The following is a 57,325-nucleotide window of genomic DNA, read 5'->3' as shown; positions in this document are numbered from 1 at the left end:
CGCGCGCCGTCCAGGAGGCGGGGTTCCCGGTGGTGGCCACCGGCAGCGCGGCCGTCTCCCGCGTGCTGGGCTACGCCGACGGCGAGAGCACGCCGGTCGGCGAGATGATGGCCGCCGTCGCCCGCATCGTGAGGGCCGTGGACGTGCCCGTGACCGCCGACGTCGAACGCGGTTACGGGCTCGCGCCGGGCGAGCTGGCCGAGCGGCTGGCCGAGGCCGGGGCGGTGGGCTGCAACGTGGAGGACTCCGACCCGCGTACCAAGGAGCTGGTGGACGCCGGGGCGCAGGCGGACTACCTGGCCGCGATGCGGGCGGCCGCCGGCGACGCCCTCGTGATCAATGCGCGGGTGGACACGTACGTGCTCGGCCGGGGCGACCGGGCGGCGGCGGTGGAGCGCGGGCGGCGCTACCTGGAGGCGGGGGCCGACTGCGTTTACCCGATCATGCTGGAGGACGAGGGCGAGATCGCGGCCCTGGTCGCCGAGGTGGGCGGGCCGGTGAACATCCTGTTCCGGCCCAAGGCGCCGTCGTACGCGCGGCTGGCGGAGCTGGGGGTGGCCAGGATCAGCTTCGGCGGCGGCCTGCACCAGGCGACCCACACCTACGCTCAGCGCCTGTTCACCGCGATCGCCCAAGGCCGCGACCCCTACACGAACTGACCGGCGGGCCGGGGTAGGGCGTGCCGCTTTCCCGGGTTGTCCGGCCGGGCCCGTGGTGGCGCGTGCCTCTCGGGCGGGTTGTCCGGCCGGGCCCCTGGTGGTGGGCGGGCTGATCGGCGGGCTGGGGACGCATGGGCCCTGGGCGGGCTGGGCGGTGGGGGCGGGTGGCGGGCGCGTACGCTTGCGCTCGTGCTTGTCGCCGCGGCCGTCTGCCCGCAAACCCCGCTGCTCGTGACCGGGCTCCCCGAGCTGCGCGCGGCCTGTCGCGCCGCGGTCGCCGCGCTCCGGGCCGCCCGCCCCGACGTGCTGGTCGTAGTGGGCGGGGCCGAGACGACCCGCTCGTACGACGGCGCCGCGGCGGGCAGCCTGCGGCCCTGGGGGTTCGAGGTCACGGTGGGCGAGGGCCGGCCCGTGCTGCCGCTGTCCCTGACCGTCGGCCGCCGGCTCCTGAACGACGCCGAAGAGGCTCCCGCCCACGACGGTGACGGGGTTCCCGCCACAGCGGTGGCCTACGACGCCGCTCCGGAGGAGTGCCGGGCGATCGGCGCCGAGCTGGCCGCCCTCGGCAGGGTCGCGCTGCTGGTCATGGCCGACGGCTCGGCCTGCCTGACCCCCCGGGCGCCGGGCCGGTACGACGAGGCGGCCGGGCCGTACAACGCCCTGATCGCCGACGCGGTCGGCAGGGCGGACGCGGCGGCGCTGGCCGCGCTCGACCCCGTGGAGGCCGACCGGCTGTGGGTGACCGGCCGCGCGGCCCTCCAGGTGCTGGCCGGCGCGGCCGAGGGCACGTCGCTGACGGGCAGGCTGCTCATGGAGTCCTCGCCCCACGGCGTCGGCTACTTCGCTGGCGTGTGGAGCTGACGGGACAGCCTCCGAGCCGCGTCACGTCGTGGAGGTGTGGGGTCGGCGGCGGGGGACCGGGATGCGCATCAGGTCGCGGGCGGTGATCACCTCGCCGTCGAAGCTGCGCCGCACCTCCTCCACGAAGGCCGGCTCCTCGGCGAACCCGTAGCGCTCGGAGAAGTGCGTGAGCACCAGCCTGCGCACGCCCGCGTCCGCCGCCACCACGCCCGCCTCGAACGCCGTCAGGTGCCCGTACTCCTTGGCGAGCGCGCCCTCGGCGGACAGGAACGTCGACTCGATCACCAGCAGGTCGGCCCCCGACGCCAGCTCGAACACGGCGTCGCACAGCCGGGTGTCCATGACGAACGCCGCGCTCTGCCCCGGCCTGGGCTCGCTGCAATCGGCGAGCGTGACGCCCCGGACCGAGCCGGTGCGCTGGAGTTCGCCGACCTCGGGGCCGCGGATGCCGTGGCGGGCCAGCCGGTCGGGCAGCATGCGGCGGCCGGGTGGCTCCTGGATGCGGTAGCCGTAGGACTCGACGGGGTGGGACAGGCGGCGGGCGATCAGCGGGCCCACCCCGGCCAGCGCGCCGGAGACCGGATGCTCCTCGATCACCGTGGTGTCGGCGAACGCGGCGGCGTGCCGCAGCCTGCGCCAGTAGGTCTGACCGGCGGCGGGAAAGACCGCGCGCACCGGATGGCGCACCCGGTCGCGGGCGATGCGCTGCACGACGCCGGGCACGCCCAGGCAGTGGTCGCCGTGGAAGTGGGTCACGCACAGCCAGTGGACGTCGTTCGCGCTCAGCCCGGCGTGCAGCATCTGCCGCTGCGTGCCCTCGCCGGGGTCGAAAAGGAAGCCTTGCCCGTCCCAGCGCAGAAGGTACCCGTTGTGGTTACGGTGTCGGGTGGGCACCGCACTGGAGGTGCCCAGCACCACGAGTTCACGTGAGGACATGATGACCACGCTGACCACGGTCGCGTTCGCTGAGGTGCCGACGCCGGTCGGCCCGTTCGTCCTGGCCGTCACCGAGCGGGGGCTGGTCGCGTCGGGGTGGGGTTCCCCCGCTGGACTGGCCGGCAGGCTCGGCCTGGCTGAGGTTCATGATGCGGATCGTACGGCCTCCGCGGTCGCCGAGCTGCATGCTTATTTCGCCGGCGAGCTGCGCTCGTTCAGCACGCCCGTGGACTGGCGGTTGATGACGGGCTCGCGGTTGCAGGTGCTCCAGGCCCTGCACCGCGTCCCGTACGGCACCGCCGTCACCTACGGCGAGCTGGCCCGGCGAGCCGGGTCGAGCGTGCCCGCCCGCGGCATCGGTTCGATCATGGGCTCCAACCCGATCCCCATCATCGTGCCCTGCCACCGGGTGGTCGCGGGCAACGGGCTGGGCGGGTTCAGCGGCGGCGTGGGCGTGGAGACCAAGCGCTGGCTGCTGACGCACGAGGGATACCTCCAGCCGACACTCCTCGACCTGTAGATGGTCCGTCCACACCCGGACAGTTGACACACTGGTCGGTGTGCGCCAGCAGCCAGTCATCGCCGTCGTGGGCCCCACGGCGGCCGGGAAGTCCGACCTCGCCGTCGACATCGCGCTCCGGCTCGGGGGCGAGTGCGTCAACGCCGACTCCATGCAGCTCTACCGCGGCATGGACATCGGCACGGCCAAGCTCACCCCCGCCGAGCAGCGCGGCGTCCCGCACCACCTGCTGGACATCTGGGACGTCACGGTCACGGCCAGCGTCGCCGAGTACCAGCGGCTGGCCAGGGAGCTGTTCGCGAAGATCGACGTCCCGGTGCTGGTGGGCGGCAGCGGCCTCTACGTCCGCGCGGCCCTCGACGACCTGGAGTTCCCCGGCACCGACCCGGTGATCAGGGCCCGGCTGGAGGCGGAGCTGGCCGAGCGCGGCCCGGCCCCCCTGTACGAGCGGCTGCGCGAGCTCGACCCGCCCGCCGCCGAGGCGATCCTGCCGAGCAACGGCCGCCGCGTCGTGCGCGCGCTGGAGGTGATCGAGCACTCCGGCCGGCCGTTCTCGGCCACCATGCCGTCCTACGACGCCGTCTATCCGAGCGTGCAGCTCGGCCTGGAGGTGCCGCGGCCCGAGCTCGACGAGCGCATCGAGCTGCGGGTCGAGCGCATGTGGGCCGCGGGCCTGGTCGAGGAGGTCCGCGCGCTGCTCGGCCAGGGCCTGGCCGAGGGCCGCACGGCGGGCCGCGCGCTCGGCTATGCGCAGGTCATCCGCTTCCTGGAGGGTGAGTGGAGCGAGGAGCAGGCGTTCGCCGAGACGGTCAGGGCCACCAGGCGCTTCGCCCGCCGTCAGGAGTCGTGGTTCCGCCGCGACCCCCGGGTGCGCTGGCTCCCGTACGACGCTCCCGACCTGCTTGAACGATCCCTGGCGCACATCGCCGACCCGGGTGCGGCATAAACTCAGGCAATGCGGTTTCTCAAGGGGCACGGCACCGAGAACGATTTCGTCATCCTGCCCGATCCCGACGACGGCGTGGAAGTGACGGCCGCGCTCGTGGCCAAGATCTGTGACCGGCGGGCCGGGATCGGCGCCGACGGCGTGCTCCGGGTCGCCAGGACCAAGCAGCACGCCGAGGTGGCCGAGCAGGCCGCGGTGGCCGACTGGTTCATGGACTATCGCAACGCCGACGGCAGCGTCGCGGAGATGTGCGGCAACGGCGTACGCGTCTTCGCCCGTTACCTGGTGGACGCGGGGCTGGTGGAGGGGACGGAGTTCTGCCTGGCCACCAGGGGCGGCCCGCGCCGGGTCCGGGTCGAGCCCAACGGCGACATCACGGTCGACATGGGCAAGCCCGTCGTGCTGGGGGAGAGCGTGGCCGGCGTCGGCGGCCACGAGTACCCCGGTATCCGCGTGGACATGGGCAACCCCCACCTGGCCTGCGCGATCGGCGACCCGGTCGTCCAGCTCGACCTCAGCCACCAGCCGGGCTTCGACACCGGGGTCTTCCCCTCGGGCGTCAACATCGAGTTGTTCAACCCGGTCGGCGTCAGCCGTGTGGTGATGCGGGTCTACGAGCGCGGCTCGGGCGAGACGCGTTCCTGCGGCACGGGCGCCGTGGCCACCGCCGTGGCCGCCGCCCACCTGTCCGGCGACACCACGGGCACCTGGACCGTCGAGGTCGTCGGCGGCTCGCTGACCGTCATCCTCGACGAGGACACGAGCTACCTGTCCGGTCCGGCGGTGATCCTGGCGAGCGGCGAGCTGATGCTTGCAGAATGATGTTCTCCTGAGGGATGCTGGGTCCACTTTCCGAACCGAGAAGGGGTTGAGGATGGCGGACCCACGTACCACGGCGGTTCAGGTCAAGGCGCCCATCGGCCAGTACGGCGGCGGCTTCATGGTCTCCCGCGAGGCCAAGGCCATCTGCGAGGAACACGGACTCGGCCCGCGCGAGCTGTACTTCCGCGGGCGGTGCGGGGTGCTCGGCGAGTGCCACGCCGACGTGGTCACCTCGGTGGCGGTCTTCTTCCCCGCCGCCCACGTGGAGGAGAGCTGGAACGGCGGCAGGAAGATGCCTGTCGAGCGGGCCGTCGAGCTCTACACCGAGGCGTGCAGGCAGTGGGGGCGGCGCAAGCTGGGCGGCCACGACGGCTGCGCCCGGATCGCCGAGCTGCTCGAACCCGTCGTCGCTCAGGCCTCGCCGGTGGGGGCGCCGCTGTTCGCCGGCTGGCGGGCGGTGCCGCTGCCGGACGACCCGCCCGCGCGCGCCGTCCAGCTCATGCACGTCCTGCGTGAGCTGCGCGGCGGCCTGCACGCCGACGCGGTGCTCGCGGCCGGCCTGCACCCCCTGGAGGCGACGCTGGCCGCCACCCACGACACGACCCCCTTCGGCTACGCCGACGGCGTGACGATCGCCCGGTTCTTCACCTGGCCCGAGCCCTACGCGACCCCCGGCCCCGAGGTCGTGGCGCGGCGGGCCCAGGTCGAGGAGACCACCGACGACCTGATGGCACCGTTCTTCGCGGTGCTGCGCGACAACGAGTCGGACGAGCTGATCGAGCTTCTGCGTTTTGGGCACGCTCGTTGACCTGGCAGACTGACTGCCCATGGACGTGGACATCTGGGCCTGGGTCGGCGAAACCCAGCAGCAGCTTTCCGAGGCGGGCAACGTTGGCCTCGCCATGGCGCTGGGAGACCTTCCCGCACAGGCCTACGAGGGCCGGTATCCGCAGCTCGACGTGATGGCCCCGGCCATCGCCCAGCAGGCCGAGTCGCTCGAGCTGCCCTGGCTGGAGTTCTACGCCCGCTACTGGCACCTCATGGGCCGCATCGGCGACCGGGCCCAGGGCGCGGTGGCCATCGACGACGCGCGGCAGCTGCTCACGTTCGCCCAGCGCGAAGACGTGCGCGACTGCCCGGCCACCCCGGCCGCCGTCGAGGCGATGGCCGTCGTGTGGGCCAACACCGACGGCCCCGGCTACGCCGCCGAGCGGCTGGAGACGGTGGGCGCCTTCCTGGAGGGCATGAGCCCGGAGCGGCCCGCCTTCTGCGGCCTGGTGACCCAGTACGTCGCGGCGCTCGTCGACGCGGGCAAGGCCGGCGAGGCCGTCACCTACGCCGAGTCCGCCGTCGAGCGGCTGCGCACGGCCGGGCGCGAGGCGAGCTGGGAGCTCGGCGCCGAGGGCGCCCGCGCGCTGCTGGCCGCCGGCCGGGCCGACGACGCGCTGGCCGCCCTGCAGGCCGCCGCCGACCTCGCCCCCGACGACCCGCCCGCCAAGGCCCACCGCGAGGGCGTGCGCCGCGCGCTCATCCTGGCCGAGCTCGGCCGCACGGCCGAGGCCGTCGACGCGCTGCCCGACCTCGACGTGGTCGGCGAGCACCCGCGCGTCTTCGTCGAGTGGTCGCGCGCGGTCGCCAAGCTGGCCGGGTCCTCCCAGATCACCAACACCTGGCAGCTCGGCCGGGTGCTGCGCCAGTGGATCGACTACTTCGGCATGATGGGCGGCTACCGCGCCCGCGTCGAGCTCGCGCTGGTCGCGGGCGACCTGGCTGTCGCCAGGAAGGGCGTGTGGCAGGCCCGGCTGCTCGCCGACCTGGCCGAGTCCGGCGCGGCCGAGCTGCGCGAGACGAGCGGCCTGGGCGAGCGCGTCGCCGCGCTGCGCGGCGCCGCCGACGCCACCTCCGAGCCGGAGGCCCCCGGCCCCCTGTCGGAGCGGGTCGGGCTGTTCGACGCCGCCGACGGCTTCAACGCCGACCCCGAGAAGTGGGTGGGCTGGCTCGCGCCGCTGTCCGGCTCCGACCTGGAGGCCACCCGCCGCCACACCACCACGCTCGGCTTCCTCGGCTTCCCCTCGGCGGGCGCCGACATCTACTGGAAGCTGCTGGTCGACTCGGGCGACACCGCCTCCGCCGACCCCGACGACGTGGCCTACCTGACCACCCTGCTCATCGAGGCCCGCCAGGACGAGCGGCTGGAGCAGCTGGCCGCGCTGCTGCCGCACGCCGCCCAGCACCTCGCGCTGGCCCGCCTGCACAGCGCCCGCGAGCGCTGGCCGGAGACGCTCGACGCCGCCGAGCACGCGGTCGCGGCCGGGGCCGGCATCGAGGCCAGGCGCCTGCTGTCCGGCGCCGCCCAGCAGCTCGACCACAACGACAGGGCCGCCGGCGTGCTGCTGGAGGTGCTCGACGAGCTGACCGACGAGGACATCTGGCGCATGATCGTCATGGCCACCTCGGCGGAGGACTGGGACACCGTGCGCAAGGGCGCGGCCAAGATCGGCATGCCGATCAAGTCCAAGGAGGGCCCGATCGAGGAGGAGATGGGCCTGATCCGGCTCATCCTCCCGGCGCCCGACGGCGGCCAGCGCCAGGTGTTGTCCATCCGCACCGGCCCGGCCACCGCCCGGCTGGCGCTGCCGCAGCCGCGCGGCATGGACTACAACGCGGGCGACCTGGTCGTGTTCGACCCGCAGCTGCTGGAGCCCGTCCCCGAGGACCCGCAGGAGCAGCAGAACTTCGTGCCGCCGTTCGCGGCCGTGCGCATCCTGCGGCCCGGCGGCTACACCAGCTACTTCTTCGACGGCGCCGCGCCGAGCGAGGAGGACTGGGCGGAGTTCACCGAGGTCATGGCCGAGCGCGGCTGGCCGATGTGGGTCTACAGCGACGAGAACTACACCGTCACCCACCCGACCAGCGGCGAGCCGCTGCCGGGCGTGTTCGGCTGGGTCGCGGTGCCGCCGGACGTGTCGGCCTCCGAGGTCGACGCCCTGCTCGACGACGCCACCGAGCGCTGGGTGCACCCGCTGGCCTGGCTCGACCTGGCCCGCGAGATCGACGTCGAGATCGAGCGGCACGAGCGCATCGTCAAGGAATACGGGCTCTGACGTGCTTGAGCGCTTCAGCCTCGACGGCAAGGTCGCCATCGTCACGGGCGCGTCGTCGGGGCTGGGCGTGGCCTTCGCCCGCGGGCTGGCCGAGGCGGGCGCCGACGTCGTGATCGGCGCCCGGCGCAGGGAACGGCTGGAGGAGACCCGGCGTCTGGTCGAGGAGACCGGGCGCCGTTGCCTGGCCCTCCAGACCGACGTGGCGGTCCCGGAGGAGTGCGACGCGCTGGTCGCCGCGGCCGTCGCCGAGTTCGGGGCGGTCGACGTGCTGATCAACAACGCGGGGGTCGGCACCGCCGTCCCCGCGCTGCGCGAGCGGCCCGAGGAGTTCCGCCGGGTGGTGGAGATCAACCTGCACGGCACGTACTGGATGGCGCAGGCGTGCGCGCGGGTGATGCGGCCAGGGTCGTCGATCGTCAACGTCGGCAGCATCCTCGGCGCGACCACCGCCGGGCTGCCACAGGCCGCCTACAGCGCGTCGAAGGCGGCCGTCGCCGGGCTCACCCGCGACCTGGCCCAGCAGTGGACGGCCCGGCGCGGCATCCGGGTCAACTGCCTGGAGCCGGGGTTCTTCGCCTCGGAGATGACCGAGCAGTATCCCCCCGGCTACCTGGAGCGCATGCTGGAGCTGCGGGTGCCGATGAAGCGGGCCGGAGATCCGGCTGAGCTGGTGGCGGCGGCGGTCTTCCTGGCCGGCGACGCCTCCTCGTACGTCACCGGCGTGACGCTGCCGGTCGACGGCGGCATCCTGATCACGTAGAGGGTCCTTCTAGTACGTTGTCGGGAATGACCGCCCCCTTCGTACGTCCGTATCGTTCCGCCGATCTGGCCGCCGTCTACGACATCTGCGTGCGTACCGCCGACGCCGGTGGCGACGCCCGCGGCCACTACGCCTCCGACCTGCTCATGGGCGACATCTTCGCCGTCCCCTACGTGACCCTGGAGCCCGAGCACGCCCACGTCCTGGACGACGGCACGGGCCAGGCCGTCGGCTACGTCGTGGGCACCGCGGACACCGCGACGTTCGTCCGCCGCTACCGCGAGGAGTGGATCCCGAGGTCCGCCGGACGTTGCCCCCTTCCCGCAGATCCGCCGGTCACGGCCGACGACGTGATGCTCGCCCTGCACCACCGGCCCGAGCGCATGCTGGTGCCCGAGCTGGCCGGTCACCCCGCCCACCTGCACATCGACCTGCTGCCCGACTGGCAGGGCAAGGGCTGGGGACGCCGGCTCATGAGCGCCCTGGTCGACGGCCTGCGTGCCGCCGGGGTCGCGCGGCTGCACCTGGGGATGGTCAGCACCAACGCGCCGGCGCGGGCGTTCTACGACCGGCTCGGGTTCGCCGAGCTGGCGGTGGCCGACGCGGGAGCGGTGACGTACCTGGGGCGGGACACCTCGCCGCTCGGCTAGCTCTTGTCCCCGAGGATTCGGGGCTTTATGTTCGTTGCGTAGTCCGGTGCGTGTTGCGTAATAAGGAACAACCGGAGGCGTGATGGGTCGGCCGCGCGTAGTGATCATCGGGGCGGGGATCGTGGGATGCGCGGTGGCCGACGAGCTCACCGAACGCGGCTGGACCGACGTCACCGTGGTGGAGCAGGGCCCGCTCTTCGCCGCGGGCGGCTCCAGCTCGCACGCCCCCGGCCTGGTCTTCCAGACGAACCCGTCGAAGACCATGACCGAGTTCGCCGCCTACACCGTGCGCAAGTACACCGCGCTCGGTGAGCACTGCTTCCGGCAGGTCGGCGGGCTGGAGGTGGCCACCACCCCCGAGCGCTGGACCGACCTGCACCGCAAGCTCGGCTGGGCGCAATCGTGGGGCGTCGAGGGCCGCCTGCTGGACGCCGAGGAGTGCGCCCGGCTGTGGCCGATGCTGGACCGGAGCCGGGTGCTGGGCGGCCTGCACATGCCCAGCGACGGCCTGGCCGCCGCCGTGGCGTGCGGCGAGACGCAGGCGGCGCGGGCCACCGGACGCGGCGCCCGGTTCCTCGGCGGGCACACCGTGATCGGCGTCGAGCAGAAGGGCGGCCGGGTCACCGGCGTGTCCTGCGCGGTCGAGGGGGAGTACCGGACGATCCCGGCCGACGTGATCGTGTGCGCGGCCGGTTTCTGGGGCCCCTCGATCGGCGAGCTGGCCGGGCTGACCGTGCCGCTGCTGCCGCTGGCCCACCAGTACGCGAAGTCCGGCCCGCTGCCCCCGCAGCCCGAGGGCCCCATCCTCCGCCACCAGGACCGGGACCTGTACGCCCGGCAGCACGGCGACCGCATCGGCATCGGCTCCTACGCCCACCGCCCGATGCCGGTCGCCCAGCACGAGATCGGCCCGAAGGGCACCACCATGCCCTCGGTCCAGTCGTTCACCGAGGAGGACTTCGACCCCGCCTGGCGCGACGCGGCCGAACTGCTGCCCGCGCTCGCCGAGTCCAAGTACGAGGACGGCATCAACGGCGTCTTCTCCTTCACCGCCGACGGCTTCCCGCTGATCGGTGAGGCGCCGCACCTGGACGGGTTCTGGCTGGCCGAGGCCGTCTGGGTGACACACTCGGCCGGGGTGGCCAGGGCGGTGGCCGAGCTGCTGGTGACCGGCCGGTCGCAGGTGGACGTGCACGAGTGCGAGCTCGCCAGGTTCGAGCAGGCGCAACTGTCGCCCGCCTACGTCGAGGAGCGCGGCAGGCAGAACTTCGTCGAGGTCTACGACGTCATCCACCCGCTGCAGCCCATGGAGTCGCCGCGCCCGATGCGGACCAGCCCGTTCCACCCCCGCCAGGTGGAACTGGGCGCGTTCTTCCTGGAGTCGGCCGGGTGGGAGCGGCCGCACTGGTTCGAGGCGAACGAGCCGCTGCTCGCCGGCCTCGAAGAGCCTCGGATCGGCGCCGACCGGCGGGACGCGTGGGCCGGCCGCTACTGGTCGCCCGTCGCCGCCGCCGAGGCGTGGGCCACCCGCGAGCGGGTCGCGCTCCACGACATGACCTCGCTCAAGCGCATCGAGGTCAGCGGCCCTGGCGCGGCGGCGTTCCTCCAGCACATGACCACGAACAACGTCGACAAACGGCCCGGGACGGTCACCTACACCCTGCTCCTGGACGCCGGCGGCGGCATCCGCTCCGACCTCACGGCGGCGCGGCTGGAGGAGGACAGGTTCCAGCTCGGCGCGAACGGCAACCTCGACCTCGACTGGCTGACCCGGCACGCCCCCCGCGGCGTGCACATCAGGGACATCACGTCCGGCACCTGCTGCGTCGGCGTGTGGGGGCCGCAGGCCAGGGAGCTGGTGCAGGGGCTCACCGACATGGACCTGTCCAACGAGAACTTCCGCTACTTCACCTGCCGGTCCGGGTACGTCGGGCAGGTGCCGGTGCTGGCGATGCGCGTCTCGTACGTGGGCGAGCTGGGCTGGGAGCTCTACACCGGCGCCGACATGGGCCTCAAGCTGTGGGACACGCTCATGGCCACCGGGATGCCGGTCGCGGGCGGGCGGGCCGCGTTCAACAGCCTCCGGCTGGAGAAGGGGTACCGGCTCTGGGGCGTGGACATGACCACCGAGCACGACCCGTACGAGGCCGGGCTGGGGTTCGCGGTCAAGGCGGACAAGGACTTCCTCGGCCGCGACGCGCTCTCCGCCGAGCCGTCCCGCAGGCTCGTGCCGCTGCTCAGCGCGGAGGTCGTCATGGGCAAGGAACCGGTCTCGCACGCCGGCCGCGTCGTCGGGTACGTCACCAGCGCCGCGTACGGGCACACCGTCGGCCGTCCCATCGCCTACGCCTGGTTGCCCTCCGAGCTGGCCGGACCCGGGACGCGGGTGGACATCTCCTACTTCGGCCGCCGCGTGCCCGCGGAGGTCGCCGCCGAGCCGCTGTTCGACCCCCAGATGGAGAAGATCAGACGTTGACCCACCCCGGCTTCCTCTGGCGCAACCCCGATCCGAGGCCCTCCTACGACGTGGTCGTCGTGGGCGGCGGCGGGCACGGCCTGGCCACCGCCTACTACCTGGCCAGGAACCACGGCCTGACGAACGTCGCCGTCCTGGAGAAGGGCTGGCTGGCCGGCGGGAACATGGCGCGCAACACCACCATCATCCGCTCCAACTACCTGTGGGACGAGAGCGCCGCCATCTACGAGCACTCCCTGAAGCTGTGGGAGGGCCTGAGCGAGGACCTGGACTACGACCTGCAGTTCAGTCAGCGCGGCGTGCTCAACCTGGCGCACAACCTGGGCGACGTGCGCGAGGGCAGGCGGCGGGTCAACGCCAACCGGCTCAACGGCGTGGACGCCGAATGGCTGGACGCCGACGAGGTCAGGAAGTTCTGCCCGATCGTCAACGTGTCCGACCGGGCGCGCTACCCCGTTCTGGGGGCCACGTTGCAGCGGCGCGGCGGCATCGCCAAGCACGACCACGTCGCGTGGGCGCTGGCCCGCAAGGCGGATGCGTACGGCGTCGACCTGATCCAGGGGTGCGAGGTCACCGGGTTCGAGATCACCGGGAACCGGGTGACCGGCGTGCGGACCTCGCGCGGGCCCATCGCGGCCGGCAAGGTCGCACTCGCCTCGGCCGGACACACCTCGGTCCTGGCCGAGCGGGCCGGCCTCCGGCTGCCGCTGCAGTCGCACCCGCTCCAGGCGCTGGTGTCGGAACTGCTGGAACCGGTGCTCGACTGCGTGGTCATGTCCAACGCCGTCCACGTGTACGTCAGCCAGGCGCACAAGGGCGAGCTGGTCATGGGGGCGGGCATCGACGCGTACAACTCCTACGGGCAGCGCGGCGGGTTCCACGTGATCGAGGCGCAGATGGCGGCGGCCCTGGAGCTGTTCCCGCTCTTCAGCCGGGTCCGCGTGCTGCGGACGTGGGCCGGGATCGTCGACGTCTCGCCGGACGCGTCCCCGATCATCGGCGCCACCCCCGTGGACGGCCTCTACGTCAACGCCGGCTGGGGCACCGGCGGCTTCAAGGCGACCCCCGGCTCCGGCTGGGTGTACGCCGACACGATCGCCAACGGCCGGCCGCACCCGCTGGCCGAGCCGTTCGCGCTGGAGCGGTTCACCACGGGCGCGCTCATCGACGAGCACGGCGCGGCGGCGGTGGCCCACTGATGCTGCTCCTCGACTGCCCCCACTGCGGCCCCCGCGACGAGAACGAGTTCCACTACGGCGGCCAGGCCGGGGTTCCGTATCCGCAGGCCCCCGCCGAGCTGTCCGACCAGGAGTGGGCCGCCTACGTCTTCCTGCGCGACAACCCCAAGGGCTGGTTCCGCGAACGCTGGTTCCACACCCACGGCTGCCGGACCTGGTTCACCGTCGAACGGCACACGGTCACGCACGAGATCAGGAAGGCGCCATGAGGTTCACCTTCGACGGCCGTCCCCTCCAGGGGGAACCGGGCGACACGCTGGCCGCCGCGCTGCTGCGCAACGGGGTGCGCGTGGTGGGCCGGGGCGTGGAGTCCGGCCGCCCGCGCGGCGTCTTCTCGGCCGGCCCCGAGGAGCCGAACGCCCTGGTCCGCGTCGGCGCCGACCCGATGCTGGCGGCCACGACCGTGGAGCTGTACGACGGTCTGGAGGCGTGGAGCCTGAGCGGCAAGGGCCGGGTGGACCTCGGCGCGGCCGACGACCGCCGCTGCGACAAGGGCTACCTGCACTGCGACGTGCTGGTGGTCGGCGGCGGCCCGGCCGGGCTCGCCGCGGCCGCCGCGGCGCGCGGGGCCCGGGTGATCCTGCTCGACGACCAGCCCCGCCTCGGCGGCGACCTGCTGAACAGCCGGGTGCTGCTGGACGGCGCACCCGCGCTGGACTGGGTGGACTCGCTGGATCTGTCCGGCGTGCGGGTGCTCACCAGGACCACGGCCGTCGGCTACCACGACCACGGCTACGTGGTGGCGGTGGAACGGCGGGCGCGCGGCGAGCGGCTGTGGCACATCAGGGCCCGCCGGGTGGTCCTGGCGACCGGCGCGCACGAACGCTCGCTCGCCTTCCCCGGCAACGACCGGCCCGGCGTCATGCTGGCCTCGGCCGCCCGCGCCTACGTCAACCGGTACGGCGTGCTCCCCGGCCGCCGCGCGGTCGTGTTCGCCTGCGCCGACTCCGGCTACGAGGCCGCCGGGGACCTGCGCGCGGCCGGTGTGGAGATCGCCGCGATCGTCGACCCGCGCCCCGAAGGGCTCACCGCCGACGCCCTGGCCGGGCAGGTGGTGACCGGCACCACGGCCGGGCCGGACGGCGTGCTGACCGGCGTGCGGGTGGGGGAGCGGCACATCGAGGCCGACCTGCTGGCCGTGGCGGGCGGCTGGAACCCCGTCGTGCACCTGTTCAGCCAGTCGCAGGGACGGGTGCGCTTCGACGAGGCGTCGCAGGCGTTCGTCCCGCACGTCTCGGCCCAGGCCGAACGCTCCGCGGGCGCCTGCCGCGGCCTGTACGGCACCCGCGAGGCCATCGCCGACGGCCACGCCGCCGGACGGGAGGCCGCCGGATCCGCCGCCCGCGAGCTGCGCGTGCCGGAGTGCGACGAGCGGCCCCCGCGGCCACCGGCGGCGTTGTGGCTGGTCGACGGGGACGGCGACGAGCCCGCCTTCGCCGACCTGCACCGCGACGTGACCGTGGCCGACCTGGCCAGGGCGACCGGGACCGGGATGCGCTCGGTCGAGCACGTCAAGCGGTACACCACCGCGGGCACCGGCGCCGACCAGGGCAAGACGTCGGGCGCGGTCGTCGTGGGCGTGATGTCGGCCCTGCTCGGGACCACGCCCGGGCAGGTGGGCACGACCACGTTCCGGCCGCCGTACACGCCGGTGTCGTTCGCGACGCTGGCCGGACGGGACCGGGGCGCGCTCTCCGACCCGGTCAGGACCACCGCCATGCACGCCTCGCACGTCGCGGCGGGAGCGGTGTTCGAGGACGTCGGCCAGTGGAAGCGCCCCCGCTACTTCCCGCTGGACGGCGAGCCGATGGAGGCGGCCGTGCAGCGCGAGTGCCGGGCCGCCCGCACCTCCGTCGCCGCCATGGACGCCTCCACCCTGGGCAAGATCGACGTCCGGGGCGCGGACGCGGGCGTGTTCCTGGACCGGATCTACACCAACATGTACTCCACGCTCGCCGTCGGCGCCTGCCGGTACGGGCTCATGTGCCGGGCCGACGGCATGGTGTTCGACGACGGCACCACCACCAGGCTGGCCGACGACCACTACCTCATGACCACGACCACCGGCAACGCGGCCGCGGTGCTCGACTGGCTGGAGGAGTGGCGGCAGACCGAGTGGCCGCGGCTCGACGTCTCCCTCACCTCGGTGACCGACCACTGGGCGACGGTGGTCGTGGCCGGACCCAAGGCGCGGCGGGTGATCGCCGCCGTCGCGCCCGGCGCACTCGGCCTGCCCTTCATGCGGTACGCGGAGACGGACGTGCTCGGCGTGCCCGGCCGGGTGTTCAGGATCAGCTTCTCCGGCGAGCTGGCCTACGAGGTCAACGTGCCCTGGCCGTACGGCAGGGCGTTGTGGGAGGCGGTGCTGGGGCTGGGCGCGGTGCCGTACGGGACCGAGGCGATGCACGTGCTGCGGGCCGAGAAGGGGTTCGCCATCGTCGGCCAGGAGACCGACGGCACGGTCACGCCGCACGACCTCGGCATGTCGTGGATCGTCTCCCCGCGCAAGCCCGACTTCGTGGGCAGACGCTCGCACGCCCGCCCCGACACCGCGCGGGACGGCCGCAAGCGCCTGGTCGGGCTGCTGGCCGACGACCCCGCGACGCCGATCGAGGAGGGGGCCCAGCTCGTCAGGGGCGGGCCGGGCGCGCCCATGCTGGGCCACGTGACCTCCGGCTACGCCAGTGCGGCGCTCGGCCGGACGTTCGCGCTGGCCATGGTCAGGGACGTCGTGCCGGGGGACCGGCTCACGGCGGTGTCGGGGACGGCGGCGCACGGCGTGACGGTCGTCGAGCCGGTCCTGTACGACCCGGACAACGCCCGCCGCGACGGCGACCCCCTGGAGGAGGACGCGCCCGCGGTCCTCGGGGGCCTCCCGGCGCGGGAGAGCCCGGCGGCGGCGTTCGCCGGGCGGTTCGCGGCGGCGAGCGGGCCGTCGGCGCGGCTGCGCGAGCTGCCGTTCGAGCCGATGTGGGAGGTCCGGGGCGCCGATCCCGGCGTGGGGCTGCGGCTCGGCCCGTCCTGGTGGCTGGTCGCCGGGGACGCCGTGCCCGGTCCCGGCTGGGTGGACGTCTCCGGGCAGCGCACGATCCTGGAGCTGTCCGGGCCGGCGGCGGACGACGTCCTGATCACCGGCTGTCCCGTGGACCTGCATCCGGACGTGTTCCCCGGGCACGCCCAGACGTTCCTGGGGAAGACCTCGGTGATCCTGGAACGGCGGACGTCCGGCGTGTACCGGATCCACGTCAGGTCGTCGTTCACGTCGTACCTGGCAGAGTGGCTCTTGGACGCCATTTTGGCGTTATAAGACCATTTAGGGGTACTTGCTATACCTAGACTTTACGAAAACCGAAGTCTGGGAGATGACGTGCGCGTACGGGCGTTCACGGCCGGTCTGGCCGCAGTGACCATGCTGACCGGCTGCGGCGGCCTGGCGGCGCAGTCGGGCGGCGGCCCGGACCCGGCCAAGCCGGACTCGGCGTCCGTCTCGGACGCCCGCAAGAAGCTGGACAAGCTCAAGGTCAAGGGCCGCGCCCCGCGCACCGGCTTCGACCGGGACGCGTTCGGCCCCGCCTGGGCCGACGTCGACCACAACGGCTGCGACACCCGCAACGACATCCTCAAGCGCGACATGAAGGACGAGACGTTCAAGTCGGGCACCCACGACTGCATCGTGCTCACCGGCACGCTGGACGACCCCTACAGCGGCAAGACCATCAAGTTCAAGCGCGGCCAGGACACCAGCACGGCCGTCCAGATCGACCACCTGGTGCCGCTGTCGGACGCCTGGCAGAAGGGCGCCCAGCAGTGGTCGCCCACCAAGCGTAAGGAGTTCGCCAACGACCCGCTGAACCTGCTGGCGGTGGACGGCCCGCTGAACAACCAGAAGAGCGACTCCGACGCGGCCACCTGGCTGCCGCCGCGCAAGGCGTACCGGTGCGCCTACATCGCCCGCCAGATCGACGTGAAGAGCAAGTACGACGTCTGGATCACCGACGGCGAGAAGAGCGCCATGGAAGGCATACTCAAGGACTGCTGACCCGCGTCAGGGGGCGGTCAGCGTCAGCTCCACGCGGGCCCCGCCGCCCTCCGGTGTGGAGACGGCCAGCGTGCCGCCGCAGGACTCGGCGGTACGCCGGGCGATGTCCAGCCCGAGCCCGGTCGAGCCGCCCCCGCTGTTCCCCCGCTCCAGCAACTCCGGGTCGAACCCCGGCCCCGAGTCCTCCACGATCAGCAGCGCCCCGCCGGGCCGGGACGACAGCCGTACGGCCATGGCGGTCCCCTCCGGGGTGTGCGCGAACACGTTGCCGAGCAGCGCGTCCACGCACGCGGCCAGCTCCTCGCCGCCGACGGCGACCGGCGCGGGAGCCTCGGGCAGCGAGACCGACACCGGCCGCCCCTGGTCCTCGGCCAGCACCGACCAGAAGCGCACCCGCTCCCGGACCACCTCGGCCGCGTCGCAGGGGCCGCGCCCGGCCGAGCGCCGCCGCGCCTCGGTGATGACCGCGCTGACCGCCCGTTCCAGCGCGTCCACCCTGGTCTGCACGCGGGCGGCCTCCTCCGGGTCGCGCAGCGACTCCGCCTCCAGCCGCAGGCCGGTCAGCGGCGTGCGCAGCCGGTGGGACAGGTCGGCGACCGACTCGCGTTCGGCGGCCAGCAGGTCGCCGATGCGCCCGGCCAGATGGTTGAGCGCCAGCGCCACCGACCGCACCTCGGGCGGCCCGCCCGGCTCGGCCCGCGCGCTCAGGTCGCCGCCGGCCAGCCGGTGCGACACCCGCGCCAGCCCGACCACGGGCCTGGTCACGGCCAGGGCCAGCCGGTCGGCCAGCACGATGCCGAGCACCACGAGCCCCAGCCCGAGCACCAGCAGCGCCAGCCAGGCGGCCCGCACGCCGTGCGTCAGCTCGTCGTCCGGCACGAACACCCTGATCACGGCCGTGCCGCCGGTCGACTGCGCCGACACCAGCACCTCCCGGCCGCCGGGGGCGACGGCGGTCACGCTCCGGCCGGTCGCGGCCAGCCGTACGGCGTCGGAGCGGGCGGCGGGCGCGCCCATCGTCTTCCCGCCGGGCAGGAACACCGTCACCCGCCGGGGCACCTGCTCGACGGCCAGCGGCAGGTCGGGCGTGCCGACCGCGACCGCGACGGACTCGGCGGCGGCGGTGGCCCGGCTCATCGCGCCGTTCTCGGCCACCGTCCCGATCAGCAGCGCCATCGGCACCAGCAGCGCGATCAGCACGAGCGACGTCGTCGCCGCCACCAGCAGCGCCAGCCAGCGCCTCACGACGGCTCGACCAGCTTGACCCCGACACCTCTGACGGTGTGCAGGTAGCGGGGTTCCGCCGCGGTCTCGCCCAGCTTCCTGCGCAGCCACGACAGGTGCACGTCCACGGTCTTGTCGGCGCCGCCGTACGGGAGCCGCCACACCTCCGTCAGCAGCTCGCGCTTGGTGACCACCTCGCCGGGCCGCGCCGCCAGGAAGTGCAGCACGTCGAACTCGCGCGGCGTGAGGTCGAGCGACACGCCGTCGAGCGTGGCCGTACGAGCCCGGGGATCGACGCGCAGGCCGCCCACGGCCAGCGGTTCCGGCACGGCCTCGCCCGCGCGCCGCAGCACCGCCCGCACCCGGGCGTCGAGCTGCCGGGCGCTGTACGGCTTGACCACGTAGTCGTCGGCCCCCGCGTCGAGGACGGGCACCATCTCGGCGTCGCCGTCGCGGGCGGTCGCCACGATCACCGGCACCCGGCTCACCGCCCGCAACATGCGCAGCAGCTCGACGCCGTCGAGGTCGGGCAGGCCCAGGTCGAGCACGATCAGGTCGGGACGGTCCTGCACGGCCAGCCGCAACCCCTCCAGCGCGGTCGGGGAGGAGGAGACCGCGTGGCCGAGATCGCGCAGGCCCCGGCTCAACGACGTGCGGATGGTCACGTCGTCTTCGATGAGCAGGATGTCAGCCATATACCCAAACCGTAGACGGTCCCTGACGATGCCCCGAGCATCCTTAGTGTCGCCTTAACCTGCGCTTAGCCGTACATGGGGGAGGGTGAGAGCGTGAAGCGTCTCGTGCTGGCCTGGGCCGTCACCGCGGCCGCCGCGACCGGGACGGCCGTGGCCGTGCTCGGCCTGCTCGGAACCGAGGTGACCGGCACCTCCAGCCGGGTGCTCAGCGGGCCGGAGGTGCGCGCCGCCCTCTCCACGGCCACCGCGCGCGCCGTCACGCCCATGCCCCGGACGTCCGCCCGCGCCCAGGACCGGCTCATGCGCACCGAGGCCGGCACGGTGATCGCCTCCTGCTCCGGCGGCCTGGTCACCCTGCGCTCCTGGAGCCCCGCCCAGGGCTACTCGGTGGACGGCGTCGAGCCCGGCCCGGCCCAGGAGGCGAAGGTGGAGTTCGAGCCGGAGGACGGCAAGGAGGTCGAACTCAAGATCTTCTGCACGCCGGAAGGCCCCGCCACCCGCTGACCGCTTCCCCGGCGCGGGCCCTTCAGTGCCCTCCGCGCACTTCCAGCGCTCCCAGCAGTTCCTCGGACGCCCTGGTGATGGCCTCCACCGCCCGGTCGAACGCCTCGGCGTTGTGGGCGGCGGGGGCGCGGAATCCGGAGATCTTCCTGACGTACTGAAGGGCGGCGGCCCGCACGTCCTCCTCGGTCACGCTCTCGGCGTACGGCGGTCGGAGGGTCTTGATGCTTCTGCACATGCTCTCAACGGTAATAGCCGATGCGCTGGCTTATCTCCCTCGCGCCCTCGGCGAGCAGCTCGCCGAACTCGGGCAGCCGCTCGGGCGTGAGCCGGTAGGACGGGCCCGACGCGCTGACGGCGGCCACCACCGAGCCGTCGGCCCCCCTGATCGGGGCCGCCACGGCGTTCAGGCCGACCTCCAGCTCCTCCACCGTGGCCGCCCAGCCGCGCTCCCTGATCTCCTCCAGGCCCAGGCCGGCGGGGGAGGTGACGGTGCGCGGCGTGTAGCGCTCCAGCTCGCCGGCCAGGCGCAGGGCGCCGAAGGCGAGCAGCACCTTGCCGCTGGAGGTGGCGTGCGACGGGGTGCGCTGGCCGACCCAGTTGTGGCCGCTGATCGCCGCAGGGCCGCGCACCTGGCTGATGTTGACCGTGTCGCCGTCCTGGGGGACCGCGATGTTGACGGTCTCGCCGACCGCCTCGGCCAGGCGCAGGCACACCTCGCGGCTCTCCCTGGACAGGTCGAGCTGGGCCGTGGCCGCGCCGGCCAGCCGTACGACGCCGAACCCGAGCCGGTAGCGCCCCCGGTCGCCGCTCTGCTCCACGAGCCCGCCCTGCTCCAGGGCGGCCAGCAGCCGGAACGCGGTGGACTTGTGCACGTCGAGCTCGACCGCGAGGTCCGTCACCCGGGTGGCGCCCTCGCGGGCCAGGATCTCCAGGATCGCGATGGCCCGGTCGACGGACTGAACCGTCGTGCTGTTGCTCACAGCGCAACAGAATAACCGGCGGAGCCCCGCCGCTGCGGCTACTTCGAGGAGGCGGGGGCGAGTTCGCGGCCGAAGTCGAGGGCGATCTTCCGCATGCCCTCGGCCAGCTCGTCGCGGTCGAGGGCGTCGATGCGCTCGGCCGGCCCCGACACCGACATCGCGGCCACCACCCGGTCGCCGTCCCGGACGGGCACCGCCAGGCAGTGCACCCCGAGCTCCTCCTCGCCCAGGTCCGTCGCGTAGCCGCGCTCCTTGACCCGGTCGAGCTCGGCCAGCATGCCGGCCGCGTCCGTGATCGTGTTCGGGGTGCGCCGCGGCATGCCCGTACGCTCGAACACCGCCATCGCCTCGGCGGCCCCCCGCCCGGCCAGCAGCGCCTTGCCCACGGCCGTGCTGTGCGGCAGCACCCGCCGGCCGACCTCGGCGAACATGCGCAGCCTGCGCGGCGAGGGCACCTGCGCCACGTAGACCACGAAGTCGCCTTCGAGCACGGCCAGGTTCGCGGTCTCGCCGGACAGCTCCACCATCCGCGCCAGGTACGGCTGCGCCCATACGCCCACCATGCTCTCGGCGATGCCGCCCAGGCGGACCAGCCCGCCGCCGAGCGCGTACCGGCGGTCGGACTCCTGGCGCACGTATCCGCGGGCGAGCAGCGTCTGGAGCAGCCGGTGGATGGTCCCGTACGGCAGGCCCGTCGTGGCCGCGATCTCCGACAGCCCGGCCTCGCCGCCGTGCCCGGCCAGCGCCTCCAGCACGTCGAGCGCCCGCTCGACCGACTGCACGCTCACAGCGACACCCCGCGCAGGGACGCGTCCAGCACCTCGGCGGTGTGGGCCACCCTGATCTCCTTCCCGGCCCGGCGCATCGCCGAGGCGATCTGCATCGTGCACCCCGGATTGGCCGAGACCAGCAGCTCGGCCCCGGTCGAGCCGACCGCCCCGGCCTTGCGGTCGCCGAGGTCGCGGGCCGCCTGGGGTTGCAGGATGTTGTACGTCCCCGCCGACCCGCAGCAGATCGCCGACTCGGGGATCTCCCGCAGCTCAAGCCCGGGGATGCCGCGCAGCAGCTCGCGCGGCTGCGCGCGGACGCCTTGCGCGTGGGCCAGGTGACAGGCGTCGTGGTAGGCGACCGTGAGCGGCAGCGGATGCCGCCTGGCCACCGGGCCCAGCTCGGCCAGGAACTCCGACAGGTCCGTCACCCGGAACCCGGGGTCGGCGCCGAACAGCTCGCCGTACTCCTTCATGGTCGAGCCGCAGCCGGCCGCGTTCACCACGACCGTGTCCACCCCCGCCCTCCTGAACGCGCTGATCGTCCGGCGCGCCAGCCGCCGGGCCTGCCCGGTGCGCCCGGCGTGCACGCTGAGCGCCCCGCAGCAGCCCTGCCCGGCCGGGACGAGCACGTCGCAGCCCTCCAGCGCCAGCACCCGCGCGGTGGCCGCGTTCACCTGCGGGAAGAACTCGCCCTGCACGCACCCGGTGAGCATCCCCACCACCGCCCTGCGCCTGCCCCTGGCCCTGACCAGGCGCGGCAGGCGCTGCCGGTGCTCCACGCGCGGCGCGAGCGCGGCCATGGCCCCCAGGCTCGGGTGGACGCGCGTGAGGAACGGCGCCATCCGCCCGGCCAGCCACATCGTCGGCCGCAGCAGCCGCAGCCGGCGCGGGTAGGGGAACAGGCTGAACACGATCTCCCGCACGGCCCGCTCCCGGGGCTCCCGCACGTGGGTGCGCTCGACCTCCGCCCGCGTCTGCTCGATCAGCCGGTCGTAGCGCACGCCCGACGGGCACGCCGTGACGCACGCCATGCAGCCCAGGCAGGCGTCGAAGTGCCCGGCCATCTCCGGCGTGACCGGGGTGCCCTCGACGTGCTGCTTCATCAGGTGGATGCGCCCGCGCGGCGAGTCCATCTCCTCGCCCCACAACGCGTACGTCGGGCACGTCGGCAGGCAGAACCCGCAGTGCACGCAGTCGCCGATCAGCACCGGGTCGATCTTCGCGTCGATCTTCGCGTCGATCTTCGGGGCCAGCTCCGGGTCCATGGTCAGACGCCTCCCGTCAGCCGTCCGGGCGACATCCTGCGTCCCGGATCGAACCGTTCCTTGACCCGCCGCATCAACGGCAGCGCGCTCACCCGCCCCCACCTGTCGATCCCGGCGTACGGCGCGGCCAGCACGTTCACCCGGCCGCCCGCGGCCTCGACCCGCTCCCGCAGCCCGGCCACCAGGCCCGGCAGGACGTCCTCGGCGACGGGGGCCGGCGGCTCCAGCAGCACCCGCCCGGCGACCACCGACCCGCGCAGCGACAGGCCGCACCCGGCCGCCGCCCGCAGCACCACCCCGGCCGCGGCGGGTGGAAAACGCACCTCGACCAGCACTTCGTCCCGTGGGACGCGTCCCCACCAGGACGGCGGCTCGCCGGTCACCGCCCCGGCGCCGGCCAGGTCGCGCAACGCCTCGGCCCGCGCGCCGGCCGCCGTGCCCTCCACCAGCGCGGCCAGCGTCACCGGCCCGCCCGGCTCCGGACGGTCCACCTCGACCGCGCTCGGCTCGGCCTGCGAGGCCGCCAGCGCCGCCGCGATCGCCGGCACGTCGGCCGCGGGCAGCCCGGCGACCACCCAGCTCCGCTCGCCGGGCAGCGGATGCAGCCGGAACGTGGCCTCCGCGATCACCCCGAGGGTGCCGTACGAGCCGGTGAAGAGCTTGCCGAGGTCGTAGCCCGCGACGTTCTTGACCACCTTGCCGCCCGACCGGGCGACCGTGCCGTCGGCCAGCACCACCGTGACGCCGATGAGCAGGTCGCGGGCGGCGCCGTACCGGAAGGCGCGAGGGCCGGGCAGGCCGGCGGCGAGGGTGCCCCCGACGGTCGCCTCGCGGGCGGACGGCACGTCGAGCGCCAGCTCCTGCCCCCGCGCCGCGAGCACCTCCGCCAGCGCCCCCATCCTCACCCCGGCCTGGACGCGCACCACGAGGTCGCCCGCCGCGTGCTCCAGGACCTCGTCCATGCGGCGCAGGTCGAGCAGCACGTCGCACCGCTCCGGCGGCGGCCCCCAGTGCAGCTTCGTGCCGCCGCCCACGGGCACCACCGCCAGATCCCGCGCGGCGCAGGCGCGCAGCACGGCGGCGACCTCCTCGACCGTCTCAGGCAGCGCCACCCACCGGGCTCCCCACCGGAGCACCGGGTCATCGGGAGCGGCCGCCCGGACCGTCACGCCGGTGCCCGAGAACGGATCGGCCATCAGAACTGCTCCGCCCTGCCCGACTCGACCAGCGGGTGCGCGCCCTTGCGCACGCCCGGCACCTCGCCGCACAGCCGCGGCGTGGGGAACACCTTGCCCGGGTTGGACAGGCCGCCCGGGTCGAACGCGCACCGGACGAGCTGCATGGTGTCCAGGTCGGCCGCGGTGAACATCTTCGGCATGTAGCGGGCCTTGTCCACCCCGACGCCGTGCTCGCCGGTGATCGAGCCGCCGTGCTCGACGCACAGGTCGAGGATCGCGCCCGAGACCGCCTCGGCCCGCTCGCCCGCGCCCGGCTCGGCGTCGTCGAACAGCACGAGCGGGTGCAGGTTGCCGTCGCCGGCGTGGAAGACGTTGGCCACCCTGATGCCGTGCTCGCGCGAGAGCCGGTCGATGGCCGCCAGCACGCCGGGCAGCGACGTGCGCGGCACGACGCCGTCCTGGACGATGTAGGCCGGGCTGATCCGGCCCACCGCCGCGAAGGCCGACTTGCGGCCCTTCCAGATGGCCGCGCGCTCCTCGGGACCGGCCGCCACGCGCAGCTCGAACGCGCCCGAGCAGATCTCCGCGAGCTGGGCGAACTGCCGCTCGACCGACTCCCGCGGCCCGTCCAGCTCGACGATCAGCACCGCGCCCGCGCCCGCCGGGTAGGAGCAGGCCACCGCCGCCTCGGCGGCCTCGATGGCCAGCGCGTCCATCATCTCGATCGCGGCCGGGACGATGCCCGCCCCGATGATCGCCGACACCGCCCGGCCGCCCTGCTCGATGTCCTCGAACGCGGCCAGCACGGTGGTCACCGCCTCCGGCGTCCGGCTCAGCCGTACGGTGATCTTGGTGGCGATCCCCAGCGTGCCCTCCGACCCGACGAACGCGCCGAGCAGGTCGTAGCCCGGGTCCATGCGGTCGAGGACGACCAGGTCGCCGTCGGGGGTGACGATCTCGCACGCCTCGACATGGTTGACGGTGAAGCCGTACTTGAGGCAGTGGGCGCCGCCGGAGTTCTCGGCCACGTTGCCGCCGATCGAGCAGACCTGCTGGCTGGAGGGGTCGGGGGCGTAGTAGTAGCCCTGCTCGCGGACCGCCTCGGTGATCGCCAGGTTGGTCACGCCCGGCTCGACCACGGCCCGGCGGTCGGGCAGGTCGATCTCCAGGATCCGCCGCATCCTGGAGGTGACGATGAGCACGCCGTCCTCGCGGGGGAGCGCGCCGCCCGACAGGCCCGTGCCCGACCCCCTGGCCACGAACGGCACCCCGAAGTCATTGCACCTCCGGACGACCCCGGCGACCTGCTCGGCCGTCGCGGGCAGCACGACCACGCCCGGTGTCGCCCGGTGGCTGGTCAGCCCGTCGCACTCGTAGGTGCGCAGGCGTACCGGGTCGGTGATCACCGAGTCGGGAGGCAGCAGCGAGCGCAACGCCGCCGTCAGCGTGTCGAGCACCAGTCACTCTCCAGGTCCGTCACCTCTAGTGTGCGACTGTTTCCCCCCTTATGGCCAGTTTTCGGAGGCCATCCAGGTGGTTTTCGGGGGGCCGCTTATGCACGCCCGCATCTACGGCATTCGGGCGTACGCCGGCAGCGTCAGGAACTCGGCGAAGTCGTCGTCCAGCGCCACCTCCTTGAACAGCGCCGTCGCCTGCCCGAACAGCCGCTCGTCGTAGCCAGGCTCGGCGGAGACCCGGTCCAGCTCCTCGGCGATGATCCGCTCGACCAGTTCCTTGGTCACCCGCTCGCCGGTGTCGGCCAGCGTGATGTCGTTGTGGATCCACTGCCAGATCTGCGAACGCGAGATCTCGGCCGTCGCGGCGTCCTCCATGAGGTTGTGGATCGCGACCGCGCCCAGCCCGCCCATCCAGGCGGCCAGGTAGCGCAGGGCCACGTCGACGTTGTTGCGCAGGCCCGTCTCGGTGATCTGGCCGGGCGTCTCGGAGACCGACAGCAGGTCGGCGGCCGAGACGCTGACGTCCTCGCGCAGCCGGTCGAGCTGGTTGGGCCGGTCCCCCAGGACGCCGTCGAACACCTCGCGGCACACCGGCACGAGGTCGGGGTGGGCCACCCAGGAGCCGTCGAACCCGTCGCCCGACTCGCGCGTCTTGTCCGCCCGCACCTTCTCCAGCGCCACCGCGTTCACCTCGGCGTCGCGCCGCGACGGGATGAACGCCGCCATCCCGCCGATGGCGTGCGCGCCGCGCTTGTGACACGTGCGCACCAGCAGCTCGGTGTAGGCCCGCATGAACGGCGCCGTCATGGTCACCGCGTTCCGCTCGGGCAGCAGGAACTCCCGCCCCCGCGTGCGGAACTTCTTGATCACGCTGAACAGGTAGTCCCAGCGGCCCGCGTTGAGCCCGGACGAGTGGTCGCGCAGCTCGTGGAGGATCTCCTCCATCTCGAACGCCGCCGGGTAGGTCTCGATGAGCACGGTGGCCCTGATAGTGCCGTACGGGATGCCCAGGAGCTCCTGGGCCCGCGTGAACACGTCGTTCCAGAGCCGCGCCTCCAGGTGCGACTCCATCTTCGGCAGGTAGAAGTACGGCCCCTTGCCCTTGTCGAGCTGCCGCCGCGCGCAGTGGAAGAAGTAGAGCCCGAAGTCGAACAGCGACGCCGACACCGGCCGCCCGTCCACCTGGGCGTGCTTCTCGTCCAGGTGCCAGCCGCGCGGGCGCACCACGATCGTGGCCAGCTCGTCGTCGGGCCGCAGCGCGTACGTCTTGCCGCCGGTCTCGAAGTCGATCGCCCGGTCGAGCGCCTCGCGCAGGTTGAGCTGCCCGGACACGCAGTTCTCCCACAGGGGGGAGTTGGCGTCCTCGAAGTCGGCCAGCCACACCTCGGCGCCGGAGTTGAGCGCGTTGATGGTCATCTTCCTGTCGACCGGCCCGGTGATCTCGACGCGGCGGTCCTCCAGGCCGGGGGCCGGCGGCGCGACCTGCCACTCGCCCTCCCTGACCGCCTTCGTCTCCGGCAGGAAGTCCAGCGTCCCGCCGCCCGACAGCTCCGCCTGGCGGGTCTGGCGGGCTTCGAGCAGCTCCAGCCGCCTGGCGCCGAACTCCCGCTGGAGAGCCGCCACGAAGCCGAGCGCTTCCGGCGTGAGGATCTCGTCGAACCGTTCGAGCATCGGGCCGGTGATCTCCATGTCCCCCTCTTTTCCGTAGAGTGGAAAACTGATTCTGGATTGTGGAAGTGAAGCTACTCCGGCCAGGGTTCCCGGGTCAAAGGCTGGGGTATCCCTGGTGCGCCTTCCGGGGCATCCCCGATGCGGAGGGGGTCATGCCCGCGAAAGGATCGGGGGCATGAAGACGATTGCCGTGGCGGGCGGGCTGCTGGCCGCCGCGCTGGTGCTGACGGGTTGCGGGCTTGAGAGCCTCGGGGGTTCCTCGAACCAGGACACCGTGTCCTACGAGGTCAAGGACAAGGTCTCCAAGCTGCAGGTCAAGAGCGACGCCGGGGATGTCGTGATCACCGAGACCGACGGTCCCGCCGTCCGCGTCATCGAGACGCTGCGCTGGCGGAACGACGACAAGCCCAAGCCGCAGCACAAGGTCGAGGCCCAGGCGCTTTTCGTGACGTACGACTGCCCGTCCAACTGGGGGAGCTGCAGTGTCGACTACAAGATCGAGATCCCCAAGGGGATGGCGGTCGACCTCGACAGCGGCTCGGGCGACATCACGTTGCGGGCGCTGAGCGGCCAGCTCACGGCCGACCTCGGCTCCGGCGACCTCGACGGCTCCGGCATGACCGGCAAGAAGGCCTACGTCAAGGCCGGGTCGGGCAACGTCGAGCTCAAGTACGCCGCCGCGCCGGACAGTACGGAACTGGAGTGCGGTTCGGGGGACATCGTCCTGAAGGTGCCCACGGGCGCCTACAAGGTGAAGACCGACGTGGGCTCCGGGGACTCCGCCGTCTCCGTCAAGTCCGACCCGAGCTCTCCCCGTACGATCTCGCTGACCGCCGGTTCCGGCGACGTGGCGCTCTCCGCGGAATGATCCGCGGGATAACCAGATGATGACTCCGGGGATGTCGTGCCACCATCGTGGGAAGACACCGAGGTGTCCAGACGTTCCCTCATAGAGATGACACGAATGCACGAATACACCGCGCTCGACGAGTTCGAGACCGGCGACATGGACCTCGAGGAGCGCCAGGCGCTGCGCCGCGTGGCGGGCCTCTCCACCGAACTCCAGGATGTCTCCGAGGTCGAGTACCGGCAGCTGCGGCTCGAGCGGGTCGTTCTCGTCGGCGTCTGGACCTCCGGCACGGCCGAGGACGCCGAGAACTCCCTCCTCGAGCTCAAGCTCCTGGCCGAGACGGCCGGCTCCGAGGTGCTCGAAGGGCTCATCCAGCGGCGCCAGAAGCCCGACCCGGCCACCTACATCGGCTCGGGCAAGGCCCTGGAGCTGCGCGACGTGGTCGAGTCGACCGGCGCCGACACCGTGATCTGCGACGGCGAGCTGACCCCTGGCCAGCTCCGCCAGCTCGAGGAGACGGTCAAGGTCAAGGTCATCGACCGTACGGCGCTGATCCTCGACATCTTCGCCCAGCACGCCAAGAGCCGCGAGGGCAAGGCCCAGGTCGAGCTGGCGCAGCTGCAGTACCTGCTGCCGCGCCTGCGCGGCTGGGGCGGCAACCTGTCCCGCCAGGTCGGCGGTCGTGCCGCCGGCGGCGTGGGCATCGGCGGCCGCGGCCCCGGTGAGACCAAGATCGAGCTTGACCGGCGCCGCATCCGCGAGCGCATGTCCAAGCTGCGCCGCCAGATCAGCGGCATGTCCACCTCGCGCGAGACCATGCGCCACCGGCGCCAGCGGCGCGAGGTCCCGGCCGTGGCCATCGCGGGTTACACCAACGCGGGCAAGTCCTCGCTGCTCAACCGCATCACCGGTGCGGGCGTGCTGGTCGAGGACGCGTTGTTCGCCACCCTCGACCCGACCGTGCGTCGCGCGCGCACGCCGGAGGGCCGGCTGTTCACGATCGCCGACACCGTCGGCTTCGTGCGCCACCTGCCCCACCAGCTCATCGAGGCGTTCCGGTCCACGCTGGAGGAGGTCGCCGACGCCGACCTGATCCTGCACGTGGTCGACGGCTCGCACCCCGACCCCGAGGGGCAGCTCGCGGCCGTCCGCGAGGTGTTCGCCGACATCGAGGGCGCCTCCGAGGTGCCCGAGGTCGTAGTGATCAACAAGGCCGACGCGGCCGACCAGGAGGTGCTCGACCGCATCGCCAGGCGCGAGCGTGACAGCATCGTGGTCTCCGCCCGTACCGGCAAGGGCGTCCCCGAGCTCATGCGGCTCATCGAGGAGCGGCTGCCGCGCCTCGACCACGAGGTCCACCTGCTGGTGCCGTACGACCGGGGCGACCTGATCTCGCGGGCCCACAAGGAGGGCGAGGTGCTCTCCGTCGAGCACGTGCAGGACGGCACCGTCCTGCACGCCCGCGTGCTGCCGAGCCTGTTCCAGGAACTGGAGCGGGTCGGCAAGCCGGTCGAGCGCGTCTCTTAGCGGGGCGGCTGGGCAGCTCTTCGCTCGAAGTAGCGCAGAGCTGCCCAAATAGGGCAGTGGTCCCCGAACCCCGGGGTTGCTAGGATGGCCAGACCTAACATTGGTCTGGTTTTTTGGTTTCGGTTCTGGGTTTCGGATGATGACGTCGAGTGCGGCAGTCGTCAGCGGGGGCCAGGGGGCAAGGCGTGGCCGGGTGACGGATGGGATGAGAGGTCTTTCTTCCGAATAACCCTGTACACCAAGCCCGGCTGTGAAATAACGTAACTGAACTGAAATCGCCGGATCATGTCTCCGGCGATACGGTCACCGCACAACATCACGCGGATGAGAGCAGGAGACCCCCCATGTCGTCCGGACCCGGAGCGGACTCAGTGGGCGCGGCACAGGCCGTGCACTGGGTGCTGCGCCTGCAGGGGGCGGTGGTGCGATGACCGTTCGGCTCTTGACCAACATCGGTCGCCTGTGGACGGGCAACGAGGTCCTCAGCAACGCGGCCATCCTGGTGCACAACGACCGCATCGCCTGGGTCGGGCGGGCGCCCGACCTCCCGCAGAGCGTGCCCGGCGTCGTCGACGACATCGTCGACGTCGACCACGTGGAGAACCTCGGCGGCGCGCTCGTCACGCCCGGTCTCATCGACGCCCACACGCATCCGGTCTACGCCGGCAACCGCTACGCCGAGCTGGCCATCCGCACCGGCGGCTCCAGCGCGGCCTCGATCACCGCGGCGGGCGGCGGCGTCGGCTCCACGGTCACCGTGACCCGCGGCACCGACCCCTGGACGCTGTGCAACGGCGTGCGCGAGCGGCTGCGGAGCTGGCTGCTCAGCGGCACCACCACCGTCGAGGCCAAGACCGGCTACCACCTCACCCGCGACGGCGAGCTGGCCGACGTGCGGCTCCTGCGCGAGCTGGAGAAGGAGCCGATGATGCCGCGGGTGCACGTCACCTTCCTCGCGGCGCACGTCGTCCCGCCGGAGTACTTCGGCCGTCAGCGCGAGTACGTCGAGGCCGTGGGCGCGTGGTGCGCCGACGCGGCGGCGGCCGGCGCCGACAGCGTCGACGTCTACTGCGACGAGGGCCACTTCACCACCGAGGAGTCCCGCTGGGTCCTCGCCTCGGGCCGCAACGTCGGGCTGCTTCCGCGCATCCACGCCGGCCTGTTCAGCCGTCGCGGCGCCGTGCAGCTGGCCGCCGAGCTCGGCTGCGCCTCCGCCGACGGCCTGCACCACATGTCCGACGAGGACATCGCGATCATGTCCCGTTACGGCGTGCCCGCGGTGGTCTGCCCGGCCACGGCGCTCCAGCGCGGTCACGTGCCGCCGGTCCGCCAGATGATCAAGCACGGCGTGCAGATCGCCCTCGGCAGCGACCACAACCCCGGCTTCTGCGGCATCACCTCGATGTCGCTGGTCATCGCGATGGCGGTGTCGGCGTTCGGCATGAGCGTCAACGACGCGCTGCGCGCGGCCACGCTGGGCGGCGCGACCGTCCTCGGGGCGCCCGACCGCGGGGTGCTTGCTCCCGGGCGGCTGGCCGACATCGTCCAGTGGGACGCCGACCACGAGGGCGCCTTCGCCTGGTCCTTCGGGCTCAAGCCGCGCCGGGTGTGGCGGGGCGGCACTCCCGTCCAGTAACACCGCGTTCCGGGTCGGGTGGCTAATCTCGGGATATGCCGCCCTCTGTCGCCGTCGTCACCGATTCCACCGCGTACCTGCCCGCTGTGCCCGGGGTGACGGTGGTGCCCGTACAAGTGGTCGTCGGCGGCATCCCCCGCGACGAGGGCGCCTTCACCGGTGACCTCGCCACCGCCACCACCTCGCGCCCGTCACCCTCGCGCTTCGCGGCCTGCTACGACGCGCTGGCCGCCGCCGGCGCCACGGGCGTGGTGTCGATCCACCTGTCCGGCGAACTGTCGGGCACCGTGGACTCCGCCGTCGCGGCCGCCGAGAGCGCGCCCGTGCCGGTTGAGGTGATCGACAGCCGGTCCATCGCGATGGGTCTCGGCTATCCCGTGCTCGCCGCGGCCCGGTCCGCCGCCGCCGGCGCCTCCCTGACCGCCGTGGCCGACGCCGCCCGCCGCACCGCCACCCGGACCTTCTTCTACGTGGACACGCTGGAGTACCTGCGGCGCAGTGGCCGCATCGGCGCCGCCACGTCGTTGTTCGGGTCGGCCCTCATGATCAAACCGCTGCTGCACATCGTGGACGGGCGCATCTCCCTGCTGGAGAAGGTCCGGACGTCGGGACGGGCGATCGCGCGGCTGGAGGACCTGGTGGTGGAGGCGGCGGCGGACCTGGGAGGGGTGGGGGTGGCCGTGCAGCACATGGGGGCTCGGGGGCGGGCCGAGCTGCTGGGGGAGCGGTTGTCGAAGCGGGTGGCGGGGATCGGCGAGGTGCGGGTGGTGGAGGTGGGGGCGGTGATCGGGGCTCATGTGGGGCCGGGGATGCTGGGGGTGACGGTCACGTCGTACGAGGGGTGACCGGGGTGTGTGCTCGTGGGTGTGTTTGGGCGGTCGCTTGTCCACAACCTCTTCGTTTCTGACGTGCGTCGTCCCCAGAATTCGGTTCGGTAGCTCGGGGCTGGGAGTGGCGCGTCTAGGTTCGTCGGCGTGCGATCTCAGGAACCGACGGCGGAGCGGACCATAGCCGAATCCAGGCTCCGGTCGATCACCACCCCTGCCCGCCGGGCCCGTCCGGGACGACGTGCCAGGCATCCCTATGGGGACATGCCTCAGCTCAGAGCGGTACCGGCAGCGGCTCCGCCTCGGTCGCGAACTGGGGCGTGGGACGTGCGGCAGGTGGGGGAGCTGGGGGATGAGTCGCAGTCCGGCCTTCAGGGGAGTTCCTCCCGGGGTGATCATCAGGGGGAGTCTCTGTCGGGGCGGTGGGGTGAGGCTCCGCGTGAGCCGTGGACCGATCTCCCGGCTGCGGAGACTCCGTCCGCAGCCAACTCGGCCGCCCGCGGCCCTTCCTCGCCCGACCCGGCCTCGTTCGGTTCGTCCTCGGCCGGTCCGTCTTCGTTTGGTTCGTCCTTGCTTGGCTCGTCTTTGCCCGGTCGTCGGCTCACCGGGAGTCCTGCCCCCATGCCTCCGACCTTCCAGGCGTTCCGCGATGCCGTCACCTCCGCCCAGCCCTCCGCCGCCCTCGACCTCAGCAAGCCCGGCCTGCGGGTGCTCATGGTCGTAGGGGCTCTGGCCGTGGCGGTCGCCGTCTTCTTCGTCTTGCGGTCCCAGCCCACGCCTGAGCCTCTGCCGTCCGCACCCGTGATGACCTCCCCGACTCCGTCGCCCACTGTGAAGGTGACCGTTCAGGTGGCGGGCAAGGTCCGCAATCCCGGCGTCTACCTGCTCCCTCAGGGCTCCCGGGTGACGGACGCCGTGTCGGCGGCAGGCGGGCTCAAGCACGGCGCCTCCACCGGCGCCCTCAACCTGGCCAGACGCCTGCTCGACGGAGAGCAGATCGTGGTGGGCGCCCCCGCAGCCGCCGCCGCACCTCCCGGTCTCCCCGGATCCGACCCCGCCACGGCCGTCCTCGACCTCAACTCCGCCACCACCGACCAACTCGAAGAACTCCCCGGAGTGGGAGAGGTGCTGGCGGCCAGGATCGCCGAGTTCCGCACCGCCCACGGCGGCTTCACCAGCGTGGACCAGCTCCGCGAGGTGAGCGGCATCGGCGCGAAGAAGTACGAGGAGATCAAGCCGAAGGTCCGCGTCTGACATGGCGCACCTCACCACCATCGACGACGGCGAGCACAGGCGCTCCTGGACCCTCGTCCTCCCGGCGCTGTCGGCTTGGGCCGGTGCCCTGGTCCTGCTCGGCCAACCGCCTGCTGTGGGCATGACGGCAGCCGCCATCCTCGCGCTGGCCGCCTGTGCCCTGGCCTGGTGCACGCGTTCCGCGTCCAACTCCGCCGCCTGGCTGCTGCGCCTGCCGTTCAGCCGTCCACGGTCGCAAGGCTCTTCGTCCGCTCGCTTCGGACGGGGCCCTTGGGGAGGGTGTTCGCCCTGGTGGGCGGCCTGGCGCAACGTCGTGCTGGCCGCACTCGTCTGCGCGGCGGCGGCAGCCGCGTCGGTAGCCTTCCGCGTTCAGGCTCTGACCACCGGGCCGGTGGCCGAGCTGGCCGCCGGGAACGCGACGGTGACCGCCGAGATCGTCCTGTCCGACGATCCGAAACGGAGGCAACGCGGAAGCGGTCACTTCAACCGGGACAGCTACGTGATCCCGGCCACCATCAAGATCATCGATCTCCCGGCGGGCGCCGGCGGGGGGACGGCGCAGGCATCCCGACCGCCGGGACGCCAGGCCGTCGATGTCCCCATCACCGTCTTCGCCGGCGGCAACGCCTGGAACACCCTGCTGCCCAGCCAGCGGCTGCAGGTCACCGGCCGCCTGGCCAGGCCCACGCCCGGCGACCTGGTGGCGGCCATCCTCCTGGTACGAGGCGAGCCCCGCATCCTGACGCCGCCCTCGTCCGTGCAGACCATGGCGGGCACCCTCAGAACCGGCCTGCGGACGGCCGCCGACCCCCTCCCACCCGACCAGCGCGGCCTCCTCCCCGGCCTGGTGGTGGGAGACGTCTCCCGCATCGACCCTCAGGTGGCCGCCGACCTCAAGGAAGCGGGCCTGAGCCATCTGAACGCCGTGAGCGGCGCGAACCTCGCCATCGTCGCCGGCGCCGCCCTGGCGCTCTCCCGCCTGGTCGGCCTCTCCCTGCCACTCAGAGCCGTCTTCGCGGCCGTCGCGATGCTCGCGTTCACCGTGGTGGCCCGGCCGTCCCCGAGCGTTCTCCGCGCCCTCCTGATGGGCCTGGCCGCCGCCCTCGCCCTGGGCACGGGCCGTGCGAAGGACGGTCTCGCCGCCCTGTCGGCAACCGTCCTCTTGCTGGTCCTGTTCGCCCCGGACCTGGCCCGTTCGTACGGCTTCGCCCTCTCGGTCGCGGCCACCGCCGGCATCCTCCTTCTCGCTCCACGCTGGCGCGACAAGCTTTCGACCCCGCCACCGGCGCATGCCGTCCCCGGTGCATCGCCGGCAAGGGGCCGGACTGCGGAGAAGGAGAGTGGTCGTGACACGACGGAGACGCCCACCACCCCCGATCGTCGATGGGCGAATTCCGGCCGGGGCGGGAATGCGGCAGGCACGCTGAGAGCCGGTCATGGGGTAGGGGAGGCGGCCGAGCGCGGCGGGGTCCATGGGGCTGTGAGGGCGGCCGAGCGCGGCGGGGTGCATGGGGCTGCGACGACTGCGCGCGTGGAGGGCGCCGCCGACTGTCTCTCGTCGTCGCTCCCGGAAGACGCGTCCGCCGGTCAGGGGCGCGCCGTGTCGAGGTTGTGCCGCCTGCCGAGATGGCTGGCGGAGGCGCTGGCCGTGTCGGCCGCCGCGCAAGCGGCCGTGACGCCCGTCCTGGTGCTGATGTCGGGACAGTTGACGCTGGTCGCAGTGCCCGCCAACCTGCTCGTGGCCCCCGCCGTGGCTCCGGCGACCCTGCTCGGATTCGCCGCCGCCCTGGTGGCCCCGATCTGGCCGGACGTCGCCGGCATGCTGGTCGTCCCGGCCGGATACGCGGTGGGCTGGATCGTCACCGTGGCTCGCTGGGCGGTGAACGTCCCGCTCGCCACCGTGCCCTGGCCGGGCGGTCTTCCTGGTCTCGGCCTCCTCGCCGTCGCCGTGGCAGTCGCGATCCCGGTTCTCAGACGTCGCCCTTGGCGGACGATGGCGCTGGTGGCGGCAGCGGCCGCCCTGGTGGCCGTACTGGTGATCCGCCCGCTGGCCGGGGCGTGGCCGCCGAAGGGCTGGCTGATGGTGATGTGCGACGTCGGCCAGGGCGACGGGCTGGTGGTGGCGGCCGGACCAGGACGAGGGGTGGTCGTGGACACCGGCCCTGACCCGGTCGTCATGGACCGATGCCTGCGCAGGCTCGGCGTCGAGGAGGTTCCCCTGCTCGTCCTGACCCATCCGCACGCCGACCATGTGGACGGTCTGCCAGGCGTGCTCAGGAACCGACGCGTCGGAGCCGTGATCGTCAGCCCTCGGCCGACGGCGGTGCAGTCCAGCGCGCGGATCTCGGCCGTACTGGCTCGTCACCGGGTTCCCGAAGGGCGGGCGGAACCCGGCACACGATGGAGGTTCGGGCCGTCCGAGCTGACCGTCGTCGCCCCTGACTCGACGTCCGGCGGGGGGAACGGCCAGGGCGAGGGCAGTGTGATCAACAACTCCAGCGTCGTCATCCACGTACGCTGGCGCGCCGGTTCCGCCCTGCTCGCCGGAGACCTGGAAACCGAGGCGCAGGACGATCTGGCACGCCACCTCACCGTGCGCGCCGACATCCTCAAGACCCCGCATCACGGCTCGAACCGCCAGTCCCCGGCCTTCCTGGCCTCGCTGGGCGCGCGAGCCGCCCTGATCAGCGTGGGCGCCGGCAACGACTACGGCCATCCGGCCACATCGACCCTCGCCCTCCTCCACCGACTCGGCACCGCCATCTACCGAACCGACCTATCCGGTGACCTGGCAGTCGTCGAACACGAAGGCAGCCTGGCCGTGGTCCCCCGTGGACCGTGAGTCGTCCGACGCCGAGCGAGCGGGACCTGGGACCATCAGGGCGCGAAGGAGCGGGGACCGGTGCCGGTGGGTTGCCTGAAACGGACGAGGACCTGGCCGCCGAGGTTCTTGAGCGGGTCGCGGGGTGGTGGCTCTTCACGCCCGGTGCCGAGCTGGCGAGGGGATCTCCCGGACGGGGGCGTCGCGGCGCTTCCGGAGGGCTTCGATTTGGTGGCGGCCGATGGCGAGCTCCGACCGTTCTCCGCTTTGACGCGACTGGCGAGCTGCGTCCCGGCCGGGTGCCTCTGCGCAGACTGTGTGCCAACGCCATGGATGGCGGGCTGTGCCAGCGTCACCGCGCAGGCCGATCGATTACGTTTCGTAAGTGATCGGGTGACATCTGTGACGCGATATGGCGGCGGCTCGTATCTGCGTTTCTACACCAACCTCAGCGGCTGCACGCTGCTGCCCGGCCTCGACGCCGTCATCCTCAACGAGACCGATGGGTTCATCCGCATCTACTCGCACGCGGACTGCCCGGGCCCATACCTCATCATGATGTCCAACACCGGCATCCGCGTCGGCATCGTGTCGAGCTTCTCCGTCTCTACGCCGTGAGCCACGTACCCCCCTCAGGCCCATTGCCTGGGGCGGTCCGAAGGCTTTCGACCTATAGGGCGGCTTCGCGTAGGTGCAGGCTGTCGGGCACCTTGCCGAACCGGACGGCCGCCTCGCGCGGCTTCTTCATCCGGTCGAGGCAGCGGTGTTTGACTGTTGGCCGCCGCAGGAACCGCGCTTCTTGCGGTTGGCCCCTGCGGGAGTTGGCGCCTGTCTCGCAACCGGCGATCTAGTGAAGGGTTTGGCTGAAGAAGTCGAGTAGGGCCTTGCGTTCCAGGTGGAGGGCTTGCTGGGGGTCGATGGTGCCGTACTGCTCGGGGGTGGGGTTGGGGTCGAGCCATTCGCCGTCGGAGAAGGTCAGGTGCTGGGCGCCGGCCAGCCGGACGACCCGGCCCGGCAGCGGGGGGTGGCTGTCGGCTTGGGCGGAGGTCAGCGACAGTAGGGGCTTGGTGATCGGCCACCGGCTGACGTCGCCGAAGATGGGCTCGGTCCACGGGCCGTCCAGGTTGACGCCGGCGATGATCCGCGGGTCGTCGTGCATCGCCGCGACCGTCTCCACGCCGCCGAAGGAGGCGCCGAACATGCCCACTCGTGCCAGGTCCAGCTGGTTCAGCATGTAGCGCACGTCGGCGACCCGGGTGGCGACCTCATGGGCGGTGTCGGGGTCTTTGACCTCGTCGACGATGCGGCCATCGGGAAACTCCACCTCCTCGGCGTAGTGGGCGTGGTCGATGGTGACGACCTGGTAGCCGTGGCTGGCCAGTTCCTCCACCAGGACGGTGTTGCCGGTCCGGGTGTCGTGAGAGCCGTGGGCGTACACGATGACCGGGTGAGCGCCGGGGGCGATCGGGGCGTTCAGGTAGGCGTGGGTGACTGGCAGCTTCACCTCATCGGGGATCGCGTTGATCTGCCGGGTCCGTGCCTCGGCGCCTTTGGCCATGTACGGCGCGAGCGTGCCGCTGGACGCCGAGGTGGGATACCACAGCTGGACCATCAGTTCACGTACCGGTTGCCCCTCCACCCAGTCGTCGCGGCGGGTGGAGTCCACCAGTCGCAGCATCCTGGTGCCGATCTTGTTCGGGCCGGTGGGCGGCGGCAGGGTGAGCTGCGCGCTGGTGATCCCGGGCAGCGGTGTGGGCTTGCCGGATTGGTTGGCGGCGCTGGAAGAGGTGCTGGAGCAGGCCGACATGGTGAGGATCGCCACCGCACTTATGATCAACATTCTCATGCTTTTGAGGATCAGGAAGTGCTCGGGGGCAGTCATCCTGCCGTGGAATGAGCAGTCCCTGAGATGGCTTCTCGGGGACTCCCCTACGGGAAGCTCGGTTGTCGCCACAGCCGCGCAATCACGGACGCCCGGGGCGCGGCCATGGCGTCGGTGTGAGGGATGTCGGGGGGCGATGACCGTCTGTCCAGGCATTCCGCGGGCGAGGTGGGACAGGCGTTCGTAGTCGCGGACGGTCCGGCGTGCCCACAGGGATCTTTCGACTATCCGTCGGCATGGGAGGACCTAGGGCGTGTTTTAGAACGCTGTCGCGTTGATCGCGCCACGCCGGGATGATCTCGGTGTGGCGCGTGGGGATCTCGCCGATGAACAGTGGGCAGTGTTGAACTGCTGCTACCGGTATCGACGGCGGGGCGGCCAGCAGCCTGACGACGGCGCTGGACTTTCCCGTAGGGCTGTCACAGCGCGGACTTATGCTCGTCGCCATGTCGATATCCGCCGCCCCCGCATCCCTGTCCTATGCCGACGCCGACGCCCGTCTGAGCGGCGCGTTGTCCGCCGCGTTCGAGAGTGAAGGAGAGTCGTCCGACTATGACAGCGTGCTGTTCTTCGACGGCGATCTCGCGGTCGACGGGGACTTCCTGGACGCCGTCAATGCCCTGCGAAGCGGGGACGACGAGGACGACGTCGAGCTGATCGTGATCACCGGCAATCTGACGGTCAACGGCCCGATCGCGCTCTATGAGGACCAGCCCGGACTCTACGTCGGCGGTCGCACCGAGGCCGAGACCCTGGAGGCCGGCGACTGCGAGATCTACATCCACGACGGCGCCTTCACACACCTCGTCTACGGCTATGACAACCACGGCTGGCTACGGACCGGGACCGTCGAGACCCCTTGGGTGATCGACTTCGAACACGCCATGAACGTGCACGCCGTCGGCGGGCGCTGGGTGGACAACTTCGGCGACGCCAAGGACGCCGACTACGCCAAGCCGGGCATCGTCGAGGCGTTCGTGCCCGAGGTCGTCGACGCGGAGGACCGCTGTCTGGACGTCGATGCGTTCCTGGACCGGCTGCGGGCCGGGCTGCCGGTCCTGCGGCCCGGAGCCCGGACGGCGGCCGAGTCGGCCGAAGCCGACGTGTCCCGGTCCCGGGCCGACCGAGTGGAGCACCTCGACCTGACCGATCGCAACCTCAAGGAGTTTCCCGCCGAGGTGCTCCAGATGCCGTGGCTTCGTACCCTGATCCTGGATGGCAACCCGATCGGCGAGCTGCCCGAGGCGCTCGGGACGCTCACCCGGCTGGAGCACCTGTCGGTGCGCAAATGCGAGTTGACCGCCCTGCCGGAATCGATCGGCGACCTGGCCGCGCTCCGGGTGCTGTGCGTCGCCGGCAACCGGGACACGGACCTGGACACAGTCGAGTTCACCTTGCCGGCCGCCATCGGCCGGCTCACCGCTCTGGAGGAACTCGACATCTCCTACCTGTCCGTCTCCGTCGACACGGAGTCGGGGTCGGAGTGGAACCTGCCGGAGGTGACGCGGTTCGTCCTGCCGGACGCCTTCGGCGACCTGGTCGCGCTGCGCAAGCTGGTCGCCGACGGGACCGACGTCGTGTTCCCCGACTCCGCGCACGGGCTGGCCGCCGTCGAGGAGGTGTCCATGACCGGCGGGAGTCATTACTTCCTGCGGTCCTTCCCCGAGGCCGTCACCACCTTCCCGAACCTGCGCCGGCTCGACCTGAGCGGCAACTACTTCGACACCGTCCCCGACAGCCTGCTGCGGTTGACCCGCCTCGAAGAGCTCGACCTCGGCGACAGCCTCGGTCTGCTGCGCGACCCGCTGCCCGACCTCGGCCGCCTGCCCGCGCTGCGGGTCCTCGGCTTCGGCGGAGACAGCCGCCGCGCTAGCACGCCCCTGCCGTCGCACGAATTCCTGCGGGAGCTGTTCGCCATGGAGCTGCCCGGACTGGAGGAGCTCCGGATCAGCCGGTGGCAGCGGAACACCAAGCGCCTCAAGCTCAAGCCCGAGCACTTCGCCGGGATCGGGACGTTTCGTCGGCTGCGGGTCGTCGACCTGAGGTTCAATCAGCTCAACGACCTGCCGGCGGATTTCGACACGCTCCCCGATCTGGCGGTGGCCAACTTGAACGGCAACCTGTTCCCAGGGGCGGTCCGCGACCGGATCAGCGCCGCACACCCGACCGCCCAGATCGACTTCGAGTAGGCGTTCGAGGTCGGCGTGGCCGGCATGACAGCGGAGCCGGTCGCCGGGGATCACAGCCACGCACCCATCGCCGCGATCTGTACGGTGGCCAAGTAGCGGACGGCGAGCTTGTCGTATCGGGTGGCCGCGGTCCGGTACCGCTTGAGCCGGTTGATCCCGCACTCCACGGCGTGCCGCAGCTTGTAGTCCTCCCGGTCGAATACCGGCGGTCGACCGCCGGCGCTGCCGCGACGTTTCCGCCCGGCAATCTGGTCGCGGCGCTCCGGGATCGTGGCCCGGATGCCCCGACGTCGCAGGTAGACGCGGTTGGCCTTCGAGCAGTACGCCTTGTCGGCCCGCACCCGATCCGGGCGGCAGCGGGGACGGCCAGCACCCAGGCGGGCACCCGAATCGCCTCCGACACGGGCACGAACTGTGGACTGTCGCCGCGCTGCCCAGCGGTGACGACCAGGGACAACAGGCGCTGTCCGGGTTCGCAGGCCAGATGAATCTTGCTGGTCAGGCCGCCGCGGGAGCGGCCCAGGCCGTGGTCGGCCGGTTCGATGTCCACCCCGCCCGGCGGCTCCTTCTGGGCTGCGCCGTCGCGGCGGGCGCCGGCGGCGTGCTGCTGGGCCCGGCTGATCGTGGAGTCCACCGTCACGTCCCAGATAATCCGCCCGGCAGCATCGGCCCTGGTCTGCAGCTTGATGAGCGGCATGGCCCACACGCCCTCGCGCTGCCAGCGCCGGAACAGTGAGTACACCGTCTGCCATGGACCGTACTCCTCGGGCAGGTCACGCCAGGGCACACCGGTCCGCACGCGATGCCGAACCCCGTCGATCAGCCTGCGCTGGAACAACGCCGGTCGGCCCGTTGCCGCCACCGGCAACAACGGCTCCAGCACCGCCCCCTGCGCATCACTTAAGTCCCCACGCGCCACACCGAGATCATCCCGGTGCAGCGCGATCAACGCGACAGGGCTCTGAGACACGCCATAGGGCCTGTACGGAGTTCGGATCTACAGCCCAGCCAGGCGGCTGTCAGGCGGCTTGTCGAACCGGCCCGTCGTGCTGACCTGGCCTGCTTTCGGAGCCGGCGCACCGCCTGCAGATCGGTTTGATCGTTCGACAATTCTCGCACTATCATCGTGCGAAAATTGTCGAACGATTGAAGGTGGTTCCGTTGGCGCCGGCACGGGTGTACCAGCATCCCGAGGTTGATGAGATCGCGATCCCGCGCGTGTTGTTCGCGTTGAGTGAGCCGCTGCGGTTGTCGATGGTGCGGATGCTCGCGGAACGCGGCGAGGTGGACAGCATCGAGCTGGGCCCGGACCTGCCGCGCTCGACGCTCACGCATCACACCAGCCTCCTGCGCGAGTCCGGAGTGGTGTTCGTCCGTGCCGAGGGACGCAAGTGCCTGATCCGACTTCGCCACGACGATCTGGAGGCGCGGTTCCCCGGGTTGATCGACACCGTGCTCAGCGGCTACCAGGAAGCCGCTCCCGCGCAGGAGGACGCGTGATCCGCCGTGTCTGGCCGCTTGTCGCGGCAGCGATCGCGCTGGGGATCGACGCGTACGTTCTCGCCGGGGTGCTGCCCTCGATCGCCGGTTCGCTCGCCACGACGGTCGCGGCGGTCGGCCTGGGGGTGACGGCCTTCACCGCCGCGTACGCTCTGGCGGGACCGTTGTTGTCCGGATCGCTGATCCGCGGGAGTACCGCGAGGGCGCTGCTGGTCGCGCTGGGCGTGTTCAATCTCGGCAACCTCGTCACCGTGGTCTCGCCGGGGACCGAGGTGTTCCTCGCCTCGCGGGTGATCGCGGGCGCCGGCGCCGGCGTGCTCACCGCAGTGGCGACCGCAGCCGCCGCCGCCATGGTCGCCGACCACGAACGGGGTCGCGCCATGGCCATGGTGACCTTCGGCCTGTCCACCGGGACGGTCGCCGGAGTGCCGGTCGGGATGCTCATCGGCGACCGGTTGAGCTGGCGATGGACCATGGCCCTGGTCGTCGCGGTCGGCCTGCTCAGCATGGTGGCCCTGGCCGTCAAGGCGCGTACGATCCCGTCGTTGCCCGCTTCGCGTGGTCCCGCCTTCGCGGTGCTGCGTTCGGCGAGGACGCTCGTCGGGGTCGCCGCCGCGTTCCTCCTCGGTGTGGCCAGTCTCGGGCTCTACACCTACCTGCTGCCCATGGCCGAGGCGCGAGGGCTCCAGGACTGGGGATTCGCGCTGGTGTGGGCCTGGGGCATCGGCGGAGTCGCCGGCTCCGCCCTGGTCGGCAGGCCGCTGGACGCCTTCGGGCCCCGTACGCTGCTCATCGTCCTGCCGGCAGTGCTCCTGGGGGGCTTCGCGGTCTTCTGGTTTTCCGCCGCACCGGCGGCCTGGCTCGTCGCGGCGGCGTTGTGGGGGGCGGCGGGGTGGGCGAGCGTTCCCACCCTGCAACAAGCCCTGACCGGGGCCCGGCCCGAGCGGGCGATGCCGATCGTCGCGTTCCAGATGGCGGCGATGTATCTCGGTTCCGCCGCGGGAGCCGCCGCGGGCAGCGGTCTGCTCGCCAACGGCGTCGATCCGGGCGATCTGTCCGCATGGGCGCTGATCCCCGCAGCCCTGGCGTTGCTGCTCACCTGCCGACTCAGCATCGGTACGCTCCGCGCTCATGCCCGGCGCCCCGCCTCCCGCCTCGCCTGCGAGGCCGCAGACTGAGCGGGCGGCCCGTACGAAACCTCGGTGGCTCCTCCGGCAGGCGGTCGAACGGCGGGAACGATCGCCGTCGCGGCAGGCCGGCTGGCATGCTACTGTCCTTACATCATTCAGCTTATGAACGATTTCGGGTGAGAATAGTGATCGACCATCGCGCAGTGCAGATCGTCTTCGCCGACCTGCAGGACAGCATCGTGGCCCTGAGCAGTACGAACAGCCCTGAGGCCATCAGGCGGTCTGCCGGGGTGCTCGGCAAGGTCGCGCAGCTGCTGGAGATTCCCTTCACCGTGTCGGTCGCACCCAGGCCCGATGGGCCTGGCGTCATCGCCGAACTTCCCGAAGCGCCCCCCTTCGTGCGCGGCGGACCGTGCTGCTGGGACGACCAGGCATGGCGCGAAGTGATCGCCGCCGAGGCCCGCAAGACGCTGGTCGTCTGCGGTGTGACCTCGGAGATCGTCGTCCTGCACACCGCGCTCGACGCCCTGGCCGATGGGTATGACGTCATCGTCCTGGTTGATGCGAGCGGCGGTATGTCGGAGCGTACGGAGAACGCGGCCTTCCGTCAGATCGAGGCGGCGGGCGGCACGGTGACCTCGGTGGCGAGCTTCGTCACCGGCATGGTGCGCGATTTCACCACCCCCATCGGCCGCCAGGTCATCGCCGCACTGCACGGCCTGTCGGGCTAGCGATCACAACCGCGGCCCGTGCCCGCAGAGGACGCCCTCCGTCCAGATCTCCGAGAGAAGTCCCATGAAACTCGCGCCCCACCTGCACCGCCTCGGCAACGACATCGTGGCCTGCTACCTCGTCGACACCGCCGAGGGCATCACGCTCATCGACGCCGGGCTGCCCGGCCACTGGCGGGACCTGCAACGCGAACTTCGCTCTCTGGGCAAATCCGTGGACGACATCCGCGGACTTGTCCTGACCCACGGCGACTCCGACCACATCGGCTTCGCCGAACGGCTGCGAAGCGCCCACGGCGTGCCGGTGTTCGTGCACGCCGCCGACGCCGTCCGCACCCGTACCGGGGAGAAGCCCAAGGTCGCGGCCGGGCCCATGCGTCTCGGGCCGACGCTCGGGTTCTTCTCCTACTCCGTCCGCAAGAACGGCCTGCGCCCCCGGTACGTCGGCGAAGTCACCGAGATCGGTGACGGCGACGTCCTGGACCTGCCCGGGAGCCCGGTGATCGTGGGCATGCCGGGACACTCCCCGGGCAGCGTGGCGGTGCACGTCCCGCTCGCCGACGCCGTCTTCGTCGGGGACGCCCTTACTACGCGCCACGTCCTCACCGGACGCGAAGGCCCCCAACCGGCCCCTTTCACCGACGACCCGGCCGAAGCCCTCGACTCCCTCGACCGGATCGGCGGACTGCCGGCGTCCTGGGTGCTTCCCGGCCATGGCGCTCCTTGGCGCACCTCGCCGGCCAGAGTGGGGGAAGAGGTTCGGTCGGCGTCTGCTGGTACCCACGGGTGAGCCGGGCCCCCATATCGCCCGACACCGGCGCACGCGGTGGCGGCCGGGGCCTGTGTCCGGGCTGATGTCGTGCCCCCCGAGTTTCACTGTGCGCGTCGTGGACGCTCAAAGTGTCAGGGCCTCGGCCGGCATTGCAGTTCGCGATACGAACGAGTATAGTTCGTATCGCGAACTGAATGAAGGGCGATATTGTGTCCATATCTGAAGTGGTGTTTGGTTTTGGGGCGCATTCCGGTTTCGAGGACCTGCCCGAGCTGTCGCGCATGGTTCAGCAGGCCGACCGGGACGGGCTTGATCTCTTCTCGCTGTCCGACCATCCCTATCTCGGCGAGCGGCTGGACGCCTACGCCACGATCGGCTTCCTCCTGGGCGGCACGCGGCACATCGCCGGCCTGGCCAACGTCACCAACCTGCCGACCAGGCCCGCCCCCATGCTGGCCAGGACGGTGACGTCGTTGTCGGCGCTGTCGAACGGCCGCGTCGTGCTCGGCATGGGCGCGGGCGGGCTGTGGGACCGCATCGCCGACATGGGCGTGCCCCGGCAGACCCCCGGCGAAGCCGTGGACGCCTTCGAGGAGGCGATCGTCCTGATCCGGAAGCTGTCGGGCGGCGGCGCGCCGGTCACCCACGAGGGACGTCACTACCGGGTGCGCCGGATCGAGCCCGCCCCCGTGGTCGCGCCTCAGGTGTGGACCGGGTCGAACGGGCCGAAGTCGCTGGCCGCCACGGGCAGGGTGGCCGACGGCTGGATCCCCGGTCACGCGGCCGACTGGCGCAGCGAGCGCTACCGCGCCTCACGGCCGATCATCGACGAGGCGGCGGCCGCAGTGGGCCGCGACCCGCGCGAGATCCGTACGATCTACAACTTCCCGGGCCGCATCACCGACCGCCCGCTGCCCGCCACCCGCGACCACGACGGGCGCTGGATCGGCGGCTCCGTCGGGCAGTGGGTGGAGGAGCTGACCGAAGCGGTGCTGGAGCACGACGCCTCGGGCTTCATGCTCTTCTCCTCCGGCCACGGCGCCTCCGACCTCACCACGCTGGCCCGCTGGGCACAGGAGATCGTGCCGTCCGTCCGCGAGGCGATCGCGAAGTAGCGAGACGGGCTGCGAGGCCCTGAGCTCGAACGGTGCTCTGATCGGCAGGCTCGCCACCGTCGGCGTGCTGCGGGTGGCCTCCGGACCGGCCGTCGCCGCTCGTAGCAGGCGGACCGGGCCCGGGTGATCGTGCACGCGCCCGCGGCGTACGTGCGGGACCGGCTGCCGATCCCCATGGAGGTGGAGTCCCTGGGCGAGGACCGGTGCGCGTTCGAGCCGGGCTCGGACCATCCGGAGATGCTCGCCCTCCATCTCGGGCTGCTGGACGCGGACTTCACGATCGTGGACTCGCCGGAACTGGTTGACGCGCTGCGCAACCTCACGGACCGCTACCGGCGCGCGATCGACGCCGCCGGCCGGCCGTCCGCCGGGCCGACGGACCGGTGAGTCGGGCGAGGACGGCGGGCCCTTCGGCGGGGTACGGCGTCGAGTACCGGGTTGCCGGTGCCGCATGGCATGCTGCCTGACATGGCGGGAACCGATCCAGCACTTGTCACCCTGGTCCTCGGCGACGAGGAGCTGCTTGCCGAGCGGGCGGTGGGTGCTGTCGTCGCGGCGGCGCGGTCCGGCGATCCCGGGGCCGAGGTGCACGATCTCGTCGGAGGGAAGATGGGCACCGGCGAGCTGACCCAGCTGACCTCGCCCTCGCTCTTCGGCGACCGTTCGGTGGTGGTGATCCGCTCGGCCCAGGATCTGCCGAAGGACGTCATCACCGAGGTGGTGTCGTACGCGAAGCAGCCGTCCGACGACACGGTCCTCGTGCTGGCGCACCCGGGTGGGGTGAAGGGGAAGGCGCTGGTCGACGGCGTGAAGAAGGCCGGGGCCAAGGTGGTGACGATCAACAAGGTCACCAAGGCCGGGGAGCGGCTGGAGTTCGTCAAGGCGGAGATCAAGCGGGCCGGGCGGAACATCTCGGGCGATGCGGCCCAGGCGCTGCTCGACGCGGTGGGCAACGATCTGCGGGAGCTGGCGGCGGCGTGCAACCAGCTCGCCTTCGACACCGAGGACAAGACGATCAGCGCGGCGGCCGTGGCGCGCTATCACAAGGGGCGGGCCGAGGTCACGGGCTTCAACGTGGCCGACTCGGCGATCGAGGGGCGTCTGGCCGAGGCCCTGGAGCAGTTGCGCTGGGCCCTGGGCACCGGGGTCGCGCCTGTGTTGCTGGTGAGCGCGCTGGCCGGTGGGCTGAGGTCGCTGGCCAAGGTGGGCAGCGCGCCGCGCAACCTGCGTGGCGGGCAGCTCGCCGCCCACCTGGGCATGCCGCCCTGGAAGGTCGACCGGGTCAAGCGCCAGCTGAACGGCTGGGGGCCGGAGGGGCTGTCCCGGGCGATCCAGGCGGTGGCCACCGCGGACGAGCAGGTCAAGGGTGGCGGGGCGGACGCGGCGTACGCCCTGGAGCATGCCGTGCAGGTGGTCGTCGCCAGCCGTACAGGCCGGTAGCGAACCCGCACGTGACGGGCGGTGCCCCCCAGGTCGGCCTCAGGCGGTGCGCAGGGGGCGGAAGAACGTGGTGAGGTCGGTCGTGAGCTGGGCCGGTTCTTCCAGGGGCATGAAGTGGCCGCCTCGGGCCGGGGTGTTCCAGTGGCGGAGGTCGGTCAGGGCACGTTCGGCGAGGCTGCGGGGAAACCGGGCCACCGAGGGCTCGTGGCTGAGCGTGACGGCCGACGGGACGGTGATGGGCGGCCGGGGCGGGTTGAGGTGCCAGTCGTAGTACGACTTGAACGAGGTGCCGATCGAGCTGGTGGCCCAGTAGAGGGTCAGCATGGTGAGCAGGGTGTCGCGGTCGAACCGGGACTCCAGGTCGCCCTGGCAGTCGCTCCAGGCCCGGAGCTTGTCCACGATCCACGCGGCCAGGCCGGTCGGTGAGTCGACCAGGGCGGCGGCGATGGTGTCGGGGCGCGTGAGCATGATCTCGCTGTAGCCGCCGTCGCGCTCGTCGTAGGCCGCCTCGGCGTCCAGGAACGCCTGTTCCTCGGGGGTCAGTGGCGGGGTGTCGAGGGAGGCGGGGACGGGCGGGTGGATCAGGTGGATTCCGAGCACCTGGTCCGGATACAGGGCGCCCAGCCAGCCGACGGCCGCGCCGCCGATGTCGCCGCCGAAGGCCCCGTAGCGTTCGTGGCCCAGCACCTCGGTCATGAGCAGGTGCAGCGTGCCGGCCATCGCGGCTCGGGTGAGGGGTTCGGCCGGCAGGTCGGAGTAGAGAAAGCCCGGCATCGACGGGATCACGACGTCGAAGGAGTCGCCGGGGTCGCCGCCGTACCGGGCGGGGTCGGCCAGGCGGGTGGCCAGGGGCAGCATCTCCAGGAAGCTGCTCGGCCAGCCGTGGCAGAGCAGGATGGGCATCGGGTCGGGGCCGGCGCCGGGGACGCGCAGGAAGTGGAGGTCCTCTCCCTGCACGGGAGCCTTGTAGTGGTCCAGCTCGTTGAGTCGGGTCTCCTGGGCGCGGAAGTCGAACCCGTCGGCCCAGTACGCCACCAGCTCCCGCAGGTAGGCCGGGTCCGTCCCGCCCTCCCAGGGGCGATGGTCGAGCGATCCGGTGAATCGGGCGTTGCGGAGACGGGTGCGCAGGTCGGCGAGTACGTCGTCGGGAACGTCAATGTGGAAGCGCGTCGTCTGCGATGTCGGGAATGTCATCTCAGCATGGTTATCACTGGACGCCTGTCGGTCTCAATGCAATTGTTGAGGGTTGCTCTCCACGTAGAGCAGCAGCTGTTTGAGCAGGTTGTCCAGGGTGTCCTGGTCGCCGGGGGACAGGGCGTTCACCATGGCGGTTTCCAGCACGGCCAGGACGGCCATGGCGTCCATCCAGAGGTCGTGGCCCTTGGGGGTGAGTTCGACGTCCACGCGCCGGCGGTCCTCGGTGCTGCGGACGCGGCGTACCAGACCTGCCTTCTCCAGCGTGTCGAGGCGGCCGGTCATGCCGGCGGGGGAGAGCAGCAGTTCGGCGGCCAGCTCGGTGGGGGTGGCGGTGCCGTTGTGGGCCGCGAGCCTGTGGAGCGTCTGGAACTCGAAGTCCTGCACCCCGGTCTGGGTCAGCGCGGCGGCCTTGGCGTGGCCCAGGTGTTTCACCAGCGACTGCATGCGGGTCACGATCCCCTCCGCCCGCTCGTCGAAGGGGGCCTTGCCGCGCCAGCGGGCCAGATGACGATCGACGGAGTCCTCCACAGGACAGGATGATACGCCAACAAGTAATTTGTTGACGAATCATTCGCTGGCGAACTACATTTTCGGTCATGTCGTTCTCGTCGCTTGTCGCGTCCAGGAACCGGCTGCCGGCCGGGCGCTGTATGTCGGCGCTCGCCACGGCCATGATCCCCACCACGCTGACCCTGGCCGTGCTGCGCGCCACCGGGTCGGGGGAGGCGCTGGGGTTGGTGCTGGCCTGCGAGATGGTCCCGTTGTTGTTGCTGCTGCCCGTCGGGGGCGTGCTGGCCGACCGGATCAGGCCCGAACGGGTCGTCCTGGTCGCCGACCTCACGCGGTGCCTGGCGCAGGGGGCCATGGCGGTCGAGCTGCTCGCCGGGGTGAACCGGGTGCCCGATCTCGCCGTGTTGTCGGCCGTCTCGGGGGCGGCGATCGCGTTCGGGAGCCCCGCGGTTCCGCGGCTGGTGGTGGCGGTGGTGCCGGGGGCGGACAGGCTGCGGGTGAACGCGCGGATCGGGGTGGTGACCAGCGTGTCGGCGGTGCTGGGGCCGGCGCTCGCGGGGACGCTCACGCTGGCCGTCGGGCCCGGGTGGGCGGCGGGGCTCACGGCGATGGTGTTCGCGTGCTCGGCGGTGACCCTCGGGGGAATCCGTACAGCAGTCATAGGCCGGGGCGCCGGGGAGCGTCAGGGCCGGGGGGCCGGGTTCGCGCGGGAGTTGGTCGAAGGGTTCGGGGAGGTCAGGAAGCGGCCGTGGTTCCTGACCTGTGTGCTGGGACATGGCGTGTGGCACTTCATGGCCGGTCTGTTCCTCACTCTCGGGCCGCTGGCGGCCGTGCAGCGGCTGGGAGGCGAGGCCGGTTGGATGATCATCGTGCAGAGCGGCACGGTCGGGCTGGTGGCGGGGGTGCTGGTCGCGCCGCGGCTGCGGGTGCGCAGGCCGCTGGTCGTCGTTCAGGCGGGGGCCGCGGTCTATCTGCTGCCCATGGTGGCGCTGCCGGTGGCCGTGGGGTTCGGGCTGTCGGTGGTGGTGGTCGCGGTGGCCTACTTCGTGGCCATGGTGGGGCTCGGGGTGCTCAGTCCGTTGTGGGAGACGGTGGTGGCCGAGGAGATCCCGGAGCGGGCGCTGGGGCGGGTGCGGTCGTTCGACCAGCTCATCTCGTTCGCGGCGCGGCCGGTCGGGCTGGCCGTCGCGGCGCCGCTGGCGGGGGTGACCGGGATGGCGGCGCTGATGGTCACCGGTGGGGTGCTGGTCGCCGTCGCCAACCTCGTCGCGGTGGTGCGCTCGCCCGAGGCCGCGCCCCCTCGGGCCGCCGGGGACCGGGGTCAGGTGCCCGTCCGGCGGAGTGCCTGAGCGAGGGGGCCTGGGCGGGCGGGGGTCAGGTGAGGGCCGGTTCGCGGACGACGCCGTCGCTGATCTCCAGCACCCGGTCCGCCAGCGTGATCAGACTCGGGTCGTGCGTGGCGACCAGCGCCGTGACCCCTTCACTCCGTACGAGCGCCCGCAACAGCTCCATGATCTGCCGCCCCGTCTGCGAGTCGAGCTGCCCGGTGGGCTCGTCGGCCACCAGCAGCCGGGGCCGGTTGGCCAGGGACCGGGCGATCGCCACCCGCTGCCGCTGGCCGCCCGACAGCTCGTACGGCCGCTGGTTCACGTGCGCCTCCAGCCCCACCAGCGCCAGCAGCAGCCGCACCCGCTCCTCGCGCTCGGCGGACGGCACGCGGGCCAGCCGCATCGGCACCCCCACGTTCTCGGCCGCCGACAACACGGGGATCAGCCCGAACGACTGGAACACGAAGCCCACCACGTCCCGGCGCAGCGCCAGCAGGGCGTCCTCGGACAGGGACGTCACCTCGCGCCCGTCCACGACCACCCGGCCGGAGTCGGGACGGTCCAGGCCGCCGATCTGGTTGAGCAGCGTGGTCTTGCCCGACCCCGAACGTCCGCGGACCGCCACCAGCTCCCCGGGGAACACCTCGAAGGACACCTCGCGCAGCGCGACGACCTCCTTGGGCCCGCTCCGGTAGACCTTGCGGACCCCCTCCACCACGACCAGGGGCTCATTGCTCATGGGAGGGCTCCTCTCGGGCGGGCCAGACGCCGATGTGGTCGGATTCGAGTTCGAGTCGCACCCGGCGCTCCATGTCCAGGGCGTTCATGAAGTCGCGCGGGAGCTGCAGGCGGCCCACGCGGTCCAGCACGGCGTACTCCTCGGCGACGATCTGCCCCTCGGCGCCCTCGCGCCGCAGCGTCTCGCTGCTGGTACGCCCGTCGCGGATGCCCACGGTGCGGTCCACCTGCTCCGACACCAGCGGGTCGTGGGTCACGATGACCACGGTCACGCCGAGCTCCCTGTTCGCCTTCCTGAGGGAGTCGAAGACCTGCCCGGACGTCTCGCTGTCCAACTCGCCGGTGGGCTCGTCGGCCAGGATGAGCTGCGGCTCGTTCGCCAGGGCGACGGCGATGGCGACCCGCTGCTGCTCACCGCCCGACATCTCGGGCGTGCGGCGGTCGGCGCAGTAGCCGACGCCCAGGAGCTCCAGCAGCTCGCCGGCGCGGGCGCGGCGCGCCCGGTCGCCGCCGGCCAGCTTCATGGGCAGCTCGACGTTCTCCCTGGCGGTCAGGTACGGCAGCAGGTTCCGCGCGGTCTGCTGCCAGATGAAGCCCACCACGGAACGCCGGTAGCGCAGCCGGTCCTTGGCCGTCATGGCCAGCAGGTCGGTGCCGGCGACCCTGGCCACCCCGGCGGTCGGCACGTCGAGGCCCGACAGCACGTTGAGCAGCGTGGACTTGCCCGACCCCGACGCGCCGACGATGGCCACCAGCTCGCCCTTGTCGATCACCAGGTCGAGGCCCTGCAGGGCGACGACCTCGACGCCCTCGGTCTTGTAGATGCGGACGAGGTTGTCGCAGACGATGTGCGCGTCGGCCCCGAAGGCGGTCTTCTCCCGCGTGGCCTTGGCTTCCAGCTCTGACAGGGTCGGGTTCATGTGAGGTCCCCCACTCGAAGGACGGCGCCGAGGCTGCGACGGCGGCTGATGGCGGTGTGCGCGTACGCGCCGAACACGGCCACGACGGCCAGCCCGGCCGACAGCGCGGTCGGCGTGATCAGGTCTAGGGAGTAGTCGCCGACGGGCAGGTCGCCGGCGTAGGAGGACAGGTCGACGCCCGGCCCGAGCGCCGCGGGCAGCCCGAGGCCGAGCAGGAGGCCGGCCAGCGCGGTCAGCAGGATCATCGGCATGATCTCCAGGACGGTGAGCCGCTGCGCCTGCCGGTCCGACAACCCCAGCGTACGCAGGAACGACAGCGCCCTGGCCCGGTCGGCCGCCCCGATCACCAGCGAGAGGATGACGGCGACCAGCGCGTACGCCGCCAGCGCGACCGTGACCACGACCAGCGTGGTGCGCACGGTGCTGGTCAGCGGGTCGTCCTGGATGGCGGCCAGGGCCAGCGGCTGGGACTCCACGGTGCCGAGCGGGACCATCCGGCGCAGCTCGTCGAGCGCAGGGTTGCCGCGGATGAGCAGGGTGTTCACGGCGGGCCGCACGAGCGAGTCCATCGGCAGGATCAGGAACTTGCCCTGGTTGTAGAAGCCGGGCACGGAGGTGATCACGCCACCCTCGGTCACCTTGAGCCGCGACTGCCAGCCGATCTCGTAGGTGCCCCGCCCCTTCAGGTCGGGCGAGACGAAGGCGCCGCTCCCGGCGGGCACGCCGATCGGCGCCCCGGCCAGCACCCGCCGCCACTCGGGCAGGTTCACGGCGATGGCCTCGGCGCGCTCGGCGCCGTACCCGACCTGGACTCGTCCGGTCTGGGCGAGCACGACCTGCTCGACGCCCGGGGTCCTGCGCACCCGCTCGATCACGTCGGCCGGGATCTCGACCCGGGAGGTGACCTTGACCGGCGCGCCCACCTGCTGCCAGGACGCCAGCCGCTGCGTGCTCACCAGCCCGTCGGAGATCACCGCGGCGAACACCGACACGCCCAGCGCGGGCAGCAGGATCAGCACCGGCAGCACCGACGCCGACCGCGCCCTGGCCGCCCTGGTCAGCCCCAGGAACGGCACGGCCCCCGGCCGCCGCGCGGCCAGCCGTACGAGCAGCCGCAGCGGATATGGGTAGCAGCGCAGGATGATCACGGCCGCGGCGAGCGTCAGCGCGATCGGCACCACCAGCAGGAACGGGTCGAACCCGGCCGAGGCGGTCAGCCCGCGGGTGCGCAGCAGGTAGGCCCCGGCCAGCGCGAGCACCACCACCAGCACCTCCAGCGTGAGCCGGCGGGCGGAGGGACGGGCGGTGCTGACGTCCTCACGCTGCTCGTGCAGCGGCACCCGGTGGGTGGAGGCCAGCGAGGCGGCGGTGAACCCGACGGCGGCCGCCATCACCAGCAGCGGCCCGACGTGCACGATCGGCAGCACGGGCCCGGGGACGAGCCAGGACAGCGCGTAGCCGGCGAGCCCGGCGGGCACGACGGCGAGCGCGGTCAGCGCCGCGCCGGTGCCCGCCACCTGCCGCAGCGACCCGCCACGGGCCCGGGTCAGCGCCAGCGTGTGGTCGAGCCGGCCGGCCAGGAGCTGCACCGCCAGCACGATCACGCCGACCGCCACCAGCAGCAGGCCGCCGAGCACCAGGTACATCACGGTCTGCGCGGTGGACTGGGCCGCCACGAAGTCCGTCAGCAGCTTGGGCAGCGCGGTCAGCACCCGGTACGGGCTGTACGAGCCCGACGCCTGCAACCCGATCACCCGCTCGAACTCGCTGACGGCCACCTGGAGGTCGCTCGTGGCCAGCGCGTCGGCCTTGTCCGGGTCGACGGGCAGCACCCAGTAGTAGGCCAGGTTGCGCCCGTCGCCGCTGAGCGCGGTCAGCCCGTCGTCGGACATGATCGTCGTGATGTGCTTCTCGAACTCCATCTTGCCCGGCGGCAGGATCCTGGTCACCGACAGGATGTCGCTGTTGTGGCTCCAGTAACGGTCGTCCGGCTTCTTGGCCTTGAACGCGCCGACCAGCTTCACCGCCACGTAGTGGCTCTCGCCGAGCACCTTGACCTGGCCGAGCCGCAGGTCCATCGCGGGCAGCGCGGACTCGACCAGGCCCACCTCGATCAGCGGGATCGTCTCGCCCTGGAAGCTCATGGTGGAGGGCTTGCCCGGCGCGCGTCCCTGGGCCCAGTCGACCCGCCGGTCGGCGTCGGACAGCCAGCCGAGGTTCATGAACATGGTGCCGCCCGAGCCCTGGATCGGGGTCAGCGCGGTCTTGGCGCTCATGTGGCTGTCGCCCGTGCCGGAGGGGACGACCAGCGGCCGCAGAGCCGGGGGCACGAGCTGGCGCCAGCGCCGGTCCCTCGACTCGAACTGGTCGCGTTCGTGCAGGTCCTCCTCCTTCGACATCGACGCGACGGCCACGGTCAGGTCGGTCTGCTCGGCGGTGGCGGTCCTGAGCGCGTCGCGCAGCGCCTGGTCGAACGACAACTGCATCGCCCTGGGCAGCCCCGCGACGAGCAGGCAGGCGCTCAGCGTCAGCACGAAGAGCACGGCCACCGCGCCCAGGTGCGTCCGGGCCAGCAGCGGGATCCTCACTGTTCCTCCCGAAGGCCGAGACCCTGCCTGCGCAGGTTGCGCGCCAGCCCGGCGACGATGGCGAGCAGCACCGCGGTCACCCCGGCGAGCATGGCGGCCGTGGCGCCCCAGGGGATGTCGAGCACCACGCCGGGGGTGACCGCCGACGCCTGCCCGGTCAGCACGATGTGCGGAACCACGAGCATGCCCACGACGACGGCGAGCCCGGTCCCGGCCGCCAGCGACAGCCCGATCACGAACGTCTGCTCCATCGCCAGCATCCCGAACACCTGCCGGGAGCTCACGCCGAGCGCCCGCAGGATCGCGAACTCGTTCATCCGCTCGCGGGCCGCGACCGCCGCGTTGACCAGGAAGCCGAGCGCCGCGAACACCAGCGCCGCGAGGAAGCCCAGCATCAGCGCCCCCTGGAGGCCGCTGGCCAGCGGGTCGTCCTGCATCTTGGCGGCCAGGGTGCGCTGGTCGATCGCGGTGACGTCCCAGGCGGGGCGGCCGGTGAGCGCGGCCGCCGCCCGGCCGTCCGGGGTGGCGAGCCACCACTCGGTGGCGGGCCTGGGCAGTTGCCCCGCCGCCAGATCCTGCGCCTGCATCGTCCCCCAGTCGGCCAGTACGGCGTGTTGCCCGGCAGTGGTCGTCGGCATCGTCTCCACGACGGCCACGACCTTGACGTCCATGACCCTGCGGTCGATGCTGGCCCGTCCCACCTGGCCGACGCCCAGCTTGAGCGAGGTCGCCAGGTCGGCGGTGAGCACCACGGGCAGCGGCCCCTGGACCGGCGGCGACCCGAAGGCGGCCGTGGCCGGCTGCCGTCCGGTCGCCTTCAACGACACGGCGGGGGCCGCCACCGGCTGCCCGTCCGCGCTGATCCCGGTCACGGTCAGGCTCCCGCTGCCGGAGGGCGGCGCGCTCGCGACGAGCCCGCGCAGCGACAGCGGGTACGTGATCTTCCCGCTCCGCCCCGCCAGCGCCGCCAGGTCCACGTCCAGGGTGTTCTCGCCGGCCTTCAGCACGCCGAGCGACACGTCCCGCCACACCCCCAGCGCGTCGGACAGCACCAGCCGAACCGGCAGGTCCGCGTCCGTCGTGGCGCGCAGGGTGAGCTTGGACGGTTGTCCCGGCAGGTCCAGCCTGCCCGCCTGCGGCCCGGCCAGCGCCTTGGACATCTCGGCGATGGGCCGGTCGGCCAGGTCGGGGCGGAGCTGGAACAGTGTGCCGAGTTTGGCGGCGTCGATGCCGATCAGGATGGCGTTCTCGCTGCTGACCTCGGTCTGGCCGCGGAAGACGGGCGAGGCGGCGGTCACGCCGGGCAGCGCCGTGAAGACCGTGCCGCGTCCGAGCGGGCCCAGCTCGGGCGCGTCCGGCGGGCCGGACAGGCGCAGGTCGGCCCCGGCCTGGTGGCGGGCCTGGTCGAGCTGGGAGGCGCGCCAGGTGGCGGCGGTGGCCATGGACACGATGCCGATGGCGATGGCCATGGTGAGCAGCAGCGCGGGGCCGGCGTACTTGAGCGGCCGCCTGCTGACCTGCCACGCGCCGAGCGCGGGGGCCAGGGACGGGCGCCTGGAGGTGATCCGCTCGGCCACCTTGGAGATGCGCGGCACCAGCCGCAGGCCGAGCATGCCGCCGGTGAGCAGGGCCAGCGCGGGCCCGGAGATGATCAGCGGGTCGATGCCGAGCCCGCCGCCCGCAGTGGTGGTGACCGGCGCGCCGTAGTGCTGGAGCTGCCAGATCGCCAGGCCGGCCACGGCCAGCAGCGCGACGTCGGCGCCCGCGCGCTCGATCAGGCCGCGCCCGCCGCCGCGCCCGCGCGCCGACTGCTCCTCCACGTACGTGCGCCGCGCGCCCGCCAGCGCGGGCAGCACCAGCAGCACCGCCGAGGCCAGGGCGACCGCGATCGACACCAGGAACGTGCCCAGGCCGACCGAGGGGTCCAGCCGAACCCCCGACGCCTTGATCCAGGGAAGCTGGTTCACCAGCCCGAGCAGCGGTGGCCCGAGCAACGGCGCGACGATCGCGCACGGGACCGCCACCAGCAGCGCTTCGCCGCCGGCCAGCGCGGCCAGCCGCATCGTGCCCGCGCCGCGCGAGCGCAGCAGCGCCACCTCCATGCGCCGGTGGTCGGCCAGCAGCCGCGCGGTGAGCATCAGCGCGTACGCCGCCAGCAGCAGCAACTGCAGCACCGGGATCAGCATGGTCGAACGGGCCACCAGCGAGGCGGTGTCGAGCTGGGTGAGCATCTCGGGCAGGTGGCTGGTGGTCACGCAGCTCGGGCAGGCGCCGGCCTTCAGGTGCGCGCCCACCTCGCCGACCGCCGCCGCCAGCGGACGGAGCTGGGCCGGCGTCAGCGAGCGCAGGTCGGGCTCGGCGGTCCAGGTGGCGTTCACGTTGGTGGCGAAGCGGGCGATGAACGTCTCGCGCGAGACCATCAGCGGCCCGTACGTGGTGAAGTCGCCGCGTTCGACGCCCCTGCTGAGCAGCTGCTCCCCGGTCCAGCGCTCGCCGAAGGGGTCGTCGAGCTGGAAGACGCCGGTGATGCGCACCTGGACGGGCTCCGGCGACAGGCGGCCCACGGTGGTCAGCTCCTGGCCGACCTTGAACCCGGCCGCCGAGGCCGCCGACAGCGAGATCGCCGCCTCCACCCGGCCGTCGGCGGCCTTGGGCCAGGCGCCGGAGACGAGCTTGGCGTGCTGGTCGAGGCCGTCGTAGCTGCCGAACCTGAGCAGCTCGGGACGGTCCTGCTTCTCCTGGCCGGGCATGGCGTAGGAGTCGGAGTGGAAGCTCGTGGTGAGCGTGGGCGCCTTGGTGTACGCCTTGGCCAGCTCGGCGCGTACCGCCTGGTCGTAGACCGGGAACGTCTTGCCGGTGACGGGGGCGCTGATCGTCGCGGAGGTCTGGCGCAGGGAGGCGGTCTCCATGGTCCTGCGCACGCCGGCGTCGGCGATGGAGGAGGCGTACATGGTGAGCGCGACCAGCGTGGTGGTGGCGAGCAGGATCGAGCCGAAGGCGGCCAGGAGGAGCAACGGCTCGCTGAACGCCCGTTTGACGACCAACGGCCCCCGCATGTGTCCCCCTTCGTCCGTTTAGTGAACCCTCACGGAGAGGGCGGACGGGAGGCAAGGGATCTTGGTAAGGGATGCCCAGCCGATATCGGGCGGCGATGCCCATGTGATATCGAAACTGTGACAAAAAGCGCACAAAAACAAGAACGCCGCACCCCATGAGGAGTGCGGCGTCAGTGCTCCGCCGGACTGTGGCCCGGCGGCGGTGCCTACTTGGCAGCCAGGGAGGCGGCCTGCTTGGCGATCGCCGACTTGCGGTTGGCGGCCTGGTTCTTGTGGATGACGCCCTTGCTGACGGCCTTGTCGAGCTGGCGGGCGGCGACGCGCTGCAGCGCCGCGGCCTGCTCGACGTCGCCCTGCTCGGCGGCCTCGCGGAACTTGCGGACGGCCGTCTTCAGAGAGGACTTGACCGCCTTGTTGCGCAGACGGGCCTTCTCGTTCTGCTTGTTGCGCTTGATCTGGGACTTGATGTTCGCCACGAAGAAGCCTCGGTGAAAGTCTAAGGATGGATGGGGCGCGCGGGCTCGAGAGAGGGCGCGCCACACGCAAGTGAACAGGGTAC

General features: G+C 72.2%; 50 protein-coding genes (1 of these 50 cut by a window edge). 31 read left to right on the top strand and 19 right to left on the bottom strand.

All coding sequences use genetic code 11. The features are described from left to right. Positions 1-659, top strand: the 3' portion of a protein-coding gene (locus ACIA8R_RS40540) for an isocitrate lyase/phosphoenolpyruvate mutase family protein (protein WP_397042833.1). Its footprint begins 100 nt before the window's first position; the window shows 659 of its 759 coding nt (coding positions 101-759); the start codon falls outside the window, past its left edge; the stop codon is at positions 657-659. Positions 660-848: 189 nt separating this feature from the next. After that, complete coding sequence (locus ACIA8R_RS40535; protein WP_397042831.1) at positions 849-1,520, top strand: hypothetical protein; 672 nt, start codon at positions 849-851, stop codon at positions 1,518-1,520. A gap of 21 nt (positions 1,521-1,541) precedes the next feature. Here the strand turns inward: ACIA8R_RS40535 and ACIA8R_RS40530 are convergent, their stop codons facing one another. Then, complete coding sequence (locus ACIA8R_RS40530; RefSeq protein WP_357694221.1) at positions 1,542-2,456, bottom strand: ribonuclease Z; 915 nt, start codon at positions 2,454-2,456, stop codon at positions 1,542-1,544. Between ACIA8R_RS40530 and ACIA8R_RS40525 the strand changes: the two genes are divergently transcribed. The 12 genes from ACIA8R_RS40525 to ACIA8R_RS40470 all read left to right on the top strand — a co-directional run bounded on the left by ACIA8R_RS40525 (position 2,455) and on the right by ACIA8R_RS40470 (position 17,011). After that, positions 2,455-2,976, top strand: a complete 522-nt coding sequence (locus ACIA8R_RS40525; RefSeq protein WP_364086692.1) for a methylated-DNA--[protein]-cysteine S-methyltransferase — start codon at positions 2,455-2,457, stop codon at positions 2,974-2,976. The two genes, ACIA8R_RS40530 and ACIA8R_RS40525, sit on opposite strands and share 2 nt — an antisense overlap. A gap of 40 nt (positions 2,977-3,016) precedes the next feature. Beyond that, the gene (gene miaA / locus ACIA8R_RS40520; protein WP_397042830.1) at positions 3,017-3,922 is read left to right on the top strand and encodes a tRNA (adenosine(37)-N6)-dimethylallyltransferase MiaA; all 906 of its coding nucleotides are present in this window, start codon (positions 3,017-3,019) and stop codon (positions 3,920-3,922) included. A gap of 9 nt (positions 3,923-3,931) precedes the next feature. Next, the gene (gene dapF / locus ACIA8R_RS40515; protein WP_364086696.1) at positions 3,932-4,744 is read left to right on the top strand and encodes a diaminopimelate epimerase; all 813 of its coding nucleotides are present in this window, start codon (positions 3,932-3,934) and stop codon (positions 4,742-4,744) included. Positions 4,745-4,796: 52 nt separating this feature from the next. Continuing rightward, complete coding sequence (locus tag ACIA8R_RS40510) at positions 4,797-5,552, top strand: hypothetical protein (RefSeq protein ID WP_397042828.1); 756 nt, start codon at positions 4,797-4,799, stop codon at positions 5,550-5,552. A 19-nt stretch (positions 5,553-5,571) separates the two neighbouring features. Further along, the gene (locus ACIA8R_RS40505) at positions 5,572-7,848 is read left to right on the top strand and encodes a tetratricopeptide repeat protein (RefSeq protein ID WP_357694211.1); all 2,277 of its coding nucleotides are present in this window, start codon (positions 5,572-5,574) and stop codon (positions 7,846-7,848) included. Position 7,849: 1 nt separating this feature from the next. Continuing rightward, positions 7,850-8,608, top strand: a complete 759-nt coding sequence (locus ACIA8R_RS40500; protein WP_364086703.1) for a glucose 1-dehydrogenase — start codon at positions 7,850-7,852, stop codon at positions 8,606-8,608. 26 nt (positions 8,609-8,634) lie between these two features. Further along, the gene (locus tag ACIA8R_RS40495; RefSeq protein ID WP_357694208.1) at positions 8,635-9,258 is read left to right on the top strand and encodes a GNAT family N-acetyltransferase; all 624 of its coding nucleotides are present in this window, start codon (positions 8,635-8,637) and stop codon (positions 9,256-9,258) included. Between the two features lie 82 nt (positions 9,259-9,340). Then, a complete protein-coding gene (locus ACIA8R_RS40490; protein ID WP_397042843.1) occupies positions 9,341-11,734 on the top strand; it encodes an FAD-dependent oxidoreductase in 2,394 nt (797 codons plus the stop codon). Next, positions 11,731-12,933, top strand: a complete 1,203-nt coding sequence (locus ACIA8R_RS40485) for a sarcosine oxidase subunit beta family protein (protein ID WP_357694206.1) — start codon at positions 11,731-11,733, stop codon at positions 12,931-12,933. Before ACIA8R_RS40490 ends, ACIA8R_RS40485 begins: the two co-directional genes overlap by 4 nt. Beyond that, positions 12,933-13,181 (top strand): sarcosine oxidase subunit delta, encoded by a 249-nt coding sequence (locus ACIA8R_RS40480; protein WP_357694204.1) that lies wholly within the window; start codon positions 12,933-12,935, stop codon positions 13,179-13,181. Before ACIA8R_RS40485 ends, ACIA8R_RS40480 begins: the two co-directional genes overlap by 1 nt. Beyond that, positions 13,178-16,279 (top strand): 2Fe-2S iron-sulfur cluster-binding protein, encoded by a 3,102-nt coding sequence (locus ACIA8R_RS40475; protein ID WP_397042825.1) that lies wholly within the window; start codon positions 13,178-13,180, stop codon positions 16,277-16,279. The genes ACIA8R_RS40480 and ACIA8R_RS40475 overlap by 4 nt, the downstream gene beginning before the upstream one ends. A gap of 60 nt (positions 16,280-16,339) precedes the next feature. Further along, the gene (locus tag ACIA8R_RS40470; protein ID WP_357694200.1) at positions 16,340-17,011 is read left to right on the top strand and encodes an HNH endonuclease family protein; all 672 of its coding nucleotides are present in this window, start codon (positions 16,340-16,342) and stop codon (positions 17,009-17,011) included. 6 nt (positions 17,012-17,017) lie between these two features. On the opposite strand, the gene ACIA8R_RS40465 is transcribed toward ACIA8R_RS40470, so the two are convergent. Both ACIA8R_RS40465 and ACIA8R_RS40460 read right to left on the bottom strand, forming a co-directional pair. Continuing rightward, positions 17,018-18,256, bottom strand: a complete 1,239-nt coding sequence (locus ACIA8R_RS40465) for a sensor histidine kinase (RefSeq protein ID WP_397042823.1) — start codon at positions 18,254-18,256, stop codon at positions 17,018-17,020. Beyond that, positions 18,253-18,930, bottom strand: coding sequence for a response regulator transcription factor (locus ACIA8R_RS40460; RefSeq protein ID WP_364086709.1), 678 nt, complete (start codon positions 18,928-18,930; stop codon positions 18,253-18,255). The genes ACIA8R_RS40465 and ACIA8R_RS40460 overlap by 4 nt, the downstream gene beginning before the upstream one ends. Before the next feature lie 93 nt (positions 18,931-19,023). On the opposite strand from ACIA8R_RS40460, the gene ACIA8R_RS40455 reads away from it, so the two are divergent. Then, entirely contained in the window at positions 19,024-19,434 is a 411-nt protein-coding gene (locus ACIA8R_RS40455) for a hypothetical protein (protein WP_357694194.1), read from the top strand. Positions 19,435-19,456: 22 nt separating this feature from the next. On the opposite strand, the gene ACIA8R_RS40450 is transcribed toward ACIA8R_RS40455, so the two are convergent. The 7 genes from ACIA8R_RS40450 to aceB all read right to left on the bottom strand — a co-directional run bounded on the left by ACIA8R_RS40450 (position 19,457) and on the right by aceB (position 26,773). After that, positions 19,457-19,669 carry a DUF2277 domain-containing protein gene (locus ACIA8R_RS40450; protein WP_397042821.1) on the bottom strand — a complete coding sequence of 71 codons (213 nt, stop codon included), beginning with the start codon at positions 19,667-19,669 and terminating at the stop codon, positions 19,457-19,459. Between the two features lie 4 nt (positions 19,670-19,673). Further along, entirely contained in the window at positions 19,674-20,414 is a 741-nt protein-coding gene (locus ACIA8R_RS40445; RefSeq protein WP_397042819.1) for an IclR family transcriptional regulator, read from the bottom strand. Between the two features lie 38 nt (positions 20,415-20,452). Beyond that, on the bottom strand, positions 20,453-21,196 hold the full coding sequence (locus ACIA8R_RS40440; RefSeq protein WP_397042841.1) for an IclR family transcriptional regulator: 744 nt from the start codon (positions 21,194-21,196) through the stop codon (positions 20,453-20,455). A 2-nt stretch (positions 21,197-21,198) separates the two neighbouring features. Beyond that, positions 21,199-22,449: a (Fe-S)-binding protein gene (locus ACIA8R_RS40435; RefSeq protein WP_397042817.1), complete on the bottom strand. Its 1,251-nt coding sequence runs from the start codon at positions 22,447-22,449 to the stop codon at positions 21,199-21,201. 2 nt (positions 22,450-22,451) lie between these two features. Continuing rightward, on the bottom strand, positions 22,452-23,645 hold the full coding sequence (locus ACIA8R_RS40430; protein WP_364086718.1) for an FAD-binding oxidoreductase: 1,194 nt from the start codon (positions 23,643-23,645) through the stop codon (positions 22,452-22,454). Continuing rightward, complete coding sequence (locus ACIA8R_RS40425) at positions 23,645-25,084, bottom strand: FAD-linked oxidase C-terminal domain-containing protein (RefSeq protein WP_397042815.1); 1,440 nt, start codon at positions 25,082-25,084, stop codon at positions 23,645-23,647. The genes ACIA8R_RS40430 and ACIA8R_RS40425 overlap by 1 nt, the downstream gene beginning before the upstream one ends. 111 nt (positions 25,085-25,195) lie before the next feature. Then, entirely contained in the window at positions 25,196-26,773 is a 1,578-nt protein-coding gene (aceB, locus tag ACIA8R_RS40420) for a malate synthase A (protein WP_397042813.1), read from the bottom strand. A gap of 157 nt (positions 26,774-26,930) precedes the next feature. On the opposite strand from aceB, the gene ACIA8R_RS40415 reads away from it, so the two are divergent. The 7 genes from ACIA8R_RS40415 (at position 26,931) to ACIA8R_RS40385 (ending at position 36,288) form a co-directional block, all read left to right on the top strand. Then, complete coding sequence (locus ACIA8R_RS40415) at positions 26,931-27,623, top strand: DUF4097 family beta strand repeat-containing protein (RefSeq protein WP_364086724.1); 693 nt, start codon at positions 26,931-26,933, stop codon at positions 27,621-27,623. A 96-nt stretch (positions 27,624-27,719) separates the two neighbouring features. Continuing rightward, positions 27,720-29,132, top strand: coding sequence for a GTPase HflX (gene hflX / locus ACIA8R_RS40410; protein ID WP_357694651.1), 1,413 nt, complete (start codon positions 27,720-27,722; stop codon positions 29,130-29,132). 427 nt (positions 29,133-29,559) lie between these two features. Continuing rightward, on the top strand, positions 29,560-30,768 hold the full coding sequence (gene hutI / locus ACIA8R_RS40405) for an imidazolonepropionase (RefSeq protein ID WP_357694176.1): 1,209 nt from the start codon (positions 29,560-29,562) through the stop codon (positions 30,766-30,768). Positions 30,769-30,803: 35 nt separating this feature from the next. Continuing rightward, a complete protein-coding gene (locus ACIA8R_RS40400) occupies positions 30,804-31,613 on the top strand; it encodes a DegV family protein (protein WP_364086726.1) in 810 nt (269 codons plus the stop codon). A 603-nt stretch (positions 31,614-32,216) separates the two neighbouring features. Then, positions 32,217-32,849 (top strand): helix-hairpin-helix domain-containing protein, encoded by a 633-nt coding sequence (locus ACIA8R_RS40395; RefSeq protein ID WP_397042810.1) that lies wholly within the window; start codon positions 32,217-32,219, stop codon positions 32,847-32,849. 1 nt (position 32,850) lies between these two features. Then, positions 32,851-35,691: a ComEC/Rec2 family competence protein gene (locus ACIA8R_RS40390; RefSeq protein ID WP_397042808.1), complete on the top strand. Its 2,841-nt coding sequence runs from the start codon at positions 32,851-32,853 to the stop codon at positions 35,689-35,691. Between the two features lie 381 nt (positions 35,692-36,072). Continuing rightward, a complete protein-coding gene (locus ACIA8R_RS40385) occupies positions 36,073-36,288 on the top strand; it encodes a hypothetical protein (protein WP_397042807.1) in 216 nt (71 codons plus the stop codon). Positions 36,289-36,517: 229 nt separating this feature from the next. On the opposite strand, the gene ACIA8R_RS40380 is transcribed toward ACIA8R_RS40385, so the two are convergent. Further along, a complete protein-coding gene (locus ACIA8R_RS40380; protein WP_397042805.1) occupies positions 36,518-37,516 on the bottom strand; it encodes an alpha/beta hydrolase family protein in 999 nt (332 codons plus the stop codon). 482 nt (positions 37,517-37,998) lie between these two features. On the opposite strand from ACIA8R_RS40380, the gene ACIA8R_RS40375 reads away from it, so the two are divergent. Beyond that, complete coding sequence (locus ACIA8R_RS40375; RefSeq protein WP_397042803.1) at positions 37,999-39,741, top strand: leucine-rich repeat domain-containing protein; 1,743 nt, start codon at positions 37,999-38,001, stop codon at positions 39,739-39,741. 50 nt (positions 39,742-39,791) lie between these two features. On the opposite strand, the gene ACIA8R_RS40370 is transcribed toward ACIA8R_RS40375, so the two are convergent. Continuing rightward, a protein-coding gene (locus ACIA8R_RS40370; protein WP_397042839.1) for an IS5 family transposase occupies positions 39,792-40,660 on the bottom strand; the annotation gives its coding sequence in 2 pieces (ribosomal slippage) (positions 39,792-40,111 and positions 40,111-40,660; 870 coding nt in all). 233 nt (positions 40,661-40,893) lie between these two features. On the opposite strand from ACIA8R_RS40370, the gene ACIA8R_RS40365 reads away from it, so the two are divergent. From ACIA8R_RS40365 to holA, 7 genes are all read left to right on the top strand, one after another. Then, a complete protein-coding gene (locus tag ACIA8R_RS40365; protein ID WP_397042801.1) occupies positions 40,894-41,241 on the top strand; it encodes an ArsR/SmtB family transcription factor in 348 nt (115 codons plus the stop codon). Continuing rightward, positions 41,238-42,419 (top strand): MFS transporter, encoded by a 1,182-nt coding sequence (locus ACIA8R_RS40360; RefSeq protein ID WP_397042799.1) that lies wholly within the window; start codon positions 41,238-41,240, stop codon positions 42,417-42,419. The genes ACIA8R_RS40365 and ACIA8R_RS40360 overlap by 4 nt, the downstream gene beginning before the upstream one ends. 155 nt (positions 42,420-42,574) lie before the next feature. Continuing rightward, positions 42,575-43,102 (top strand): isochorismatase family protein, encoded by a 528-nt coding sequence (locus ACIA8R_RS40355; RefSeq protein WP_397042797.1) that lies wholly within the window; start codon positions 42,575-42,577, stop codon positions 43,100-43,102. A 64-nt stretch (positions 43,103-43,166) separates the two neighbouring features. Continuing rightward, entirely contained in the window at positions 43,167-43,892 is a 726-nt protein-coding gene (locus tag ACIA8R_RS40350; RefSeq protein ID WP_397042795.1) for an MBL fold metallo-hydrolase, read from the top strand. Positions 43,893-44,068: 176 nt separating this feature from the next. Then, positions 44,069-44,989: an LLM class flavin-dependent oxidoreductase gene (locus ACIA8R_RS40345; RefSeq protein WP_397042793.1), complete on the top strand. Its 921-nt coding sequence runs from the start codon at positions 44,069-44,071 to the stop codon at positions 44,987-44,989. A gap of 123 nt (positions 44,990-45,112) precedes the next feature. Continuing rightward, positions 45,113-45,376: a hypothetical protein gene (locus tag ACIA8R_RS40340; protein WP_397042791.1), complete on the top strand. Its 264-nt coding sequence runs from the start codon at positions 45,113-45,115 to the stop codon at positions 45,374-45,376. Between the two features lie 81 nt (positions 45,377-45,457). Next, positions 45,458-46,429 carry a DNA polymerase III subunit delta gene (gene holA / locus ACIA8R_RS40335; protein ID WP_364086753.1) on the top strand — a complete coding sequence of 324 codons (972 nt, stop codon included), beginning with the start codon at positions 45,458-45,460 and terminating at the stop codon, positions 46,427-46,429. 39 nt (positions 46,430-46,468) lie between these two features. On the opposite strand, the gene ACIA8R_RS40330 is transcribed toward holA, so the two are convergent. Both ACIA8R_RS40330 and ACIA8R_RS40325 read right to left on the bottom strand, forming a co-directional pair. After that, positions 46,469-47,623 (bottom strand): epoxide hydrolase family protein, encoded by a 1,155-nt coding sequence (locus tag ACIA8R_RS40330; RefSeq protein ID WP_397042789.1) that lies wholly within the window; start codon positions 47,621-47,623, stop codon positions 46,469-46,471. A 33-nt stretch (positions 47,624-47,656) separates the two neighbouring features. Then, entirely contained in the window at positions 47,657-48,154 is a 498-nt protein-coding gene (locus ACIA8R_RS40325; protein ID WP_364086757.1) for a MarR family transcriptional regulator, read from the bottom strand. A 68-nt stretch (positions 48,155-48,222) separates the two neighbouring features. Between ACIA8R_RS40325 and ACIA8R_RS40320 the strand changes: the two genes are divergently transcribed. Then, positions 48,223-49,485: an MFS transporter gene (locus ACIA8R_RS40320; protein ID WP_397042787.1), complete on the top strand. Its 1,263-nt coding sequence runs from the start codon at positions 48,223-48,225 to the stop codon at positions 49,483-49,485. Between the two features lie 25 nt (positions 49,486-49,510). Here ACIA8R_RS40320 and ACIA8R_RS40315 read toward each other — a convergent pair whose 3' ends face one another. The 5 genes from ACIA8R_RS40315 to rpsT all read right to left on the bottom strand — a co-directional run bounded on the left by ACIA8R_RS40315 (position 49,511) and on the right by rpsT (position 57,242). Continuing rightward, the gene (locus ACIA8R_RS40315; RefSeq protein WP_357694137.1) at positions 49,511-50,203 is read right to left on the bottom strand and encodes an ABC transporter ATP-binding protein; all 693 of its coding nucleotides are present in this window, start codon (positions 50,201-50,203) and stop codon (positions 49,511-49,513) included. Then, the gene (locus ACIA8R_RS40310) at positions 50,193-51,122 is read right to left on the bottom strand and encodes an ABC transporter ATP-binding protein (protein ID WP_357694135.1); all 930 of its coding nucleotides are present in this window, start codon (positions 51,120-51,122) and stop codon (positions 50,193-50,195) included. The genes ACIA8R_RS40315 and ACIA8R_RS40310 overlap by 11 nt, the downstream gene beginning before the upstream one ends. After that, on the bottom strand, positions 51,119-53,710 hold the full coding sequence (locus ACIA8R_RS40305; RefSeq protein ID WP_397042785.1) for an FtsX-like permease family protein: 2,592 nt from the start codon (positions 53,708-53,710) through the stop codon (positions 51,119-51,121). Before ACIA8R_RS40305 ends, ACIA8R_RS40310 begins: the two co-directional genes overlap by 4 nt. Next, complete coding sequence (locus tag ACIA8R_RS40300) at positions 53,707-56,766, bottom strand: ABC transporter permease (RefSeq protein WP_397042783.1); 3,060 nt, start codon at positions 56,764-56,766, stop codon at positions 53,707-53,709. The genes ACIA8R_RS40305 and ACIA8R_RS40300 overlap by 4 nt, the downstream gene beginning before the upstream one ends. 206 nt (positions 56,767-56,972) lie before the next feature. Further along, a complete protein-coding gene (rpsT, locus tag ACIA8R_RS40295) occupies positions 56,973-57,242 on the bottom strand; it encodes a 30S ribosomal protein S20 (RefSeq protein WP_352352450.1) in 270 nt (89 codons plus the stop codon). Positions 57,243-57,325: the final 83 nt, after the last annotated feature.

Source organism: Nonomuraea sp. NPDC051191 (assembly GCF_044455665.1).
GTDB lineage: Bacteria > Actinomycetota > Actinomycetes > Streptosporangiales > Streptosporangiaceae > Nonomuraea.
This window is presented reverse-complemented; position numbering and strand designations above follow the sequence as displayed.

What these genes read in the sequence shown, in the direction of transcription:
- ACIA8R_RS40525 (WP_364086692.1), top strand. Translation starts at nt 2,455, where the DNA reads ATGATGACCACGCTGACCACGGTCGCGTTCGCTGAGGTGCCGACGCCG.
- ACIA8R_RS40530 (WP_357694221.1), bottom strand. Translation starts at nt 2,456, where the DNA reads ATGTCCTCACGTGAACTCGTGGTGCTGGGCACCTCCAGTGCGGTGCCC.
- dapF (WP_364086696.1), top strand. Translation starts at nt 3,932, where the DNA reads ATGCGGTTTCTCAAGGGGCACGGCACCGAGAACGATTTCGTCATCCTG.
- ACIA8R_RS40510 (WP_397042828.1), top strand. Translation starts at nt 4,797, where the DNA reads ATGGCGGACCCACGTACCACGGCGGTTCAGGTCAAGGCGCCCATCGGC.
- ACIA8R_RS40505 (WP_357694211.1), top strand. Translation starts at nt 5,572, where the DNA reads ATGGACGTGGACATCTGGGCCTGGGTCGGCGAAACCCAGCAGCAGCTT.
- ACIA8R_RS40495 (WP_357694208.1), top strand. Translation starts at nt 8,635, where the DNA reads ATGACCGCCCCCTTCGTACGTCCGTATCGTTCCGCCGATCTGGCCGCC.
- ACIA8R_RS40490 (WP_397042843.1), top strand. Translation starts at nt 9,341, where the DNA reads ATGGGTCGGCCGCGCGTAGTGATCATCGGGGCGGGGATCGTGGGATGC.
- ACIA8R_RS40480 (WP_357694204.1), top strand. Translation starts at nt 12,933, where the DNA reads ATGCTGCTCCTCGACTGCCCCCACTGCGGCCCCCGCGACGAGAACGAG.
- ACIA8R_RS40475 (WP_397042825.1), top strand. Translation starts at nt 13,178, where the DNA reads ATGAGGTTCACCTTCGACGGCCGTCCCCTCCAGGGGGAACCGGGCGAC.
- ACIA8R_RS40460 (WP_364086709.1), bottom strand. Translation starts at nt 18,930, where the DNA reads ATGGCTGACATCCTGCTCATCGAAGACGACGTGACCATCCGCACGTCG.
- ACIA8R_RS40450 (WP_397042821.1), bottom strand. Translation starts at nt 19,669, where the DNA reads ATGTGCAGAAGCATCAAGACCCTCCGACCGCCGTACGCCGAGAGCGTG.
- ACIA8R_RS40435 (WP_397042817.1), bottom strand. Translation starts at nt 22,449, where the DNA reads ATGGACCCGGAGCTGGCCCCGAAGATCGACGCGAAGATCGACGCGAAG.
- ACIA8R_RS40430 (WP_364086718.1), bottom strand. Translation starts at nt 23,645, where the DNA reads ATGGCCGATCCGTTCTCGGGCACCGGCGTGACGGTCCGGGCGGCCGCT.
- aceB (WP_397042813.1), bottom strand. Translation starts at nt 26,773, where the DNA reads ATGGAGATCACCGGCCCGATGCTCGAACGGTTCGACGAGATCCTCACG.
- ACIA8R_RS40415 (WP_364086724.1), top strand. Translation starts at nt 26,931, where the DNA reads ATGAAGACGATTGCCGTGGCGGGCGGGCTGCTGGCCGCCGCGCTGGTG.
- hflX (WP_357694651.1), top strand. Translation starts at nt 27,720, where the DNA reads ATGCACGAATACACCGCGCTCGACGAGTTCGAGACCGGCGACATGGAC.
- hutI (WP_357694176.1), top strand. Translation starts at nt 29,560, where the DNA reads ATGACCGTTCGGCTCTTGACCAACATCGGTCGCCTGTGGACGGGCAAC.
- ACIA8R_RS40400 (WP_364086726.1), top strand. Translation starts at nt 30,804, where the DNA reads ATGCCGCCCTCTGTCGCCGTCGTCACCGATTCCACCGCGTACCTGCCC.
- ACIA8R_RS40395 (WP_397042810.1), top strand. Translation starts at nt 32,217, where the DNA reads ATGCCTCCGACCTTCCAGGCGTTCCGCGATGCCGTCACCTCCGCCCAG.
- ACIA8R_RS40390 (WP_397042808.1), top strand. Translation starts at nt 32,851, where the DNA reads ATGGCGCACCTCACCACCATCGACGACGGCGAGCACAGGCGCTCCTGG.
- ACIA8R_RS40380 (WP_397042805.1), bottom strand. Translation starts at nt 37,516, where the DNA reads ATGAGAATGTTGATCATAAGTGCGGTGGCGATCCTCACCATGTCGGCC.
- ACIA8R_RS40375 (WP_397042803.1), top strand. Translation starts at nt 37,999, where the DNA reads ATGTCGATATCCGCCGCCCCCGCATCCCTGTCCTATGCCGACGCCGAC.
- ACIA8R_RS40350 (WP_397042795.1), top strand. Translation starts at nt 43,167, where the DNA reads ATGAAACTCGCGCCCCACCTGCACCGCCTCGGCAACGACATCGTGGCC.
- ACIA8R_RS40345 (WP_397042793.1), top strand. Translation starts at nt 44,069, where the DNA reads ATGAAGGGCGATATTGTGTCCATATCTGAAGTGGTGTTTGGTTTTGGG.
- holA (WP_364086753.1), top strand. Translation starts at nt 45,458, where the DNA reads ATGGCGGGAACCGATCCAGCACTTGTCACCCTGGTCCTCGGCGACGAG.
- ACIA8R_RS40330 (WP_397042789.1), bottom strand. Translation starts at nt 47,623, where the DNA reads ATGACATTCCCGACATCGCAGACGACGCGCTTCCACATTGACGTTCCC.
- ACIA8R_RS40320 (WP_397042787.1), top strand. Translation starts at nt 48,223, where the DNA reads ATGTCGTTCTCGTCGCTTGTCGCGTCCAGGAACCGGCTGCCGGCCGGG.
- ACIA8R_RS40315 (WP_357694137.1), bottom strand. Translation starts at nt 50,203, where the DNA reads ATGAGCAATGAGCCCCTGGTCGTGGTGGAGGGGGTCCGCAAGGTCTAC.
- ACIA8R_RS40310 (WP_357694135.1), bottom strand. Translation starts at nt 51,122, where the DNA reads ATGAACCCGACCCTGTCAGAGCTGGAAGCCAAGGCCACGCGGGAGAAG.
- ACIA8R_RS40300 (WP_397042783.1), bottom strand. Translation starts at nt 56,766, where the DNA reads ATGCGGGGGCCGTTGGTCGTCAAACGGGCGTTCAGCGAGCCGTTGCTC.